Source organism: Amycolatopsis sp. NBC_01286 (genome assembly GCF_035982555.1).
In the GTDB taxonomy this organism is placed as follows: Bacteria; Actinomycetota; Actinomycetes; order Mycobacteriales; family Pseudonocardiaceae; genus Amycolatopsis.
In genome coordinates, this window is the sequence record NZ_CP108428.1 from 9,312,729 (window position 1) to 9,369,064 (window position 56,336).

Genomic DNA, 56,336 nt, shown 5'->3' on the forward strand with positions numbered 1-56,336 from the left:
GGCCTGCTGGTCATCTGGGCCGTGCTGGTGGTGCTCGGGATCGTCATCAAGGGCCTGTTCTGGCTGATCATCGTGGGCGCGATCCTGTTCGTCGCGACCGGCGTGATCGGGTTCGTGCGCCGCAAGGCCGTGCGCTGAACCTCACCCCCCGGCAGCTCGGCCGGGCAGCTCCAGGAGTGCCAGTGGCACGTGGTGCTGCCCGGCGTGGATGTCGCGGTCGCGCAGGCTGCCCTGGGGAATCGGGCGGGGGAAGGAGATCTTGACGACGTTGAGCGCCGGGATGCGGAAGATCTCCACTCCGGCGGCCGGGACGCCGTACAGCCGCGCGATCACGGTCTCGTTCAAGAACTCCTCGTCGGCGGCGACGAGGTAACCCGCGTCGTCGCGCAGGAACACCTCCATGGTGACCCAGAACGGGCCCGCGTTCTTCGAGCGCACCTCGGTCGCGAGGTCTTGCAGGGTGTCAGGCATCGACGCGGGCCTTCCGGATGGTGGTGCGGAACATCGTGGTCGGGGTCTCGGAGTCGACGACGTGGTTGAGCGCGAACTCGTACACCGGCCCGCGCTCGGTCTCGGCCGGCGAGGTCGGGAACGCGAGGCTCGGCAGGTACGGCATGTCCGCCGTCGGCAGGTGCAGCATCAGCGGGTTGGCGATCTTGGCGACGGCGGTCGCGGTGGCCTGGTCGGCGGCGTGCACCAGCAGCATGACGCCGACCTCGCGGGCCGGGGTGGTCGCGGGGTCCAGGTCTTCGAGGATCGCGTTGTGGCCGTAGAGCCGGACGTCGAACTCGTAGTCCCCCTCCCCCAGCGCGAGCGTCTGGTGCACGCGCTCGACGAGCACTTTCTTCAGCAGCGCGGCCCAGTCCTCGATGCCGGCCAGGATGTGCGGGTCGCGGATGGCCGAGAACGACATGGTTTCGTAGCCGGTGAGCCGGGCGCCTTCGAGCTTGATCGTGTGCTGCGCGGCGGGTTCGAACACCGAGCCCTCCACGCGCACGATCCGGTCGTCGACTGCGCGGTAGGTCGCGCGTGAGACGTCGAGGGTGCCGGCGGGCTCCCGCATCCGGAACGGGTTCGCGGTCTCGTAGAGCATGTGCGCGGCGACCGACGTCGGCGTGCACGACGCCGCGGGGTCGAGCGGCTCGATCGTGAAGCCATCCTGGTCGATCCGCGCGAACACGCCGCCGGAGCGGGGGTTCGTCGTGCACTGGCCGCCACACTCGACGATCTTGGCCGCGTGCCAGACCGGGCCGGGCGGCAGTCCTTTCAGCAGCGCGAAAGCGGCCGCGACGGCGGTGTCGGTGGCCCGCCCGGCCAGCACGACGTCGGCGCCCGCGCGCAAGGCCTCCTCGATGGGTTCGTGGCCCATCATCCCGACGACCCGCACGCAGCCGTCGAGGGTCGCGCGGTCGAGCGGCCCGAGCGGGGGCAGCGGGTGGATCGCCCCCTCGGCGAGCCGGCGCCGGAGGTAAGCGGGGTCCTGCTCGCTGTGGATGGTGGCGACGGTCAGGTCGAGCCGGTCTTCGGCGAGGATCCCGGCGGTGATGTCCGCGAGCCAGTCGACACCGCTGTCCGCCCCGCTGGTGCCGCACGACCCGACGATGAGCGGGATGCGGGCCTTCGCCGCCGCGCGCAGCAGCAGGCGCATGTCGCGGGCGACCGCGGCGGTGGACGTCTTCGGGGTGCCGGACCCGAGGTAGTGGGGCCCGGAGTCGGTCGAGCCGCCGTCGACGGCGATGACGTCGGCGCCGAGCGCGAGGCCGCGTTCGACCGTTTCCGGGGCGAACCCCGCGCCGATCATGCCCGTGGGCACGAGGACGCCCACTGCCGTGTCGTTCACTGATCTCTCCTAGCTGTTACGGGGGTACGGGGTTCGCCGCGCAGGGACGCGAGCAGTTCGTGCGCCGCCGCGATGGCGGTGGCCCGCCGGGCTTCGGCGGTCTGGCCGGCGAGGTGCGAATACACGGTGATGCCGGCCACCCCGCGCAGCGGACTGTCGGCCGGTAGCGGTTCGGCCTGGGCGACGTCGAGGGCGGCACCGGCGAGCCGCCCCGCGGTGACGGCCCCGGCCAAGGCGGCTTCGTCGACGAGTGCCCCGCGCGCGGTGTTGACGAGGATCGCCGTGGGCTTCATCAACGCCAGCGCGGCGGCGTCGAGGAGGTGCCGGGTCCGTGCGGTCAAGGCGGTGTGCAGCGACACGTAGTCCGCTTCGCGCAACAACTCCGGCAGCTCGACGAACTCGACGCCGGGTGCACCGCCGTCCGGGTAGGCGGTGGCGCACAGGACCCGCATCCCGAACGCCCGCGCGAGCGGGACGACGGCCCGTGCGGCCGGGCCATGCCCGACGAGCCCGAGCGTGGCACCGCGCAGCTCGCGGCCGCTCTGCCTGGGCCACCCGCCTTCGCGCACTCCCACGGCCGACTCGACCAGCCGCCGGGCGCCGGCCAGCAGCAGGGCGAGCGTGTACTCGGCGACGGCGTTGCTGTTGACCCCGGGCAGGTTGCTGACCCGGATGCCGAGGCGGGCAGCGGCATCGACGTCGACCGAGTCGTACCCGACACCCGAGCGGACGACGGCCCGCAGCAGTGGTGCGCGTTCGAGGACGTCCGCCGTCAACGGGTCGGTGGAGACGATGGCACCGACCGCATCGCCCAGGGCCGCGGCCAGTTCGTCACCACGCGCTCCCGTGCGGTAGCGGACATCGTGCCCGGCGGCGGTGAGGATGGTGTCGGCCTCGTCGCCGGGGCGGGTGTAGTCGGTGGTGACCAGGATCGTGCTCACAGCGCGGCCGCCCTTCGTCGGTGAACCGGCACCACGGCGCTTCGAAGCGCAGAACAGCCGACACCGCGAGCCGCAGTCGAACCACCCGCGCCGCTGCCGAAACCGACCGCACGGCCCGCACCGGACAACACCACCGCAGCCTCATCGCCGGGGCCGGTGCAGTCCGTGGTGACCAGAACCGTGCTCACAACACCGCCGCCCTTCCTTGGTGGATCGGCACCACGGCGCCGCGAAGCGCAAGACGGCCGACACCACGAGCCGCAGCCGCACCCTCGCCGAAACCGACCACACGGCCCGCGCCGGACAACGCCACCGCAGCCCCGCCGCCGGGGCGGATGTAGTCGGTGGTGACCAGAACCGTGCTCACAACGCGGCCCCCGTCTCGCTCGAAGACCGGCGCCGCAGCAGTTCTATGCGTACCACCGCGGCCAGGGCGAACACCGCGAGCAATGCGGCGTCGATCGGCATGAGGCGCCAGCCGGTCACGTCGACCATTCCGCCCACCACCGCGGGGCCCAGGAAGCCGCCCGTGGCCCAGCCCACCGTGTACAGCGCGGTGTACGTGCCCAGGACCCGGCTGGACGGCGCCAGGTTCCACAGCACCACCGCGCCGTTGATCACGAAGCCGGCCGCGCCGATGGCGGCCACGCACAGGGCGACGATCGTCGCCGTGGGGGTGTGCAGGAGCGTGCCGATCGTCAGGGACACCACGAAGACCGTCGCGCCCATGGCCATCACCCGGACCCGGCCGATCCGCTCCGACAGCAGGGCCAGCGGGTACGCCGCGAGCAGGAACGCCACCCCGCTGGGCAACGTGAGGCCGCCAGCGCTGCCGCGGGACAGGCCGAGAGCCTCGATGCCGTAGTTGGTGATCAGCGACCGGGACGCCGCCCACGCGGCGCCGAACAGCAGGATCGCCAGGATCACCAGCAGCCGGGTGCGGTCGGGGTCACCGGCGATGTCCCGCAGGATGTCGCGCATGCGCGGTTTGGGCGTGTCTTCCCGCGCCGGTTCCCGGTCCTCCGCCACGGCTTCCCGGTAGGCGCGCGAGGTGCTGTCCCGGACCCGCCACACCAGCACCGCGGCGGACACGAGCATCAGGACCGAAGGCACCGAGAAGGCCAGCTTGGGGTGCGAGTCGACGAGGAACGTGCTGATCAGCGCCGAGACGATGATGGTGAGGCTGGACGCGATCTTCACCGCCGCGTTGGCCCGGCTGCGGCGCTCCGGGCGGATGAAGTCGGGCAGCAGCGCCTCCCCCAGCGGCTTGAAGCTGTTCGCCACCAGCGCGTAGGCGAACATGAGCGCGATCAGCGCCGGCAGCGACGACGCGAGCGGGATCGTGGCGAACAGGACGGCGGCGATCGGCATGCCGACGGCCAGGTACGGGATCCGCCGGCCCCAGCGGGTGCGGGTGTTGTCCGACCGGTTGCCGATCCAGGGCTGGATGAACAGGCCCAGCACGTTGTCCATGCCCATCAGCAGCCCGATGACGGCGGCGCTGCCGACGTGCTCGCGCAGCAGCGGGGGCACCTGCGCGTCGTAGAAGTTCCACGTCGATTCCTGGGCGAAGACGGCCAGCGCGACGTAGAACGTGATGCGCCGCCCGCTCTTCCGCCCCCTCGGGGTGTCCACTGTGGTCATCGCAAGTCCTCCGGGGGCCGCGGCCGCTTCGTCGCGTCGGCGCTGTCGTCACCCTAGAGATGCTATAGCAAAACTGTCAACGGTGGCATAACGGGATGCCATGGCTCGGTTAAGGTGAGGACATGAATCAGCAGTCACCGGCCGCCCCGGTGGCGGAGACGCTCGCCGACCGCACCTACCGCGCGGTGCAGGACGCCATCGCCGCGGGCGACCTGCGCCCGGGCGAAAAGGTCACCGAACGCGGCCTGGCCGAACGCTTCGCCGTCAGCCCCACCCCGGTCCGCGAAGCGATCCGGCGCCTGGAGCAGGACGGCCTCATCGAGCGCGCCGGGCCGCGGACGGTGGTCGTCGCGATGATCGGGGACGCCGCGATCCGGGACCTGGCCGAGGTGGAGGTCGCCCTGCGCGGGCTGGTCGCGCGCTTCGCGGCCCGGCACGCGACGAAGGGCCACCTGGTCCGGCTCGACGCGCTCCTCGACACCGCCGACGACCTGGTGATCGTCATGCGCCAGCGGCACGCCGACGGGCAGCGCGTCGAGAACTACGTCCACACCCTGCTCGACGTCTTCCAGCGGTTCAACGACGAGGTGAGCGCGTGCGCCGGCAACCCGGTGCTCGTGCGGCTACTGGAGCAGAGCCGGGTGTTCTCCCGCGCCGAGCGGCGCAGCCGCCTGGTCGAGCACGTGCTGGCCGACGACCGGTTCGGGCTCGACCGCTACTCCGGCCACCGCGCGCTGGTCCGCGCCCTGCGCGCCGGCGACGCGGCCACCGCGGAGGAGCTCGTCATGGCGGACGCCCGCGGCGGCCTCGACGACCTGCTCCGCTCACCCGAGCGGCCCGGCTGATCAGGTGGAACGAACGCGGTCGTCAACGGCGGCGCCCGCACCGGCCATAAACGCCGTCCGCCCGGCCCTGTGACATTTTCACGATACTTGTTCGCGTTTTCGGGAAATTGCGATAATACCGGTGGGTATGTATGATCCACAGTGGATCCCGCATATCGTGCTCCTGGTCACCACGGACACACAGTCAACCGGTTGGAGAATTCCCATGGCGCAAAAGGTCCTCGTCGAGATGCTGGACGACCTCGACGGCAGCCCCGCCACCCACACCATTCCCTTCGGCCTCGACGGCGTCAGCTACGAGATCGACCTCTCCGACGACAACGCCACCGCCCTGCGCGGGGAACTCGCGCGGTTCATCGCCGCGAGCCGCAAGACCGGCGGCCGCAAGGTGCGCGTCGCCACCGGGCAGTCGACGGCGAGCAGCGCGGACCGTGAGCGCTCACGCGCGATCCGCGCCTGGGCCGGGGAAAGCGGCTATGAGGTCTCCGAGCGCGGCCGCCTCTCCTCCGAGATCGTCACCGCCTACGACGAGGCGCAGCGACAGGCCGCCGAACCGGTCGCGGCCCGCAAGCGCACGCCGCGCAAGAAGGTCGCCGCCGTGAAGAAGTAAGGCATGACAGCCGTTCAGCGGCGCGGCCATGGGCCATTCCGCGTAATCGACGTCGTTTCGAGCGGGAATCGGTCCGGTCGGCGCCGCCCGGATTCACCGATACCCCGCCGGAATGATGGCTACCCGGCGGTCGATGTCCGGCTCGCGGCACCCGCGGTCGCGATCAGGGCGAGCGCGAACAGCACGTAGGAAGCGACCAGCCCGCCGGTGGTGCCGGCCGAGCTCAAGGTGCCGCCGACCGCACGGCCCAGGAGCTGGCCGACGCATTCGGCCGTGATGACCGCGGTCGCCAGCTCCGTGGCCGTGAATCCGCTCGAGCCCGCGGTCGTCGCCCGGATGTACAGGCTGGGGTACGCGAGCCCGACGCCGATCCCGGCCGCGGTCCACGCGCCGAGGACGACGCCGAACGAGCCGCCGGTGGCCAGCTCGACCGCCGGCACCGCCGTGCCGAGCGCGGTCAGGCTCAGGCCGGCGACCGGAAACGCCGACGCGCTCCGCGTGACCAGGAGGCTCGTCACCGCCCACCCCAGCGGGGCGGCGCTGAGCACGACCGCCGCCTGCCCGAGGCTCATCCGGAACCCGCTCGTCAGCAGCACGGTGATCAGGCTGTCCGCGCCGAAGTAGCCGGCCGCGAACAGCACCATCGCCCCGAGCGCGGCGGGTGTCCCCCGCCGCAGGCGCGCGGTTCCCGCGGGCAGGATCGCGACCGTCCCCGCCACCGTGAGCGCCGCACCGGCGATCGCGAGCGGCCACCACCCCGCGCTCAGCACGACGCACGCGGCGCCCAGCGGCACCGACAGCGTCCGGCCCAGCGGGCGCGGCGCGGCCTCGACGGCGGGGTCGTCCCGGACGGCGCGCACGACCAGCAGCCGTCCGAAAAGGACGAACGGCACCGGCACCAGCAGGGTCCAGTGCCACCCGACGAGGTGTTCCAGGCCCAGCGTCGCGGCCGGGCCGATCAGGGCGGGCACGATCCACATCGCCGACGACGCCGCGACCACCCGGATGCGCAGCCGTTCGTCGAGGTGCCGGATCGCGGAGCTGATCCCGAACACCGCCAAGAGCCCGCCGGCCAGGCCGCTGGTGAACTGCCCCAGCGCGAACACCCACGCCGCCCGAGCGGACGCGGCCAGCGCGAGCCCGCCGAGGTAGGCGAGCATCCCGGCGGCGAGCGTGCGCCGCGGGCCCAGCCGGCCCACCACCCGGCTCGCCAGCGGGAGCGCGACGAACAACCCCAGTGTCGAACCGGCGATCAGGAGCCCGAGCCGGCCCCGCGCGTCCAGGTCGTCGGCGACGACGGGCAGCAGCGTGGACGCGACGAACCCGGTCACGGCGGCCGCGAACTCGAGCGCGACGATCCCGGCGGCGAGCACCGGCGGGGCACCTCTCACGTGTACAGCTCTCGGTCGTACCGGTTGATCTGCACCCACACGCCGTCGGGATCCCGGACGCGCAACGAGAAGCCGAAGCCTTCGTCGGTCACCGGGCCGGGCTCGAACCCGGCCGCCCGCAAGCGATCCGCGACGTCCTCCAGCGGTTCGTCGGCCTCGAACGCCAGCTCGCACCGGCCGGCCTCCTCGGCGGTCCCGCGGTGCAGGGCCAGCGTGCCGCCGTCGGCGGGCAGCTCGATCCAGCCGCCGGGGCGCGACGCCGGCCCGCTCTCCAGGCCGAGGGCCCGGTAGAACCGCGTCAGGGCCTCGACGTCCGCGCTGTAGCGGATCGGCAGCACGCGCATCACGATCGCTCCTCACCGCGTCGCAGGTACTCCTCGAGCGCGTGCTCGACGAACGCCGAGAGCGACTCGTCGGCGTCGACGGACGCGTGCTTGACCCGCCTGATGAGCTCGGGTGGCAGGTAGACGCTGAACTGCCGTTTGACGGCTTGAGTCATGCCCGCATGCTAGCATGCCTTCATGCCCGCTTACGGGCATCGCCGTGACGTGCAGCGGGCCTGCGTCCGGCTCGGGCTGCGGGCCGCAGCTGTGACGCTTCGCTCTCTCCGGGATCACGCCGGACCTGGTGACGCTGGACAAGCCGATGGGCGTGGGCAACCCGATCGGCGCCGTCGTCACGCGGCGCAAGATCGCCGACGTCCTGGCGGGCCGCTACGGGTACTTCTCGACGTTCGCCGCGGCCGCGGGCCACGCGGTGCTCGACATCCTGGAGCTGACCGGCCTGCCCGCCCAAGCCGTCGCGGTCGGCGAGTACCTCCGCCGCGGCCTGCGGGAGCCGGCCCCCCGCGGTGACGTGCTGAAGGTGCGCCCGGCGACACCGTGAACCGGGCCGTCACCGCGCCGGGAAGCTGACGCCCGTCAGTTCCTCGCTCACCGACCACAACCGCGCGGCCGCGGCCGGGTCGATCGCGTGCGGGGACACGCCCGCCGGCGGGACTTCGCCCGTCCCGTGCCGGCTCGCGTCGTGGTCACGCTCCGGCGCCACCGGCGCGATGTTGTTGTCCAGGCAGTACACCCCGCCGACGTCGGCCAGCTGGGGGCTGACCGCGCACCACACGCTGGTCGACGCGCCCTGCTGGACCGTCTTCTTGCCCGCGTACGGGTCGATCACCGGCTTGCCGTCGTCGTCGACGAGCTTCATCGCCCGCAGCGTCTCCGGGGTGGCCCAGCCGCTCAGATTGGTGTCCACAATGGACCCCGGGTGGACGGAGAACGCCTGCACCCCAAGGCGATCCAGCTCGAGCGCGAACAGGATGTTCGCCGTCTTCGACTGGCCGTACCCGAGCATCGGGTGGTACTCGCGGCGCTTGAAGGCCAGGTCGTCGAACACGACCGGCGACAGCCGGTGCGCCGCCGCGGACACCGACACCACGCGGGCGCCCCGGGCCAACGCCGGCGAAAGCCTTGCGGTGAGCCGGAAGTGCCCGAGGTGGTTGGTCGCGAAGTGCGACTCGTGGCCGCGCGCGTCGCGCGTCAAGGGCACGCCCATGATCCCCGCGCTCGCGACCAGGATGTCCACCGCGCGGCCCGACGCGAGGAACCGCCGCACGAACGCGTCCACCGACGCCGGGTCGGCGAGGTCGAGCCGGTCGATCTCGACGCCGGCGATGCCGTCGAGCATGCCCGCGGCCTTGGCGGGATCGCGCACGGGGACGACGACGTGGGCACCGCGCTCGCGCAGCACCCGGGTCGTCTCCCGGCCGATGCCCGAGTGCCCGCCGGTGACGACGGCGAGCTTGCCGGTGAGATCGACGCCGGCGGCGACCTGCTCGGCCGTCGACGCGGCGTCGAACGGCGTGTCCTCGATGGGATTCTGGGGGCTCATGGGCGTCACTTCCCGACGACGTCGTGGTCGATGAGGCTGCGGGCGCAGTCGAGGACGGCGACCTCCGCCGGCCGCGGTGTCCAGTCCAGCAACGACTTCGCCTTCGCCGTGCTGTGGCGGCTGCGGCGGCCGAGGGAGGGCATGATCTCCCGCAGCGAGCGGTCGAACAGCGCGGACACGCGGACGGCGAGGTCCGGCAGCTTGCGCGTCGGGACCTTGCGGCCGTCCTCGCCGAGGCCGTCGCGCAGGATGCGCGCGATGTCGTGCATCCACAGGAACTCGCCGGTCGCGAGGAACCGCTGGCCGGCCGCCGCGGGGGCGGTCATGGCGCGGACGTGGACGTCGGCGAGGTCCCGCACGTCGACGACCTCCAGGCCGATGCGCGGGGTGCCGGGCATCGCGCCGGCCAGCAGCCGGGAGATGATCCGGACCGAGCCCGGCGTGTCGGGCGACAGCACCGGCCCGAACACCGCGCCCGGCAGGATCGTGGCGAGCGTCATCGGCCCGTCGTAGGACTTCATGAACTCCCACGCCGCCAGCTCGGCCGCCGTCTTCGAACGCCGGTAGGCGGGCAGCTTCGGCGCGTCCAGGTCCGTCCACAGTGTCTCGTCGGTGACGCCGTCGGCGGTGTAGGACGTCGGGCTGGCCGTGTTCGCCGCCGACGTCATGACCACCCGCTGGACCCCCGCCGCGGCCGCGGCGCGCAGCACCCGCAGCGTGCCGTCGCGGGCCGGGACCAGCAAGGCCTGCGCATCCGCGCCGTCCGCACCAAGCGGCGAGGCGACGTGCAGGACGTGGTCGCACCCGTCGAGGGCTTCCTCCCAGCCGTCGTCGCGGGTCAGGTCCGCCACCGCGAACTCCAGGTGGTCCGTCCGGTCCGAGACGGACGCGACCGCCCGCCGCACCCGCTCGCCCCGGCTCGCGTCACGCACGGTCGCCCGCACGTCGTAACCGCGGCCGAGCAGCTCGGCGACGCACCAGCCCGCCACGTAGCCGGTCCCGCCGGTCACCAGCACCGAACCTGACATCACGTCCTCCTCGCTTCGTTAGCCGTTCGGCTAACGAAACTAAGAGTAGCACCACCTCCGGTCCGCCGCGGGCGCTACGATGACCGCGTGGCGGCGGTACGGGCGGCGCAGGCCGAGAAGACCAGGCAGGCGGTGCTGGACACGGCGCGGAGGCTGTTCCTGGAGCACGGGTTCGACGCCACTTCGCTGCAGCAGATCGCCGACACGATGGGTGTCACGAAGGCGAACGTCTACTACTACTTCCGCACCAAGATCGCGATCCTCGAGGCCCTGCTCGAACCCACGGTCGCCGCGCTGGCCGCCGGGCTCGACGCGCTCGAGCAGATCGCCGACCGCGACGAGCGCCGCGAATCCTTCGTCACGCACTGGGTCGGCCAGGTCGTCACCGCGTACCGCACGCTGGCGCCGATGAGCCACGCCGACCCGATCGTCCGGCGGCACCCCGGCATCAGCCGCACCCTCGACGAGCTGGCCGACCGCGCCCTGCACCTGCTGTTCGGCCCGGCGCCGACGGCGGACCAGATCGCGGCCTACTCGCTGATCAGCGACCTGGGCGTCGTGACCCGCCGCCTCGACGCACTGCCCGACGACGAGCTCCGCGCCGTCCTCACCCGGCTGTGCCTGCGGGTCGTGCGGGACTGAGCCGAACACCGAGGGTGCTCAGGTGACGTAACCGGCCCGCAAGTGCGCGAGGTAAGCCTCCGGGCCGCCGTGTGCGCGGTCCTGAGCGCCGAGGCGGGTGTGCGTCAAGCTGCGGTTCCGGCCCACGCACAGTGTGGTGGTCGCCGCGCGCCCGGCCGCGGGCGAGTCATCGGCGCTCTCGAGGACGTGCACGTCCGGCGGGAAAATCGCGCGCGCCTCGGCGGCAGAGGCCGCCGGCGGGTGTCCGGTGCGGTTGGCGCTGCTGACGTGGAGGTGCCCGACGTCCGTGAGGATCGGGCGCACCGGATCCCCGCACGCGCCGAACACCAACGCGTGGCCGTCGCGGGTGGCCGGTGACGCCCAGCCCGGCGCCCGGCCGCTCACCACGGGCAGCAGCAGCGTCAGCCGTTCGCGCACCAGGAGCTCGCGGACGAGCACCCGGGTGGCGTCGTCGAGGTCGAGGGCGGCGGAGAACTCGGACCAGGGCTCGTCGTCGACGAGCCACAACGCGACGGCCTGGTCCGCGGGGCGGCCCTTGGCGGTGTTGACGACGCCGGGCGCGGTCGCGGCGACCACCGAGGTCAGCGGGTACGGGTTCGGGAACACGACCGCCGAGCCCGCCCGCAACGCCTCGGCCGCCGCGGCCGGCTGCGTCAGGATCGCCGTCACGTCGCCGGCACCGCGGCGGTCGCGCGGAACGCGTCGACGAACCCGACGAGGCTCTCGACCGGGACGACCGCTTCGTTGCGGCGGAACGCTTCGGCCTTCACCCAGGCCAGCGCCGCCGCCGTCTCCGCGCGGTCGAGCACCAGGCCGGCCCGTTCGCCGACCGCGCGCAGCACCCGGGTACTGGCCAGGTGGGTGAGCACCACGGTCGGCTCGATGCCCAGCACCGCCGGGTCGAAGGGCTGGAACGTCGCCGGCCGCACGAACGGCGTGCCGGTGGAGATCGTGCCGACGCCGGTGCCGACGATCGGGGTGGTCACCGTCAGCGGCAGGCCCGTCTCCGCCGCCACCGCGCGGGCGATCGCGGGAATCCGGGTCAGGTCGGGCGCCGTGTGCCAGAGGTCGGCCTCGCCCAGCAGTTCGGTGGTGCGGTGGGCGAGCAGGAACAGGAGCTGCTCGGTGGCGACCATGCCGCTGCGTTCCGCGACGCCCAGCCAGGAACTCGACACCACCCGGACGCCGGCCCGGACCGCCGCCAGCGTGTTCGCCAGGCCGAGCCCGAGGTCGTTGTGCAGGTGCGAGGCCAGGACGACGTCGTCGGCCACCCGCTCGACCAGCCTCTGGAACAGCTCGGCGCACCGCTCGGTGAGCAGGTCGCCGGTGGTGTCGGCGACGACGATCACGCCGGCGCCGGCCTCGGTCAGCGCGTTCGCCGCGCCGGCCAGCACGTCGACGTCGGCGCGCGGCGCGTCGGCGAAACACACGTCCGGGATGACGCCGGTGCCGCCGTCGCGCACGGCCCGCACCAGCGTGACGGCGTCGGCCAGCGCGTCGACGGCGGGCCGGTGGACCATCGCGTCGGCCATCACGTCGGACGCGGGCACCACGATCATCACCCGCGCGTTCGGCGTACCCCGCACCGCGTCGCACGCTTGCCGCACGTCGTCGAGGGTGGCCCGGCAGACCGCGGCGGGACTCACGGATCCGGCCGCCTCTACGGCGACCCGGCGGGTGGCGGCGAACTCTTCCGCGCACACCGCGGGGAATCCGGCCGCGAACACGACGTGCCGGGGGCCGTCACCACCGAAGACCCGGCCGTGCTCACGGGCCAGCCGGACGCGGAAGTCCCCGCTCATCAGGGTTTTGCCCTGCGCGCCGTCGCGGGCCGACTCCTCCCACAGCACCAACCGCCCGCCCAGCGCGGATTCCCTGACCAGATCCGGCGTACCCATAGTCGTCTTCGTCCTTCCCGGCGGTCCGGATGCGCCACCGGAACGAAGACAAGTGAACGGGGCCGCGGCGGACCGCGTCAAAGTGCCGACGCTCACACAGTGTCCTGGCATTCCGCGTTTCGGTGACGGTAAGTGGCCGAGACGAGAGCGGGACACGCGAGAATCCCCTCGGACGGCGGATCGACGGCTCACCACCGCGTGAGGATCACGTGACACCGCCGCCGTTTCCCGGCTCGATGATCAGCTGATCGGACGATTAGTCTTCGGCGTACCCGCACACCCGAGACCGAGCGCATTGCCCCCGAAGGAGCGCCCCATGGACGAGAACCTGCTTGACGAGCGGGACGCCGCACGGCGAGTGGACGACGTCACCACCGCGTTGGACCGGCTGGCCGGCACCTTCAAGGAGGAAGAAGCGCTGTCGGTGGTGCTGCAGCGGGTGTGCCAGCAGGTCGTGCACGCCGTGCCGGACGCGGAACTCGCCAGCATCACCCTGCTGCGCGAGGGCAACCCCTACACCGCGGCGTCGACCGGTGACAGCGCGCACCACATCGACCAGGCCCAGTACGACGCCGGGCAAGGCCCCTGCCTGGAGGCCGCCCGGACCGGCGAGCTCCAGCGGGTCAAGGTGACCGAAGCGGCGCAGCAGTGGCCCGAGTTCGCCGCGGCCGCCGCCGAGTCCGCGGTGCTCGGCTACCTGTCCGCGCCGCTGTTCATCGACCACGAGTACCACGGTTCACTCAACCTGTACGACACCGGCGGCAACAGCTTCGGCGCGCTCGACGGGGCCCTGCTGGCGCTCTACACCACCGCCGCCGAAGCGGCACTGCGCAGCACCCGCCGACACCAGACGGCCCGCGAGACGATGGAACAGCTACGCACCGCACTGACCTCCCGAGCGGTGATCGACCAGGCGAAGGGCATCTTGATGGCCCTACACCAAATCCCGGCCGACGACGCCTTCGACCTGCTGGTCAAGGCGTCACAGGAGAAGAACCTGAAGCTGCGCGAAGTAGCCCAGGACTTCCTCACCACCGCCTTGGCCACCCCGAACCGCCCTTGAGCACACCGTCGCCCGCTTATCGCCGCGCTCGAACGCTCGGTCACGCCACCCCAGCGGCTCCTGCGTCAGGGCTTCACCGTGGGCCCAGAATCCGCGACGACCGGGATCAAGGCCGCGTGCGGATCCGGCTGCGCCGCCATGCGGGCCGCGGCCGCGTCGATCAGCCACTCATGACCCATCGCCGCACCCGCTGCGCTGTCGCCGCCGCCCTGCTGGTCTTGGGGCTGAGTGCCGGCTGCTCGTCCGGCCGGCCGCCGGTTCCGGCGGAGCCGTCGGTTTCGGTCCCGCCGATCCCCGGGGTTGGGATGAGCGGAGCCGGCCGGTTCCGGGCCGATCCGTGCGCCGCGGTCACGGTCGAGCAGCTCACCGCCCTCGGCTTCACCGGCGGTGAACGCAGCCGCGACGGCAACCGGTGTGTCACCACGTTCGGCGCCGTCGCCAAGGTCAGCACCTCGAACCTGGGCGACAGCCTGCAAATCCTGTACCAAGAGCACGCCCTCGGCCACGACACCGGCAACCATTGGGAGCCGATCACCGTCGAGACCATCTACCCGGCCGTCATCGTCGCCATCGACGAGAACGTCCCCAGCAAGCAAGCCGACGGCCCACGCGGCTGCACCCTCGCACTCGCCGCCGACAACAGCACCCTCGTCCACATCAGCGCCGCCACCGCCGACCAGCCCGAAGCCGGCCCGTGGCAGCACGACCCCTGCGGTGCCGCGCAGAAGATCGCCGCCCTCGCCGTCGCCAACCTGACCGCGTAACCGCGCTGTCCCTGCTTCCGTCTGTGCCCCAGCACGTTCGGGCTGTCTGCTTGGATATCGAGGTGACCGTGTACGACCTTGCTCGTCGCCTGCCCGCCATCACCGACCTGCGCGCGCTGTGCCGTGCGCTGGCCGCGTTGGACGTCGTGCTGAGCCCCGGCAGCGAAGACCGGTACCACCTCTACGACACCGCCTGGGCGCCTGGCGAGGAGCTGGCGTCCATGCGGGACGGAGCGGGCAACGAATACTCCGTCGTGTTCACGGCCGCGGGGGCGTACGTGCGCGGTTTCGACCACGAGTCGCCGATGAGTCCCTATGCCACCGACGACGAAGAACCGTGGCCCGGTGTTCTCGACGCCGTGCCCGGCATATTCCGGAAATGTGTGGCGGAACCGGCGTTCTCCGACGAGTACGGCACGCCGTACGTCACGGTGTGCCTGTGGCGTGAGCACGGCGACACCGTCTGGCAGCACGGCGTCATCGCGTTCCCCGACAAGGGCGACGACGGGGCCGACTGGCTGTTCGCCCTGCTAACCGACGGCACACCCGAGGCATTCCGGGAGTGGGCGCAGGCCTACTACGAAAGGCCGATCGACCTCGACGCGGTGCGCCACATCTACGCCGGGCACCCGCTGACCACGAACGTCGTGACCGCGCTCAACCCCGCCACCACCCTGGCGACCGTCGCGGATCGCGTCGCCGCAACCGGCTACCCGATCGACTGACCGGCTGCCGATTGGCGACTCACCTTGACTCCCTACCAACTAGAAGGTAGAAATATCGCGTGACCACGACAGCGGATCGGATCCTGGACAGCGCTCAGACGCTGGTGCAGGTTCGGGGGTACAACGGCTTCTCCTACGCCGACATCAGTGCCGAGCTGTCCATCACGAAGCCGAGCATCCACCACCACTTCCCCACCAAAGCCGCACTGGCCGAGGCGCTGATCGCGCGCTATCGGGAACGGTTCGCCGTAGCGCGGAAGGAAGTCGACGACGACGCGGCGGGCGCGCGGCAGCGCCTGGTGGGTTACGCCGGGCTGTACGCCGAGACCTTTGCCCAAGGCGGCCGCATCTGCCTCTGCGGCGTCTTCGCCGTGGATGCGGAGAGCCTGCCCGTTCAGGTACGGCAGGCGACGGACGCGTTCTTCGCCGATCAGCGGCAATGGGTGGCCGGCGTGCTGGCCGAGGCGGGCATGCCCGCCACCCGGACCGGTGCGGCGGCCGAGGCTTACCTGGCGTCCCTGGAGGGGGCACTGCTCCTGGCCCGCGCCCACGGCCAGCCGGACGGCACCGGACGGGATCGCGATGTGGTCCGGTCGGTGGCGGCGACCCTGGTCGACGCCCTGCTCTGAAAACGCACCACCGCAACACCTTTTCGCACGACCACTCAACCTTCCAACTAGTAGGTAGTCAGATGAGGAGAACCACCATGGGACAGGACTTCACCGGTCGCAAGCTCGTCGTAGTCGGCGGCAGCAGCGGCATGGGCCGTCAGATCGCCGAGGACGTCGTCAGCCACGGCGGCAGCGCGGTCGTCATCGGTTCCCGCCCCGAGCGGGTCGAGAAGACCGTGACCGACCTGGCCGCCCACGGACAGGCGTGGGGCATCACCGCCGACCTGCGCGATCCCGCCGAGGTGACGCGGGTGCGCGAGGAACTGACCGGCCAGCACGCCGACACGACGTTGCTCGTCAACGCGGCAGGCGTGTTCAGGCCGCTGCCGTTCCTCGACCACACCCCCGCCGACTACGACGCCTACCTGGACCTGAACAAGGCCACCTTCCTGATCACCCAGACCGTGGCGCAGAACATGGTGACCAGCGGCCGCGGTGGCGCCATCGTCAACATCGGCAGCATGTGGGCGAAGCAGGCCATCGCCGCGACCCCGTCATCGGCGTACTCGATGGCCAAGGCCGGCCTGCACGCCCTGACCCAGCACCTCGCCCTGGAGCTGGCCGCCCACAAGATCCGGGTCAACGCCATCTCCCCGGCCGTGGTCGCCACCCCCATCTACGAGGGCTTCATCCCACCGGCCGAGGTCGGCACCGTCCTGGCGGGATTCAACGCCTTCCACCCGATCGGCCGGATCGGCACCACCGAGGACATCTCCGCCGTGGCCACCTTCCTCCTCTCCGACCAGGCCGGCTGGGTCACCGGCGCGATCTGGGACGTCGACGGCGGCGTCACGGCAGGCCGAAACCAGTAACCACCGAGGCGTTGCCAGGCCTGTACGGGTTCGGAGCCCGTACAGGCCCTCGAAGCCGCCGTCGCCGCGCTCGGTGGCTCCTGCAGTACCTCCGCGAAGCCGCGCGGACCCCCGAAAGCGCAGGTCTGATCCGCTACCAGATGAACCGCGGCATCGTCGTCGCGGACGTCGCCGGGCCGGATGTCGCCCGCACAGCCGTGGAACCGGCCGGAGTCGACGAGCCGTTACCAGGCCATGTTCCCGGTCATTTCTCCCTTAGTTGTTCCAGGCTTGTTGTCCGCCAGAGGGCTGGGAGGGTTACCGCTGTTACGGCCAGTATTGCTATTGCCGCTGTTGCGGTCAGGAACAGGATTGCCGGGATGTCGACCGCCAGCTCGCGGTGTCCCACTGACCTCAGCAGCAGCCAGTCCAGGGCGATTCCTTCGATCACTGCGATGGCTACGCCTACCGCCACCGGGATTGCCATCTGCCACAACAGTGAGCGGGCCAGTACGCCGCGTCCTACGCCGTTGGCCATCAAGGCGGCCAGGCTGCGGCGCCGTTCTCTCAGTTGCTCCCAGGCCGCGATCATCAGGCTGCCCGCGGCCAGCAGCAGCACCAGGATCGACCCCACCGACAGCACGCGGGTGATCAGTGCGTACGTGCCGTCTCGTTCCGTGCCTACAGAGGAGACTATCCCGTTCCAGCCCAATTGGCCGACCGCGTTGCGCAGCTGCTCCACCACGTCCGGGCTGGCTGCGGGGATCGTGATGTTCGAGATCAGCCCGACACTTGTCGCCGGGGCCAGTGCGGCCGGGGTGACCAGCAGGACCGCCGGGTGTTCTGTTGATACGGTGCGGAAGCGGTCCGCCGGGACCGTCCACTGTGGTGGGACGCCTGGGTCGGCGCGCCGGGCGCCGGCGAACCAGGTTCGGTCGCCCGGGGCCGGGTGGTAGGCGTTTGCTTCGGGGGTTCCGACGGCGAACACGTCGCCGTCGCGGCAGTCCCCCGGTGCTCCTTCGGACCGCAGTTCGGCGCAGCTTCCTAGGATGAGCCGGGTCTCCGACCCAGCCGCGTTCACCAGCGTGCCCGAGGTCGTCACCGGTACGCCACGCGCTCCAGGCAGCTCCTGGACGGCGGCGGCGAACGCCTGGACGTCGGTGAGGCTCGACGCGAAGTTGCTCGCCAGCACCCGGACGCTTCCCGGGTCGAGGTGGTCGCTCTCGGCGCGGGCGTAAACCCCTTGCAGGGCAATCGATCCGGCCAGCACCACGGCGATGCCGCTCACCAGGCGCGCCGCCGTCGCGCTGTCCACCTGCAGCCGTCGGACGGCCAGCAGCCACGCGGGCGAACCGCCGCGCAGCCGGCCCGCGACCCGCTCGACCAGCCACGGCAGCACCAGCGGGACGGTCATCAGGAGCAGGACCACCCCGCCGATCACCGCCGGGTCGCCGGCGTCGGCCGACACCCTCTCCCAGCGGGTCGCCAGCAGGACCACGCCCACGACCGCGGGCAGAGGGCGCCACCAGAACTTCCGCGGAGCCTGGATCCCGCGCCGCACCACGCCGAGCGGCTCGATGACGATCCGCCGCAGCGCGAACGCGGCCACCGCGCACGCCAGCACCGGCAGCAGTACCGCGATCGGTACGCCGAGCCGCCAGTCGGGCACGACGTCTTCGCCGAAGATGCCGCCGCGGAAGGCGGACACGGTGATCAGCGGGACGAGCGCGCGCACCACCAGGAACAGCACCCCGCCCGCCACGAGCCCGGCGAGCGAGCCGAGCAGCGCCTCCCCCGCGGCGATCCGCACCACCTGGCCGCGGTCGGCGCCGACCAGGCGCAGCGCCGCGAGGCGCCGGTCCCGCGACGCCGCGGCGAGCCGGGTGCTGGCGACCACGAAGACGACGACCGGGACGAGGCAGGTCGTCGCCCCGACCACGACCAGCAGCAGCTCCAGCGCGGTCAGGTCGCGGTGGCCGGTGAGCGGGCCGCCGACGCGGTTCACCGCGACCGCGGCCGGCTGCGCGGCGGCGGTCGCGGACCCGAGGTAGAAGTACAGCTCGTTCGGGCCGGTCAGCCCGGCGTCGCCGATGGTGCCGATCACGGGCTGCGGGAACCGCCCCCGCAGCTCCTCCCCCGCCGGCGACGCCAGGAGGTCGGCGAGCGCCGGCGACAGCACCACTTGACCGGGTTTCGGCAACTCGCTCACCCCGGGGAACGCGGGAGCGCGCGACCCGGTCGGCTGCACGAGGACGCCCTGCAGGCCCTGGCCGTGGAACTCGTCCACCAGCTTGACGGCGTAGACCGGGTCGACGCCGGGCACGGACGCGACGCCCACGGCCCCCATCCGCGCGGCCGCCCGGTCTTCCCGGGCGCCGAGCAGGTGCGGCACCGACGTCGCGGTCAGCAGGACGGCGACGCCGAGGCCGACCCCGGCCGCCGTGAGCGCGAGCCGTGTCAGGGCCGTGCGGGCCCCGCCGCCACCGAGCGCGAGCCGCATCCCGAGCCACAGGTCGTCGCACCAGCGCCGGATCATCGGGTCGCCTCGAGCTGCCGGGTGCGGCCGTCGCGGACGACGACCTCGCGGTCCGAGTAGGCCGCGACGCGGGGTTCGTGCGTCACCAGGACGATCGCGGCGTTCCGCTCGCGCGCCGCCGACGTCAGCAGCTGCATGACCTGCTCGCCGTTGAGCGAGTCCAGGGCGCCGGTCGGTTCGTCGGCGAAGACGACCCGGGGACCGGTCACCAGGGCGCGGGCCACGGCGACGCGCTGCCCCTGCCCGCCGGACACCTCCCCCGGCCGCTTCCCGGCGATCTCCAGCAGGCCGAGCTCGCCCAGCAGCTCCCGGCCGCGCTCAGCGGCGACGCGCCCGCGCCGGCCGTTCAGCCGCAGTGGCAAGGAGACGTTCTCCAGGCAGGTCAGCTCCGGGACGAGCTGGCCGAACTGGAAGACGAACCCGAAGTCGGTGCGGCGCAAGGCGGAGCGGGCACGGTCGGTCAGCCCGGCCAGGTCGGCGCCCTCGTAACGGACCGCCCCGGCGTCGGGCCGGACGATCCCGGCCAGGCAGTGCAGCAGTGTCGACTTGCCCGATCCGGACGGCCCCATCAGAGCGACGACCTCGCCGGCCCGCACCCGCAGGCTCGCCGCCGCGAGCGCCTCCGTCGGGCCGTACGTCTTCCGGAGATCGGTGGCTTCGAGCAGGACGCCGGTCACGCGATCTCCTTCGCCAGCTGGTCGAGCCGGGCGGCGGTCAGTTCCAGCCAGCGGAGGTCGGCCTCCAGGTGGAACAGCGCATGGTCGCAGATCAGCTGGTCGACGAGGTCGCCCCGGGTCTTGCGCCGGGTCAGCTCGCGCATCGCGTCGAGGTGCGCCGAGCGCTGGACGTCGAGGACCTCCGACGCGGGCCGGCCGGACAGCAGCGCGAGGACGATCTTGGTGTAGAGCGTGTTCTGCAGGTACGCGTCCGGCTTTTCCGCGGTGGCGAGCCAGCCCGCGACGTCGGCGACCCCGGCCTCGGTGATCGCGTACCGCTTCCGCTCGGGCCCGCCGTCGACCTCGACGCCGTCGGCCTCGACGAGCCCCTGTTTGAGCAGCCGCGCGAGGGTCGAATAGACCTGCCCGTAGTGGACCTGACGGTCGTGCCCGAAGCGGTCGTCGTAGGCGCGCTTCAGGTCGTAACCGTGGCGCGGGCCGCCTTCGAGAAGCCCGAGCAGAGTGAGTCCGATCGACATGCCGAGGACTATACACAGTGTGTATGTCGTCCGTTTATACACCCCGTTCATAGCGATCAACGACGACGTTCGGCGTCCTCCGGAGATCGGAAAGCGGCCACGTCGAACACCACGGTCGTCGCCACGACGGCCCGGACGCACCCCTGCGGGCCGGGGACGCACGCGGTCCCGATCCGGCGCACCGAGACCGTGCGCCAGGACCACGCGCAGCCGGTCGCGCAGGCCGGCGTCGCGGCCTCGGCCGGCACCGGCGTATCCAGCGCGAAAACCACCAGAACGGCCGGCAGCAACGTCCTCCCCCGCACGCGGCGGCGTCGCTCGCGCGTCAGCGGACCGGTGCCCGGCTCGGCGCCCTGCTCATCCCTCGTGCTCGGCCCATCGGAAACCTCCCCGTTCCCGGCTCCGCGGATCGGAGCGCCGGGTCAGGCTGCCGCGAGGACCGTGCGGATTCCTTGCGCTGACCTGCAACGCGCAGGTCAGCGGGCTACCAGGGCTTCCTCCGGCTTGACGGGCGGCTCGGCGGCGGTCCCGACGGCCGGCGCGATCAGGACGGCGCACAGCGGCACCGCCATCGCGATCGCCGCGAGGACGAACACCGGGAACAGGAACGAGAACACCTCGGTGCCCGCCGGGTCTGGGGCGGACATGTCCATCTGCATCCGCACCGCGGCCATGCCCGTGTAGTGCATGCCGGTCACGGCGACGGCCATCACGAACCCGGCGGCCACGCGCAGCACCAGGCGGTTCAGTACGATCGCGAACCAGAGCGCGGCCGTCGCGGCGACCACGGCGATGACCACCGACAGCACCACCAGCGGCGTGTCGTAGGTGAAGCCGCCCTTCACGCGCAGGGCCGACATGCCCGTGTAGTGCATGACGTTGACCGCGAGCCCGGTGATCAGGCCGCCGAGCAGCAGCCGCCAGCCGATCCGGGCCTGGCTGCCCGCCACCAGCAGCCCGACGAACACCGCCGCGACCGCCAGCAGCGCCGACAGCACGGTGCGGAAGACGTCGTAGCGCACCGGCATCCCCGGCGTGCTGAAGCCGAGCATGGCGACGAAGTGCATCAGCCAGATGCCGACACCGCCGATCGACACCGCCGCCAGGACCAGCCACCGCAGACGGTGACGCGGGTCCGCGGCGTGCCGGGCCTGCACGGCGCAGGCGAGGCCGAGCACGCAGCCGACCACCGAGGTGAGGTAGGCGAGCACGAGCAGCCAGCGCCCCAGCGCGAAGTTCTCCGCGTGGTCCATGGGTCAGTCCTTCCTCCGGGGCACGGCCGGGGTCAAAGATCCTTCAAGCCGTGCAGCACGCGTTCCATCAGGTCGTGGCGCTCGCCCCAGGACGACGTGTCCGAAAGGGTGTCGCGGACGATGACCAGCCTGTCCTCCATCAGGTCCGCGACGAGCACGCGGACCACGCCGAGCGGCAGCACCAGCAGCGCGGCGATCTCCATCAGCGACCGGGGGCGGGCGCACAGCTCCATGACCTGGGCCAGCGCACTCGTCGAGTGGTAGGCCTCGGTCCGGCCGGCGGCCGTCGTCTCCACGAGCGCCTCGACGGCGATCTCGACCACCGGCGCCGTCCGGCCCTCGGTCCAGGAGTAGGGCCGCGCGAGCGACGGGGCGTGGCGCGGCTCCTCTCCGGCCGGGCCGAACGGCGGGTACTCCGTCACAGGCGGTCCTGAGCCACCGGCATCTCACGCGCGGGCACGTCCACCTTCTGCCCGACCCGCTCGACCAGCATCGTCATCTCGTAACCGACGAGCCCGATGTCGCAGCCGGTCGTGGCCAGCACGACCAGGTTGGAGCCGTCGCCGACGCTCATCAGCAGCAGGAACCCCTGCTCCATCTCGATCACCGACTGCACCACCCGCCCCGCCGTGAACAGCTCCGCGGTGCCGAGCGACAGGCTGTGTAACCCCGCCGCGATGGCCGCCAGCTGGTCCGCCCGTTCGCGCGGCAGCGTCTCGTCGGCCGCGACGAGCAGTCCGTCGGCGGACACCAGCACGGCGTGCGCGACGCCCGAGACGTCCTGCACGAACCCGTTGACCAGCCAGTTCAGCGTGGCCGTGCGCTCGGGTGGCGGCGGCGAGCCGGGGAACACCCCCAGGGTGCCGCTCAGCGTGCGGCTCGCGGCCTCGGCGCCGGGGGCGCGCCGCTGGTGAACCTCGGGCAGTTCCGTCATCGCGGATCCACTTCGTCCTTTCCGGATTCTTCGGCGCGTGTCGCGGTCTGCTGTCGCGCCGCGCGCATTCCCTGGTAGTGCCGGGACAGGCTGTTCCGGACGGCGGAGGCGTCCCGGAACCCGCCGCCGGGCTCTTCACGCACCCGCGGGACGACCGCGCCGGGCGCGAGCTGCGCACCGGGCCGCCGGGTCGGCAACCCGGCGTCGGTCAGCTTCGGCGCCACCGGCGGTTCGAGAGCGTCTTCCGCGGCGTGACGCGCGTGCTCCGCCGCCGGGGTCGCCCACTCCGCGGCCGGTTTCGGCTTCGGCTTCGGCGGCGGCGTCACGGCCGCCGGGGGCGGCGCGGGCGCCGGTGCGGGAGCAGGCGGCGGTACCGGGGCGGCCGGCAGGCCGGGCAGGGGTTCGATCGGCTCGGTGAACCAGCTCGTGACGACCTGTTCGAAGATCGGCGTCGGCGCCTGCGGCGGCACCAGGACCGGCCGGGAGGATCCGTTGCGGCGCATGACCGGTTCGGCCTGCCTGCCGGCGCCGATCGGCCGGGCCAGGTCGGCCAGGATCAGCGCGCCCGGCACGTGCACGCTGGCGGTGACGCCCCGGTGCCGGCCGCTCGGGCCGGTCGGGCGCAGCCGCACCGTGACGCCGTGCAGCGAGGCGAGCCGGCCGACCACGAACAGGCCCATCCGCCGGGTCGTCTCGGGACCGACGGACCCCGCGGCGGCGAGCCGCTCGTTGACCGACGTGATCTCCTGCGGCGTCATGCCCAGGCCCTGGTCGACGACCTCGATGAGCAGGCCGCCGTCGGCGCCGCGGTCGGCGGTCAGCGCCACCTTGTGCTCCGGCGGCGAGAACCGCGTCGCGTTCTCCAGCAGCTCGGCGAGGATGTGCACCACGTCCGCGGCCGCCTCGGGCTGCACCGAGCTGCGCGGCGCGTTGCCCATCGCCACCCGCCGGTAGTCCTTGACCTCGGACGTCGCGGCCCGCAGCAGGTCGCGCGTGGGCACCGGCTCGCGGCCCTGGCGGACCGGCCGGCCACCGGCGAGCACGTGCAGGTTCTCGCCGTTGCGGCGCAGCCGGGTGGCGATGTGGTCGATCCGGAACAGCTCCTCGAGGCGGGCCGGGTTCTGCTCCCCCGACTCGAGGTCTTCGATGATCGACAGCTGCTGCTCGACCAGCGACTGGCTGCGCCGCGACAGCGTCATGAACATCTCGCTGACCTGCTTGCGCAGCTCGGCCTGCTCGACGGCGAGGCGGACGGCCTGGCGGTGCATGTCGTCGAAGGCACGGGCCAGCTGCCCGATCTCCTCCTCGGTCTGGACCGGCACGGCCGGCACGGCGCGCCAGTCGACCTCCTTGCCGTCGCGGACCTGCCGGACGGTCTCCGGCAGCTGCTCGTGGGCGGCGTGCAGGGCCGCCGCGCGCAGCCGGCGCACCGGCCCGACGAGCGACCGCACGACCAGCAGGGCGACGGCGAGCGCGGCGAGCAGCGCGCCCAGGACCAGCGCCGTGTCGCGCAGGGAGTCGGCGCGGGCCCGGTCGGCCGCCGACGACACGTTGTCGGCCAGCTGCGTCGCGACGTCGTTCAGCACGCCGGTCACCCCGGGGACTTCCGCGGTGATGGACGGGAGGAAGGACGACAGGGCCGCCGTCCCGGTGCTCTCGGGGTCCTGCAGCGTGCCGAGCCGGTTCGCGGCGGGGCTGGTCGCGGCGGTGAACCGGGTCCGCAGGGCGCCGGTCAGCTGACGGCCGGCCTGCTCGCCGAGCACCGTCTGCTCGGCGGCGGTCAGCACGGCCGCCGGGCGCAGGGTCGCGTCGTCCGGGCTGGCCTGCGCCGCCCGCACGTACGTCTCCTCGGTCGCCAGCTCGGCCCGCAGGTGCACCAGCAGCCGGGCGGTGTCCGCGGCGACGGCGGTGTCGCTGCCGACGTCGGCCGGGACGAGCGCGGGCACGAGGTCGCCGAGCGAGGCGATGATGTCGTTGTACCCTGCGGCCTTGGTGCGCACGTCACCGTTCGCGGCGCCGGCGGCGCGGATCCCGGCGAGCTTGCCGAGCGCGGTGTTCAGCGAGCGGCCGGTGTCCGCGGGCAGCGGCGCGAAACCGGTTTCGCGCTGGATGGCGGCCACTTTCGCGTCCACCGCGGCGGTCAGCGTGTTCGGCGCCCCGCCCGGTACCGCGACGGCGGCGACCATCTCCTGGCTCAGCGACGCCGTCAGGTCGATCGTGTCGTGCAGGACCGGCAGCCGGTCGCGCGCCGCGCTGAGCGTGGTGGCCCGGTCGAGCTCACCCTGGATCCGGACCACCGCCAGCGCGACGGCGACCAGGACGGGCAGCAGCAGGACGACGCTGATCTTGGTGCGGACGCTCCAGTGCGCCGGCCACCACGGGGCGTCGGCCGGCCGGCGTGGCGTGGACCCTCGTTCAAGCATGGTGGAACCGCTCGATTCCCAGCCGACGCGCGGCTGACGTCGAACCCGGACAGGACGAGATCACCCCAGGGCCGATCACGCACCGTCTCGAACGATCTTGGACACCGGCACCCGAACCGGTGAAATTGCGGCTTTCCCATTGACGTGGCGTGACCGAGCCGGGTTGCAGAGAACATCAACTCCGGCGCCCCTGTCAAGCCCGACACCGACATTTTCGACAGCTCGGCGCGAATTCTTTCCGACACGCCCGTACATATCACGCATCGTGTCCCGCCGACTCCGCCTTGCACACCGTACAAGCAGGTTCGCGCAGCTCCGCGCCTTGCTTAGGCTGGCTCACGATGCGCCCGAAGGATCTTTTCCGGCGTCGGCAGAATTACCCACAACCGTTACACAGTCGCGACATCGGCACAATTTGACAAAGAGCACCGAGCATTGTTCGTTATTAATTTCCGGCACGCACCGCGAGTGCGTCGCACACTCCCGAACATCACAGCCGGTGACGCACACCACACACCCTGATTCCGGGCAAAACACTCACGGCACGCACCCGATCGGTCGCGCAGTGTCATGCTGGGGGGACGCAGCGATCTTCGGGAGGGTCACGGATGAGCGGGACGCACCAGCAGTGGGACATCGTCACCAGCGTCGGCCTGACCGCGCTCGCGGTCGCGTCCGCGCGGGCGATCGCGACGGGTTCCGCTGGCGGCCTCGTCGACGACCCGTTCGCGGCCGAGTTCGTCCGCGCGGCGAACCCGCCCAAGCCCCTGCCGACCGGCCCGGCCGACGTGGACGGCGACGAGATGTGGAGCGCGATGGCCGGCTACATGGGCCTGCGCTCCCGCTTCTTCGACGAAGTGGTCGTCACGTCCGACGCGCCACAGGTGGTCATCCTCGCCGCCGGCCTCGACGCCCGCGCCTACCGGCTGGACCTCGACGGCCGTGCCGTCTTCGAGGTCGACCAGCCGCGGGTCCTGGCGTTCAAGCAGCAGGTCCTCGACGACCTCGGCGCGCTGCCCCACTGCCACCGCCACCCGGTCGCGGCGGACCTGCGCCACGACTGGCCGGCCGCGCTGGAGCAGGCGGGCTTCGACCGCACCCGCCCGACGGTCTGGCTCGCCGAGGGACTCCTGCCGTACCTGCCCGCGCGGGCCGAGGAGGAGCTGTTCGAGGTGGTCCACGCCCGTTCCGCGCCGGGCAGCCGCTTCGGCGTCGAGCAGGTCCCGGGCGGCGACGTCGAGGGCATGAACCGGAGCATGGAGGCGATGCAGGCCGCCGAACGCCTGGGCATCAGCATGGCGGGCCTGCTCAACACCGAGCCCCGCCGCGACCCGGCGGCCTGGCTGGACGGCCAGGGCTGGCGCGTCACCACCGACATCGCCGACGCGCTCGCCACCCGCTACCGCCGCCCCCTGCCGGCCTACCTCAACGACACGATGGCGAAGGCGGAACTCATCCGCGCCGACCTGCCGTATTCGCAGTAGCCGTTATTGACAAAAGACTGACACATTCCGCGAACTCCGAGTGACCACCCGCTCGGCCATTAGCGTGATCTCTTCGGGCCGCGTAACAAATTCGGTGCCGCACCCGACCGTGCCGGAGCACGGGTGCCAAGATGACACCACGGTCACCGCGGAACGCACGAGGTCATGCATGCCAGAGAGATTCCGGTCCAAAATCGTCGACGCCAGCGCGTTCGACAAAGGGGACACGTTTTCTTTCGAAACGCAGCCGTACCTCACCGAGCTGTTCGAAGCGGTGCGCGACCGCACCCGCCCGTTGACGATCGTGGTCGGCGCGGGCGTCTCGATGAACTCGAGCCTGCCCTCCTGGCCGTCGCTGATCGCGAAGATGACCGAAGCGATCGACGACGAGGACATCCGCACGATCGCGCTGGCCGACCGGTCCGATCTGATGCGCAAGGCCGAGATCGTGCTGCAGCTCATCAAGGACGCGAACCGCAACATCCAGGACCACGAGGTGATCCGGGACGCGCTCTACCAGCGGGACCTGCGGGTGACCCCCGGACTGCTGGCGCAGTCGATCGCCCGGCTGGCCTACACCCGGCGCACCGACTGCCGCCTGCTCACCACGAACTTCGACATCATCCTCGAAGAAGCGCTCCTGGCCTACTTCGCCGAAGCCGACGTCAAAGCGTTCTCGATCCGGCCCGGCGGAAAGAAGGAATGGGCCGCGTGGAACAAGAAAGCCGGCCACATCGGCGTGCTGCACCTGCACGGCCTGGTCCGGCAGGCGCGCAACCCCGAAGAACCGATCATCCTCACCGAATCCCAGTTCCTCAAGTACGGCGCGGAAGTCCGGGCGATCCTCACCGATTCGATCAAGGACTCCTGCACCATCTTCATCGGGTTGAGCATGTCCGACCCGAACCTCGTGGGCCCGCTCTACGGAAGCGCGCCCACGAATTCGCTGCGGTTCTCCCTCGTCGTGCCCCCGGCGGTGAAGAACGTCTCCACGACCCGCGCCGCGGCCTACGCCATCAACTCCGCTCGCTACCTCGAGCAGACGCTGGGCCTCAAACCCATCTTCCTGAAGTCGTACTCGCAGCTCAACCAGGCGATCTCCGACCTCGCGCTCGCCGTCGTGGAACCCGAGCGATACCGGCCGGAGAACGAGGTCGAGGACTCCCTGGTCTACAACCGGCGCTTCGCCAAGGCCCTGGACGACTGCTACACGGCCGTCGGCTGCGAGCCGGACGCCGAGATCCCGGCCGGTCAGGCCGCGGAGGACCTGACCACGAAACTGCACGACGCCCTCAGCATCCCCGGCGGCCCGCTGGACGTCCTCGAAAAGCTCTCCCTCGAGTACGACGACCACGTCCTCGGCGGCAACGCGGGCGAGAACTTCGGGCTCTTCCTGTGGCTGCGCAGCCGGCTGCAGGAGAACGGCCGGCGCCGCTACACCATCAACCTCGTCGGCACCTCCGTCTACACGCACCGCGAAGAATGGTCGCTCCGGCACCACGTCACCATCGACCGGGGTTCCGACTTCGCCGCGGCCCAGGCGGTGTTCACCGGAAACCTCCAGGCGGCCAACCTCAGCCCGTCACCGATCGCGCAGATCTGGCGCGGCATTCTCGCGGCGCCCATTCTCGTTTCGGGAACCGGGAGCGAGAAAATGATCGGGCCCGACGCCGCGGACATCCTCTCGGTCGGCGCGATCACGTTGAATTCGACCTACGTCATCAAGGCCAACGGCGAAGAAGTGCCGCCCGAGCACCTGTCGCTCATCAGCAAACTGGATTCCGAGCGCTACAACCATTTGCTCGTCAGCCTCCAGCGGGCCGCGGAGCACGCCATGGACCTCGGCTGAGCGCTACTTCTTCTTGTGCGGCTTGGCCTTGATCACCGGCACCGGGCCGGGCACGGTCACGTAGACGGAACTCCCGACCCTGCGCCGCGGCGATTGGCCGATGATCGGTTCACCCGGGCTCGACGTCGGCGAGGCTTCCGGCGCGCAGGCCGCTGCATCCGTGCTCATGGCGTCAGCACACCCTTTCGCGCCGCGTACGGGATTCCTCTGCGGGAACGATGACACAACGCCCTGGAGAAAAGCTCGAACCGCTTCCCAGGTTACGCCGACCGGGGGACGAATCCGTCCAGGTGCCCATGCGATCACCCCTCTGCGGCGGTGTCACATTCCGCGCCGATGGTGCTACGGGTCGTAGTAGTGCGCGCAACCGCTCAATGCCGGAGTCGCCGGCCCCGAATCCGGCGTTACAAAAACGGCGGATAACGGATCGCATGGTCGTCCGGGTCGGGTTCCACCAGTACCGCGCCCGGGTCCTGCGGGTCGTAGCGGACCCGGACCTTGGTGCCGCGTGCCGGGGACTGCATGACCGGGGTGACCATCGTCGTCACCACCGTGCGCTCGCCCGTCTCTGCCGGGAAGCGGACGTGGACCGTGAAACGCGGGTTGCCCATGACCCAGACGTTGGTGAACTCGACGTGCGTGACCTGCCCGGTCACCAGGCGGCCGCGCTGGGTCAGGGCCTGCGCGCGGTCGTCCGCCTCCGCCGTGGTGAGGAACGTGCGCAGCAGGACCACGATCATCACCAGCGCGACGAGCCCGGCCACCGCCGGCACCAGGTACGGCTCGTAGTAGACGACCCAGTCGACGTCCGACCAGGGCTCGGGCGCGCCGTCGAGGAACGGCAGCCGCTGCCCCACCGCCTCCGGCCGCGTCCACGACGGAATCGCCACGCCGCTGCCCAGCGCGATGCCGAGGGACGCGGCCAGCGAGCTCGCCCGGAAGCCGGCGCCCATCCGGCCCAGCGACACCCCGCCGTTCCACAGCATCGCGAAGCCGAGGGACGACGCCGCCGTGACCGAGAGGCTGAAGAACAGCACCAGGGACACCGCCGGGCCCGCGTCGGCCCCCCACGCGCCGACGCGGTTCAGCGACATCAACCGGAACGTGTCCAGCAGCCCGAGGGCGCCCGACCAGCCCGCGACCGCCCAGGCGAGCGTCGTGGGCACCCCGAGCAGCCACAGCCGGCGGCCGGTGCGCCGGGGGTTCTCCGGCAGGCCGAATGCGAACACGCCCGCCCCCTAGACGATCGGGCCGAACACGGCGACCTTCGCCGGGTCGGCCGGGTCGACGCGGGCCTCGTGGCGGGTGCCGGGCGCGTACTGCTGGATCGTCGCCTGCGGCGCGATCAGCTGCGCGACCGTCCGGTACGGGACGCCGCCGGTGCGGGTGACCTCCAGTGTGGCGGTGTACTGGGCCTGCCCGGCGATCGTCCGGCCGGTCGGCTCCAGCGCGCGGACGACCAGGGTGGCCGGCTCGCACGTGTCGTAGAGCCGGCGCAGCTCGGTGCCGTAGGCCTGCAGCTCCTGCTGCTGGCGCAGCTGCTCCTCCATCGGCAGCGCCAGGAACGCGGCCATGTCCGGGTCGGCGTTCAGGCTCCGGAACGCCTGCGCGGCCGCCTGCGGCGTCGGCAGCTGCGGGGTGATGTCGTAGCCCTGGGCGGCGGCCGCCCGCCGGAACTGCTCGGCGTGCTGCTGGAACTCCTGCGCGCCGCGGGCCGCGCCCTGCTGCGTGGCCTCGTTGACCTTGTCGCGGATCTTCTTGAACATCGGGTCCCTGCCTTTCGCTGTGCGGTGTGTGCACAGCTTCGGCGGACCGCGCTGCTACCGAACCCAGGTTTGCCCGTCCGCGGCGGCGTCAAGGCAGGTCAGGGCCGCCCAGAAGACCGGCGAACGGGCCGGCTCGGGCCGTTCGCGCCACCGCGCGAGCCGGGTCCGCTGCCACTCGCACAGCTCGGTGACGGGGTCGTCGCCGGCGAGCGCGGTGTCGACGGCGACGACCAGCTCGGCCATCGGGTCCGCGCCGGGCACGGCGGCCGACGTCGGCAGCGCCCAGACGGTCGCGGCGACCAGCCCGGCCCCGGCCGCGACGGCGGCGAGCAGCACGCCGAACGGTTCGGCCAGGCCGAAGTCGCTCGCGCTGGCGCAGCCGATCAGCGCCACCCGCGCCGGCATGGTGTCCACTCGCGACAGTGCGAGATCGGCGGCGGTGAACGGCCGGTGCGCCCCGATCGGCGCGGCCGTGCCGGGCAGCTCGGCCGCACAGGACAGGTGCAGGGCGGTCTGCGCGCCGTGGTCGTCGCGCACCCGGCTGACGTGCCCGACGAACACCAGCCGCGAGCACGGCCGGGCCAGCAGCTCGGCGAGCAGCCGCCGGTCGGTGTCGGTCCGCCGGACGAGGTCGAGGCCGTTCGCGGCGGCCGGGTGAACCGGACCGGCTTCGAGCCGCGCGTCCAGGTGCCGGATCAGCGGCGAGCTGTCACTTTGCTTGCCGAGCACCGACCCCAGCTCACCGAAAGCGCTCTGGCCCGGAATCCGCGGATCGAGCAGGTAGACGGGCGGCCCGTCGGCGGCGGGCGGCTTGCGCGGGATCCCGGCGGGCGCGAGCAACGCGACGTCGGCGACGTCGAGGACGCGGTCGTCGCCGTCGAAACAGGAGTCGACCTCGTCGATCGTTCCGCGGGTCGGCCGCCGGTCGGGCAGGGCGAGCAGCCCCCACGGGACGTCGGCGAGGCGGGGCGAGGGCTGGACCCGCAGCAACGGCCGCCGCCCGGACGCCCGCCGGAGCCGTTCGACGAGATCGGCCGGCAGCAGGTTGAGGGCGAGCACCCGAGCCAGCCGCTGTTCCCCGGCGGCGCCGCCGAGAGCGTCGTCGGCCAGCGACCTTCGCACGGCGTCGGCGACGCTCTCCCCTTCGTGCGGCGTCGGCGATGCGGCCGCGAGGAAGCCGCGGACGGTCTCGACGAGTCCGGCGTCGATGGGGTTGGTGTGGACGGTGTCGAGGTCCTCGGTGGTCCGCCAGCTGAGGAAGGTGTGCCCGGCATCGGCGAAGCGCAGGACGAAGGTCTCGCGTCCCGGCTCGGCGGCGGGCCAGGTGGCGACGGTCTCGGTGGTCTGACGGCGCAGGTGGTACCGCTCGGTGGCGAGGTCGAGCCAGCGGTCCAGTTCCATAGGCTGACGAGGCGACCAGCGCAGGTCGGGTGGCGGGGCGAGCCGGAGGGGCAGGCCGGAGGTGACGGCGCCGAGCGCGGCCAGGGGCAGCCGGTCGTCGGTGACCGCCTCGGGTCGCGACCGCCCACGAGCCTCGGCCAGTGCGTAGGGGAGCACGGGATCACCAGCCGTCGCCGGATCCAGCGTCGGCAAGGTGCCGGTCAGGTCGAGGGAACGGTCCTCCGTGTACGCCCCGACCGCGCACGTGCGCTCGATCAGCTCCGCTGTCAGCCGCGTTTCGCCCAGCTGGGCCAGCACCGTCATCAGCAGCTCCGTCGCCGGGCCCGCGACGCCGCTCGCCCACGCCGTGCGCGCCTCGGGCGCGGCGAACTCGAAGCGGTACTCCTGTGCCGCCAAGGCCACCGGCAGCAGCAGCTCCAGGGCCGCCCGCGGGTCGTCGCCGCTCGCGTGGTCGATCGTCGCCGTCACGAAGTCCGCGCGCAGGCACTCCAGCCACTCCCCCGACGCCCGCGCCGACTCCTGGGCGCGGGCCGCGTGCTCCTTCGCCGCCGGCCAGTCGCCCTCGGCGGCCGCGCAGCGGGCCAGCGCCAGGTCCAGCCGGCGCGCGCCCGGGGTGTCGCCGTTGGCCGTCCACAGCTTTCCCGCGTGCTCGAACTGGTCCCTGGCCTGCGCGACGTCGCCGGCGAGCAGCAGGAGCGCGCCCAGCGCGTGGCTCGCCTCGGCCACGTCGCCGGTCAGGCCGGCCGCCGCCAGCTCGTCCCGGGCCGCGACGATCGTCGCGATCGCGCCCGGGAAATCCCCGTCGAGGGCCCGGGTTTCCGCCAGCTGGACGTCGAACTTCGCCGCCGTCGGGCCGCCGTGCCGGGCGCTCAGGCGCAGCAGGTCCGCCGACGCGTCCGCCTCCTCGCCGCCCGCCTGCCGGACGCGGGCGCGTTCGGCGCGCGCCATCGCCTGCAGCGACACGACCTGCTCACGCACCTCGTCGACGTCCGCGATGCGCGCCAGCGCCGCCAGGATCCCCTCGAGCGCGGCCCGCGCGCCGGCCGGGTCGCCCGCCGCCACCTGCACGCGCACGTCGAGGATGCGCAGCTCCAGCTCGTCGGCGCCGTGCGGGTCGAGCTGCTCGCGCGGGAACTGCCCCGGTTCGGCCGCCTTCCGGAACGCCGCCCGGCGCCGCTGGTCCGCGAGCAGCTCGCGCGCCCGCGGCAGGTCACCCTCCTCTGTGGACAGTGAGATGAGCACGCGTTCGGCGATCTCGCGTGAACCTTCGATCATCCGCAGCTCGACGTACTGTCCGAAGTGGACGATGGCCTTGGTGATCACGCCGAAGACGGTCAAGACGGCTTCGGCGCACTGTCGCGCGTTGCGCAGATCGCCGGCGGAGTAGCAGACCGTGGCCAGGTCGCTGACCGCGGCGAGGTCGAGGTCGGTCCGGTCTAGCCGGTGCGCGAGCTGCCGCATCCGGGCGTACTGCCGCTGCGCACCCGCGACGTCCCGCGCCGCGGCGAGCCGCTTCGCCACGCCTTGGACGTCGACGGCTTCGACGAGCAGAGCGTGATACTCGGCCTCGGTCAGCGAGCACGCGGGAACCTCGCCGTAGCGCGCCGGGTCCAGGCCGAAATGTGTTGCGACACAACGACAGTTGTAGCCGTGCGAACTCGACCCGGCGAGTTCGGGCGGCAGCGGCCGGTCCGGCGGGGTGAGCGGCGGCGGGAAGCCGGCGAGCACGTCAGAACTCCTCGGCGGCGTCCCCGGCCGCCGCGCGTTCGGCCAGCGTCCACACCCGCGGCGGTCGCGCCCGCACGAGCGAAACCACGGCCGCCCGGTCCGCCGGCGTGGTGCCCGTGACGCCCTCCGCCGCCACGCCCACGACGAGTCCGATGTGGACGTCCGGGGTCGCCGCGAGCCGGGTCGCGGCCGCGTCGAGGGCCACGCTCCCGGCGAACTGCCCGGCGCCGAGGGCCAAGGGGACTTCCGCGAACGGCTCCCCGTTGTGGGTCGCGACCGCGGTGAGGACGGCGTCGGCGAACGCGCCTGCGACCTCGACCTCGAGCCGGCCGGCGGCGACGATCCGCCAGGTCACGGTGTCTTCGGCGGCGTCGAGAACGCCCGGGGGCACGCGCGCCCAGTCGACGCTCGCGCGGCCCTCGGCCAGCACGCCGGCGCCGGGCGAGCCCGGGCCGGTGCCCGCGGCCAGTGCGTAGGCGCGTTGACCGCCGGCGATTTCCGGCTCGGCCGCGGCCTCGGCGCGCTCGACGTCGTCTTGCGCGTCGAACCAGGCCGCCAGCCGGGCGCAGAGGCCGCGGACTTCGCCGGCCGGCCCGGTCAGGGCGCCGCTCGCGACCGCCGCGTCGAAGAGTTCCGCCGGGGTGGCTTCGAAGCCGTCGAGCAGCCCTTCGGCGACGTCCTCGACCGCCGCCGTCGCGACGGCGGCTTCGAGGTCCAGCAGGGCCGGGTCCAGCGACGGAACGCCGAGCCGCGGGCCGGCGGGCCACCAGCGGCGCGCCCAGAGCAGCAGCGCGAGGGTGGCGAGCTCCGGCCGGGCCGGGACGTCGGCGTGCCCCTGCTCCAGTGCGGTTCGGGCGGCCTCGGCCCCGACGAGCCGGGTCAGCCACGGTTCCGCGGCACTCGCGTCGGTGAGTTCGATCCGCATGGACGTGGCCAAGCCGCCGAGGAGATCGGCGAGGGCGAAGCGGACGAGAGCGCCATCCGCGGCGACGACGGGCGTGTGCAGTGGGTGCGTCACGACGCGGCCTCCAGCTCGGGCAAGCGGGCGACGAGTGCGCGGCGCACCTTTGTCCGCAGGTCGAGGGAGGTCGAGCGGACGACGCCGGTGACGAGGTCGCGGACGTCCGCCGCGTCGGCCGGGGTCTCGCCGCGGACGTCGAAGCCGTGCAGCCGGATCCAGAGGCGGCCGAGGAACTGCTTGGCGAACTCGCGCAGCTCGCGGACGAGTCCGGGGTCGGGCCGCGGGGTGAGCGGGGTGCCGCCGGCCAGGGCGCGGCGGGCGTGCAGGACGTAACCCTCACGCGCGACCTGGGCGTTGAGCCGCCGCGCGAACTCGGGTACGGCCGTGGCCGCGGCGCCGTCGAGCGGCCGGAGCGCGGGTGCGACGACGACGCCGAGCGCGAAGCAGCCGGCGAGGGCGGGCCTTTCGAGCCCGAAGCCGGCGGCGACCCGGCTCAGTTCGCCGTCGACGAGGTCGGCGACGGGCGCCCGGTCGTCGGCGGGGGTTCGCCGGAGGGTGGCGCGCACCCGCCGTTCGACGCTGCGTTCGAGTAGTTCGGCGCCGATTTCGTCCCGCCGGCTCAGCGGCGGCACGGCGGTGTGGTCCCCGCGCTGCAGCCCGAGGTCGGGGGCGGTCGTGCCGGAGATCTCCTGGACGGCCTTGGCGACGGCGGCCGAACCGCCGGGCCGGCGAAGGGCCAGGCCGAGCGCGTGCCCGGCGCCGGATTCGGCGAGACTGTGCCAGGCGGAGTCGGCGAGGGTCTCGACGAACTCCGCGAGCTGCGTGATGTCCTCGGCGGAGGGCAGTTTGCCAGCCGGGGTGGCCGCGTGCCAGCGGCGGTGCAGCTCTTCCGTCAGGTCGGCCGCCACTCGCGGGTCGGCCAGGTAGCCCGCCAGGTCGTCGGCTCCGGGCGCGCGCTCGCCGTGCAGGTCGCGCAGTGCTGCCGCCGCCGTCTCGGCCGCATCCGGGCCTGGGGTGCCGAAGCCCGTTGCCAGCTCGTAGGCCAGCGGGAAGCACACGTCCTGGACGTTGCCCGCCGTGATCCGCAGTGCTCGGCGCTGCTTCTTCACGTGGGTGAACCACTCCGCCGTCGCGTGCAGGCGGTGCGCGTCGGCGAGCAAAAGCTGCGTCAGCTCCGCGGCCGATGCCTCGTCCAGCAGGGGACGGCCCAGGCGGGGACGGGCCGCGGTGCGGACGACCAGGGGGTCGATGATCTTCTTGATCGTGCGGGTCAGCGGGCCGCCGTCGGGCGCGGACAGGACGGCCACGCCGGGGATCCGCTGCCACGCCTGCGCCAGCACCGCCGAACGCAGCTGCGGCTTCGCCATCACCCTCCCCCTCTCCGATCGCACCCTATCCGAGCCGCAGTGCACAATCTCGGCTGTGACCGAAGATCAGGACAGCGCCGGGCACGGCAGACGCGTCGGATGGGTCGAGCTGTACTTCGACCTGATCTTCGTGTTCGCCGTCAGCCAGGTGACGCACGCGATCGTCGCCGAGCCGAAGTGGGTGCACGTCGGCGCCTCGCTGGGCCTGTTCGCCACGCTCTGGTGGACGTGGATCGGCTTCGCGCTGCTCTACAACCGCGTCGGCGACGACACCCGCGTCGTCGACCGGCTGTTCGTGCTGGCCGGCACGGTGCCGTGCGCGATCGCGGCCACCCAGGCGCACCACGTCTTCGAGGGGCACCCGGCGGGGTTCGCGGCGGCGCTGGCCGGGGTCCGCCTGATCCTGGCGGCGGCCCACCGGTGGTCCGGCCGGAGCAAGGCCGAGGTCCGCCGGATCGCCTGGGGCTACACGGCGTCGGCGGTGCTGTTCACGCTCTCGGCGTTCACCCCGCGGCCGTGGGTGTTCGTGCTGTGGGCGTTCGCGCTGATCCAGGAGGCGGGTTTCCTGCTGCTGGACGGCGGGAGCGACCGGCGACGCGGCGGCCACGACGCGCCCCGGCCGTCGCGGGCCGCGAAGATGCGCTCGCTGCTCGCGCCGTCGAGCAACCCGGGACGGGCGGTCGATCCGGGGCACCTGTCCGAGCGTTTCGGGCTCTTCATGATCCTGCTGCTCGGCGAGCTGGTGATCACGGTGGGTGGCGCGGCGCTCGACCGCCCGGCCGACGACCTCGGCCACTGGCTCGCCCTGGTCGGCGGCCTGGTCCTCGCCGGCGCGCTGTGGTGGGTGTACTTCACGTCGGCGGCGGAGATCTACGAGCGCATGCTCGACCTCTCCGGCGGCAACCCCGCGCTGGCGTACTTCCTGTACGCGGGCGGGCACCTGATCCCGGCGTTCTCCCTGCTGCTCATCGCGGCCGGGGTGGACCTTTCACTGCACGAGTCCCCACCGGTCTCGGCCGCGTGGTTCATCACGGCCGGCCTGACGGCCTACCTCACCGGGACGCGGGTGTTCTCGATGCAGCCGCGGAAGTGGTACGTGAACGTGCTCCAGATCGCGGCGCTGGCCGCCACGGTGAACCTCGCACTGCTGCGCCACGTGCTGTCGGCGCCGGCGGTGGTGGCGGTGATCGCGGTGTGGGCGGTCATCAGCGCCGCCATCTCGGCGAGGGTTCGGCACGGAGTGCTGGAGGATTTGTCGAACGACCCGGCGGCCTTCTTCCACGCCTCGGAACGCGACTCGGAACGCGACTCGGAACACGACTCGGGAATCTGACCTCGGGCGGCACTCGCTGGCTGGCGCTGCCCGGTCGGCCACCGGACGCGGACGGAGTGGCGACCTCACGCTGCTCGGTCCGGCATTGCGCCCGCGCTCGCCCTGGCCGCGGCCGCGCCGCAAGCACGAACCCGACGTGCGCGACAGCGGCGCCCATGCGAACGACAGCCTCGCCATGCGTGGCCGAGGCGTGCGTGGCCGAGGCGTGCGTGGCCGGCTTCAGCGGTGCGAGCGACAGCTCGGGCGTGCGTGACCTGGGTGACCATGCGAGCGGCGGCCCCCGGCGTGCGTGAACGGCTACAGCGGTGCGACCTGGTGGCCCTCCCGGAGTCATCGCGCATCGAGTGACCCGCCTGTCGCGGTGATCACCGACTCTCGCGAGGCGTCGTCACTGTGTGCTGTCCCAGGTGAACGCAGTGGCATCGCCTTCTCGTCGCCGCCGTCAGGGGTGCGGCATTGCGTCTTCTCGACGGTCGCAACGGGTGCTACTTTTCTCCTGGTGCAGGTCGTTCCGACCCGAGGAGCCGTGATGCCGCTTTCTCCCAGCGCTCACACCGACTCGTTCTGCCGCGATCGGCTGCCGCCCGAAGCGCAGTGGCCGCGGCTGGTGTTCGACCTTCCGGAGCTGCGGTATCCCGATCGGCTCAACGCCGCCACCGTGCTGCTCGACCACACCCTCGCGCGCCTCGGGGCGGATCGGCCGTGCCTGCGGTCGCCGCACGAGACGTGGACCTACGGGGACGTGCTCGCGCGCGCCAACCGGATCGCGCACGTGCTCACCGCCGACCTCGGCGTCGTGCCCGGCAACCGCGTGCTGCTGCGCGGGACCAACACCCCGTGGCTCGCGGCGTGCTGGCTGGGCGTGCTCAAAGCCGGGGCGGTCGCCGTCACGACCATGCCGATGCTGCGCCGCGGCGAGCTCGACAAGATCGTCGAGCGCGCGGCGCCCAGCGTCGCCCTCTGCGACGAGCGCCTGCTCGACGAGCTGCCGCCCGGCCTGCCGGTGGTCTCCTACGGCACCGAACTCGCCGGACGCTGCGCACGGCACCCGGCGACCTTCGACGACGTGCCGACGGCCGCCGACGACGTCGCGTTGCTCGCCTTCACCTCCGGCACCACCGGGTCGCCGAAGGCGACCATGCACTTCCACCGCGACCTGCTCGCCATCGCCGACACGTTCTCCCGGCACGTCCTGCGGCCCGCCGCGGACGACCTGTTCTGCGGCACCCCTCCCCTCGCGTTCACCTTCGGCCTCGGTGGCCTCCTCGTGTTCCCGTTGCACTCCGGCGCGTCGGTGTTGCTGCTCGAGCGCGCCACCCCGAAGGAGCTGGCCACGACCGTCGCCGAGCAGGCGGTGACCGTGCTCTTCACCGCGCCGACGGCCTACCGCGCGATCCTCGGCGCCGGCGACGGCCCGCTGCTGGCCGGCGTCCGCCGCGCCGTGTCCGCCGGCGAGGCCCTCCCGGCCGCCGTGGCCGAGCAGTACCGCGACGTCGTCGGGCGGCCGCTCATCGACGGCATCGGCAGCACGGAGATGCTGCACGTGTTCATCTCCGCCGCCGACGACGCGGCCCGCCCCGGCTCGACCGGCACCGTCGTGCCCGGGTTCCGCGCCACCGTGCTCGACGGAACCGGCCACCCGGTGCCCGACGGCACGCCGGGCCTGCTCGCCGTGCGGGGCCCCACCGGCTGCCGCTACCTCGGCGACCCCCGGCAGGCCGACTACGTCCGCGACGGCTGGAACCTCACCGGCGACACCTACGTGCGCGACGCCGAGGGCTACTTCCGGTTCGTGGCCCGCAGCGACGACATGATCGTGTCCTCCGGCTACAACATCGCCGCCCCCGAGGTGGAAGAGGTGCTGCTGACCCACCCGGACGTCGCCGAATGCGCCGTGGTCGGCACTCCCGACCCGGAGCGCGGGTCGGTCGTGACGGCCTTCGTCGTGCTCCGGCCGGGCGCCGAGCCGGGGCCGGACCTCGCACACGCGCTGCAGGAGCACGCCAAAGCCGTTGCGGCGCCGTACAAGTACCCGCGCCGGGTGCGGTTCGTGGACGCGCTGCCGCGCAACGCCAGTGGCAAGCTGCAGCGTTTCCTGCTGCGCGGGTGGTGACGTGAGCACTGACGCGGGTGCTGAACGGGGTGACGGGCCCGCTGCCGAGGTGGGGTGGCGGTGGGCCCGTCACGTTCGTGGGGTGCCGGGGACATGCCTCCAACTTACCCGAGAATCGAACACCTGTTCGCGTCCATTCAGGTGGATTCCGGCTACGCAAAGTCAACGCGGCCCGGTAAAATCGCGCCGTTACACCACTTTCGAGCGACAAACAGTCCTCAGTGGACACTAATGGAGCACCGGAAACGTGACACTCACCCCGGACGGGGACCACGTCACGCACCCGGCGACCCCCGCCGGGCGCCCCGGTGACCGCACCGGCGGCGCGCGGTAAAACTCCGGACACCGCCCTGACCTGGCCTCCGGGACCATCACCCTGCCGTGCCGCGGAGGCGGTGACCGGCCCCGCGACCCGACCCCATAAAGTCTTCGCGCAGCCATCCGGAGGTGAACGCCAGCGTGCCCGAGGTCGACTACTACGAGGTGCTCGGCGTCCGCCGCGACGCCACGGCGTCCGACGTCAAGACGGCCTACCGCAGGCTCGCCAAGACGATGCACCCGGACGCCGGCGGCACGGTCGGCACGTTCCGACTGCTCCGCGAGGCCTACGACGTCCTGAGCGACCCCGTCAGCCGCGACCGCTACGACGCGGGCGGCGCCACCGTCGTGCCGGTGGTCCCGGTGCGGCCGCGACCCCGGCGGCGCTTCGGCGACGAGCCCGGCTTCGTCCCCGATCTGCCCGATCTCGACGCCGAAGACCTGACCTGGTGGCACTTCGCGGGCGAAGACACCCGGATGCGGCACGGCCGCCGCCGCGGCCCCGGGCACACGCCGGTCGTCGTCGCCGTGGGCGGCATGGTGCTGGTGCTGCTCCCGCTGGTCAGCGGGGTCGAGTTCTCGCCGCCGGTGCTGATCGTCTGGCTCATCCTCACCGCCGGCACCGCGCTGCTGGTTCAGCGGCTGGCCCGCGGCTACCTGCGCGCGTCCCGCGCCCGGGACGCCTTCGCCGAGGAGTTCGGCGGCCGCACCGTCTTCGGCGCCCCCGGCACCGAGCGCGACGAGCTGGCCGAACGGCTCACCGCCGAGCTGCTGGAGACCTACCTGACCCGGCTGCCCGGCGCCCGGATCTTCCACGGCCTCGCCTGGCCGGGCTCGGTGTTCGCCGACGTCGACCACGCCGTGCTGTGCGGGAAGCGCCTGGTGCTCATCGAGTCGAAGATCTGGCTGCCCGGGCACTACGAAACCGCCGAGGACGGCCGGCTGCTGCGCAACGGGCGGCCGTTCCGCGGCGGCGGCAGCCGGCTCGCCGAGAGCCTCGCCGCCTACCGCGACCTGCTGCCCGGCGTCGCGCTGCGCGGCGCGATGATCGTGTACCCGAGCCGCAGCGGCGACCTGACCACGGCCGACCCGGACGACGTGGCCGCCCCGCCGATGACGCCGGAGACGTTCCTGCACGAGATCGGCGACTGGCTCGCCGCCGAACCGTCCACTGTGGACCACGACGCGCTGCGGGCCGTGCGCGACCAGGTCGTCGGCGGGGGCGGCCGGGCGGCGTGAGCCCCGCCGCCACCCTCGGCACGGTGCTGCTGGCCTACCTCCCCGCGGCCGTCTCCCCCGGCCCCAACTTCGTCCTCATCGCGCACACCGCGGCGGCCGGCACCCGGCGCACCGCCGTGTCGGTCGCGCTCGGCGTCGTCGCCGCGGGCGGGCTGCTCGCCGCGGTCGCCGTCTTCGGGCTGGGTGCCGTGCTGGCGCGCACGCCGTGGCTGGCCACGGCCCTGCGCGTCGTCTGCGGCGCTTACCTGGCGTGGCTGGGGATCCGGCTGTGGCTGCGAGCCCGCGCGCCCGAATCCGCCCCACCGGCAGCTCGGGGCGGCGCGTTCCGCCAAGGCGTCGTCAGCAACCTGACCAACCCGAAGGCCGCGGCGTTCTTCGGCAGCGTCCTGACGGCGACGCTCCCGCCGAGCGAACCGGCGGGGATCAAGGTCGCCGCGGTCGCGCTGATCGTCACCGCGTCGGCCGTCTGGCACCTGTCAGTGGCGCTGTTGTTCTCGGCCCCGGCCACCCAACGCTGGTACGAACACGCGAAACCGGCCCTCAACCGCGTCGTGGGCACGATCCTGGTCATCCTCGGCGTCGCGCTGGCCGTAACGCCGTGAAGGCCTCCTTACCGGCCATAAGAGCCGGTAAGGAGGCCTTCACGGACCTTCGGGAACTACCGGACGCCGCCCGACGCGCGCTGCTTCTGCGCGTGCGCGGACCGGGTGCAGACCTCACCGACGTCGACCGTCTGGCCGCGGTCGGCGAAGACGTCCGCCACACCGACGAGCTTGCCCTTCGGCGACGTGCAGGTCAGCTGGTAGGCCTCCTTCGTGCCGTAGGTCGGCGGGACGGGCGAGGAGAACGAGACGTCGCCGGTCCAGTCGTCGACGGCGTTCGGGTCGGCCTGGTCGTAGTTGACCACCACGGCCTTGTAGTCGCCGGCCGGCGGGTCGAACAGCACGGCGTGCTCGGACGTCGTGCCGCCGTTCGCCGACGAGCTGACCAGGTTGCCGGCCGAGTCGTAGATGAACAGGTCCCAGTCGGTCGAAGTGCTGGCCCAGTTGATGTTGACGCTGAACTTCCCGTTGTCCACCTTCGGCAGGCCGTCGACGTGGAAGGTGAACGAGTCACCCGCGGTGTCGGCCGGGTAGTTCTGGTTGATCGGCGGCACGCCGGCCGGGTTCGTCACCGCGTAACCCTGCTGCGCCGGGCCCTGCGGGTCCCGCCCGTAGCGGCCGGCGACGTAGGGGCGCGTCGACGGGTTGACCGACCACGCGAACCGCCCGCCGGTGGTGGTGAGCTTCGAGTTCAGGTCGTCGGTGACGTAGATCGGCGGCTTGGTGGTGCCGTCGGCCTGGATCACCGGCGACGTCGGCGTCTGGAACGTCTTGTGCAGCTTGAGCTGGTACCCCTTGGGCGCCGAACCGATCAGCGTCGAGTGCTGCTGCGGGTCGGCGGTGTTGGCCAGCATGTCGAGCAGCGCGCCGCGGTTGCCGCCCTTGCCCGCCCCGGTCGTCGGGGCCAGCCCGGCGTACTCGGCGACGACGGCGGTCTCGTAGGCCTCGTGGAAGCCGGCGCCGCCGACCTCGATGGTGAAGCCCCAGCCGCCGGTGGCCCAGTACGACCAGTCCTCGGTGGTGCCGGTCGTGTCGTAGAGCGCCCAGCTCGGCTCGCTGGTGTAGCCGTTGCGCGAGGCCAGCTTGTCGCCGAGCGCCTTGAAGGCCGGCTCCTCCAGCGGCGGCCGCACGTCGGCCACGCCCGGCGGGCGCAGCACCAGGGCCGCGTTGGTGTGCCAGGTGATCAGGTTGGTGACCTGCCGCGACGAGACGATCGAGCGGACGTTGCGCGACTCCGGCTCGGAGAACGGCGCCGAGCCGCGGAAGGTGTCGCCGCTCCAGGCCACTTCGGCCCCGTTGCCGCCCCAGAAGCCGGCGTAGTTGCGGTTCGGGTCGGTGCCGCGGATCCGGCCGGCGGGGTTGGCCTTGCAGACGCCGGTGGCGTACTGCGGCGGCGAGTCGCCGACGTTGCAGTTCTTGCGCTTCATCTCGTAGTCGAACCGGGAGAAGTCGCCCTTGGGCTCGGCCTCGCGGGAGATGTCGAAGCCGTCCGGGTTCACGATCGGCACGATGATGTTGCGCGTCTTGCCGACCATGCCGCGGATCTGGTTGTCGTGGGCGTAGCCGTTGACCAGCTCGTACGCCCATTCCATGACGTGCTCGCCCGCCGGCCACTCTCGCGCGTGGTGCACGCCCATGGTGAAGTCGACCGGCTTGCCGTCGGTGAGGTTCTTGACGTCGGTGGCGATCTCCAGCCCCATGACGTCGCGGCCTTCCCAGGTCGACTCGGGCATGGTGAACGCCGAGACGAGGTTCGGGTTGGCGCGGGCCAGCTCCTTCATCTCGTACTCGTAGTCGTAGAGGTGGCGGTAGCTGGTCCGGCCCGAGGGCAGCACCGACTTGGGGGTCTTGGCCGCGTACTCGCGGTCGGTCTTCGCGTCGGCGACGGACTTGGCCGACAGGTCGGCCTGGACCACCGTCGACTTGAGCCCGCTGTTCTTGAGCGTCTGACGGTCGGCGTCGTCGGCCAGCACGACCTCGACGCCGGTCGCGTCACCCTTCTCGGTGACGTCGAGGCCGAGGCCGGTGAGCTTGGACTTGTCGGCGCGGGTGGGGGTCTGGACGCGGACCAGCTGAGCCTTCTGCGCGGTGGTCGGCGTGCCCTGCGGGGTCAGCGCCAGGAAGTCGACGCCGAGCTGGACCTGGCCGGCCGAACCGCCGTAGCGGCAGCCTTGGACGACGAGCTGCTGGCCCTTCTTCACGAAGCTTTCGGCCAGTTCGTGGGAGCGCAACGCCGTCGAAGCGGCGACGACCGCCCCGGTCGCCTTGTCGAACACGGCGACGTCCCAGTCGCCCTCGGTGCCCGACGTCGCCTTCAGGCGGGCCTGGACCAGACCATCCACAGTGGACGTGAGATCCCGGCGATCGGTGCCCGAAGTGCCCTTGGGCTGCAGCTTCGCGAAGCACGAGCGGGGTACTGACTTGTCGGCGCGCAGGATGTTCTGCGCTGCACCGGCGGTGCCGGTCGGCAGCACGGCGAACGTGCCGGCCAGCGCGATGGCCGAAGCCAGCAGCACCAGCCGTCTTGGTGAATTCCCCACGGGTAGAGACCTCCTTGACCGAGGCCGGCACAGCAAGGACGTACCGGTAGCGAGTGACCGTAATGGACGAAAACCGGCCGGGGTAACCGCCGTAAGTCGTACTGCCTTCACCCGTTCTTCACACGGACGGCCGCGCAAAAGGACATTTCACCGGGAGTTCAACCACCGGTCGGCTACTGTCGGTTCATGGTCACGGTCCCTGCGCGACGGACGTCCGTCGCGGTGTCGCTGGCGGGTATCGCCGCGCTCGCGGTGGGTGCCGCGCTGGTGCTGTTGCTGCAGGTCATCCCGCCGACCGACGAGATCAGCGCGACCCGCCGCACGATCAGCGAGTACGGCCTGTCCGACCACAAGTGGCTGTTCGACATCGCGGTGGTCCTGGTGGCGTTCGGGTCGGCCGCCGGGCTTGCGGTGCTGGTCAACCAGCGCCGGCTGCCGGTGGCCGCGACGATCCTGGGTGCACTGTGGACGATCGGCCTGCTGGTGATCGTGGCGTTCCCGAAGCCGGACTGGGCGACGGTCTCGCGCTCGGACTTCGGCGGCACGCTGCACCGCGTCGCGAGCGTGGTGGCGTTCGTCGCGCTGCCGCTGGCGGTGCTGATCGCCTCGCGCACGGCGTTCCCGGCGTCGCCGGGCCGTCGCTGGCTCGCGCGGGTACTGGCGATCGCGTCACTGGGCTGGTTCGCGGTGATCCTGGGCGCGGTCGTGGTGGCGGCGGCCGAGGACGGGCGTTGGTGGACGCTGATCCCGCTGGGGCTGGTGGAACGCGGGATGGCGCTGACGGAGCTGATCGCGCTGGGTGCGTTGCTGGCACCGGTGACCGCACGGGAGTGACCACCGGCTGATCGGCGCGAAGGTGGATCACGCTTGCTGCGAGTCCGCGCCCGACGAAGCCTCGGCGCCGGGGGCGGTGTCCGTCGTGGCGATCTTCGTCACCGGGTGGGCCGCGGCCTTCGCTGGGCGAGGAGTAACGCCTAGCGGATCCGTTCGTGCAACGCGGCCATCCGGGCGTCCAGGTCCGCTGCCGTGGCGGCGGCCGCGGACAGTTCGCCCGCGAAGTCCGGGGGGACGCTGTCGCGGTACTTGTACGACAGCTTGTGCTCGACCGCCGCCCAGAAGTCCATCGCGATGGTGCGGAGCTGGACCTCCACCTTGACCTTCTCCACCCGGTCGGACAGGAACACCGGGATGCGCACGATCAGGTGCAGGCTGCGGTAGCCGTTGGCCTTGGGGCGGGCGATGTAGTCCTTGGTGCGCAGCAGTTCGACGTCGTCCTGGGCGGTGAGCATGCGGGCCACCGCGAAGACGTCGTCGACGAACGGGCAGACCACGCGGATGCCGGCGATGTCGTCGAGCGCGCGGGCGGCGGAGACCCAGTCGCTGCCGAGGCCGCGGCGGTGCACCTTCTCCTTGATCGCCTCCGGCCGCTTCACCCGGCTCGTGATGTGCTCGATCGGGTCGTGCCGGTGGACGAAGTCGAACTCCTCGCTGAGGATCCGCAGTTTCGTCATCAGCTCTTCGATGGCGAACTTGTACATCAGCAGGAAACGCGGGAGCTGCCCGGCGACGGCGAGCTCTTCGGCCGCCTCGCTCAGAGAAGCGTGCTCGGCCGCCGGATCGGTGGTCACTGAACCCTCGTCGTAGGAGTCGTCGGTCATTTCCGCGCGTCACGTTACTGCGCTTCACCCGATCAACGGGCGGCGACGGGCCGGAGTTCCCGCCGGTCACCGGATCGTGGAGTCCCGCCGGTCCCGCGTCAGCACGACCTTGGTCTTCGCGAGGCCCCGGTCCGGCCGAGCCCGGCCGGGTGTTCGGGGTCGAAGGTGCCCCACTGGGCGTCCGGGACGGCGATCGCCCGGCGGCGTCTTGACCACGACCAGGTCGTGTGTCATGCCGCGGCCGATCAGGTGGGCTTCGACACCGGCGCTGCGCGCGCTCCGCGTGCCGGCCCGGCTGATCCTGGCCGAACGCAGCGTGATCCACCCCGCGCGCGACGTCGAGCAGCGGGTCAAGGCGCTCGACCCGCTGCTCGACGTCGAAGTCGTGTCGCGCACGACCCACGCCCTCTCGCTCCAGCGACCCGGGCTGGTGACCGCCCGGATCTTCGAAGCGGACCGGCGAGTGCCGGGCTAGAACTCCGCCAGCTGCGACACGGCCGGGGCCATGCCGTCGATCCAGGCGGCCGGCGCCCCCGTGGTCGGGGTGATGATGGCCGTCCGGATGCCGAGCTTCGCGTAGTCGGCCATGCTGCGGACGAACTCGTCGCGGGTGTCCGGCGTCGGGCGCGGGTTGTTGGCGAGGATCGTCGTGCGGATCTCGTCGTAGTCGCGGCCGACGGCGTCGCAGTGCCCGCGCAGCACGTCCAGCTTGTGCGCGACGTCCTCGGGCGAGGACGCGAACAGGTTGCAGGCGTCGCCGTACTGCGCCACCAGCCGCAGGGTCTTGCGCTCCCCGCTGCCGCCGATGAGCACCTTCGGGCGGTTGATCGGCTGCGGCGAGCAGAGCGTCTCGGCCAGCTGGTAGTGCTTGCCCTCGAACGGCCCGTTGTTCTCCGGGTCCCACATCTGCGCGGTGATGCGCAGGGTCTCCTCCAGCCGCTCGAAGCGCTCGGCGACCGGCGGGTACGGCACGCCCATGCCGTGGTGCTCGCGCTCGAACCACGCGGCCCCGATCCCGAGCGCGGCCCGGCCGCCCGAGAGGACGTCGAGGGTGGTGACGATCTTCGCGAGCAGGCCGGGGTGGCGGTAGGTCACGCCGGTGACGAGCAGGCCGAGCTCGATCCGGGACGTGTGGGCGGCGAGGAAGCCGAGGGTCGTGTAGCCCTCGAGCATGTTGGACTCGGCGGGGAGGCCGGTCGGCTCGATCTGGAAGTAGTGGTCCATGAAGGACAACCAGGTCGCACCGGCCTCCTCCGCCGCGGTGCCCACGCGGGCGAGCTCGCCCGCGATGGCGGTCGTCCCGCCTTCGATGTCGAAGATGGGAAGGTGAAAACCGAGCTCCATGAAACTTTCTCCTGACGTGCGGTCGGCGTACCCGTCACGTTAGGACCTGGAGCGCGCTCCAGGGCAAGTCCCGGGTTTCAGCGGAGCCGTTCGACCAGGTCCGTGGCGATCCGCCGTTCGACGGCCGCCGGGACCGGCTGGACCACCGGGGCCAGCCCGCCCGCGCAGACCGCCGCGAGGCTGCGGACCTGCAGCGTCAGGCCGAGATCCATCGCCTGGATGGAGTTCCCGTTGGCGGCGGTCAGGTTGAGCATCCGGCCGTGGTCGAGGACGACGATCTCGCGGCCGCCGGTCAGCACGTGCCCGGTGCGGCGGCCGGGGTCGCCGTACTCGATCGTGCGCACGGTCGCCGTCCGCAGCGCCTCGGCGTCGATCTCCCAGGCGAAGTGGCCGACGCCGGCGAGCACGGCGCCGTCGGGCAGCGCGGCCAGCTCGGCCGCGCCGACGACACCGGGGGCGCCGGTCGCGGTGAAGACGGCTTGGGCGTCTTCGAGCACTTCTTCGGCGACGCCGACGCGGTGACCGTCCAAAATGGCCTGAAGCGCGCGCATGGGGTCGGTGTCGCACACGGCGACGCGCGCGCCGAGCCGCGCGAGGGTGTCGGCGACGCCCTTGCCGCACGGCCCGTACCCGAGCACTGCGGCGCGCATCCCCGGCACCATCAGGTTGGTGGCGTTGAGAAAGCCCTGCACGACGCTCTGACCGACGCCGAACTCGTTCTCCACCAGGAGCTTCAGCCGCGAGTCGTTGATCACGACGACCGGGTGCGTGACGCCGCCGGGCCGCTCCCGCAGCAGGAGGCCGCCGGTTGTCGTCTCCTCGGTGCCGCCGAGGTAACCCGAAGGCGTCCCGGATTCGAGCAGTGACAGCGTGAGGTCGGCGCCGTTGTCGAGTGTGAGGTCCGGTTCGTTTTCGAGGACCTTCGCGACGTTGCGGGCGTGGTCGGCGTCGTCGTCGGCGCGGCGCGTGTGCACGGTGACGCCGAGCGCGCGCAGGTCGTCGGCGACGTCGTCGTGGGTCGTGCCGGGTGAGCCGGTGAGGGTGACGTCGACCCCGGCGCGGGCCAGGAGCGTGACGAGCGCGGCGGTCTTGGGCTCGACGTGCAGGCACATCGCGAGCCGCCGCCCGGCGAGCAGCGTCTCGTGTTCCCCGACGGCGGCGGCGGTCAGCGGCATGTGCTTGAGCGCCCAGCCGATGGCAGGCAGAGTCATGACTTTCCTTACGGTTGACGAAGAAACCGCGTGACGCGGTGAAAGGGGCCCGGAGCGGGGCCGGTCAACCGTAGAAGTCGCAGCGGTAGGAGTGGTCACCGAAGATCGGTGCCACGAGTCCGCGTCCGCTGCTCACGCCGTCAAGCTATCAGCGCAGGGCGGTGACCAGGAAGTCCGTCACTTCGGCCGGGCCGCCGTCGCCCGTGGTCACCGGATCGCCCGCCGCGCGCAGGCGGTTCGCGTACTCCGCCGACTTCCGGCCGCCGCCGGCGAGCAGGAACGGCGGGACGCCCGGGCCCGCGTACGTCAGCGGGCTCGCCTCGCGCAGGGTCGCCGGCGCGCGGCCCAGGGCGAGCAGGATCGACGCGCGGGTGACCGCGTCGAGGCCGGTGAAGTCCGTGAAGTCCGCCGGGGCGGACACGGCCGCCACCGCGTGGACCGTGCTCGGGACCCCGGCGTACTGGCCGGCGTCGAAGCCCGGCGCGGTGCCGAGGAGGGCCGCCAGCGTGCCGCCCGTGCCGGTGCCCCAGGCCGCGATGCGGGCCGGGTCGAGGTGCAGCGCCGTCGCGTTGGCCGCGAGGAAGCGGACCGCGCACTTGGCGTCGGTGAGCGGGGCGGGCCATGGCGCCGCGGGGGCGAGGCGGTAGTCGATCGAGGCGACCGTCACGCCGCGGGCCGTCAGCGCGTCGCGGACGGCGGTGAACCGCGGGCCGTCGAGCAGCGCGCCCGGGCCGGCGGGCTTGCGGTTGCCGAGGAACAGGCCGCCGCCGTGCAGGTAGAGCACGACCGGCGCGGGTGTCGCGGACGGCTGGGGCTGGTAGACGTCCATGGACAGGGGGATCCCCGCCGGCCGGCAGTACTCGACGGTGCTGGATGTGCTGTCGAGCAGCGTCGAGGCGTTGGTGCCGGTGACGCCGTCGCCCGCGGCGACCGCCCCGGCCGTGCCGGTCGCCAGGACCAGCAGGAGTACGGGGAACAGCACGATCCACGCCGACACGCGCCGCAGCGTCGACGGCCGCGGGTGCGCCCGCCGCCGGGCGACGACCAGGAGCCCGAACAGGGCGAGGACCTGCAGCGCGGCGACGACGTAGTCGGTGAAGCCGACCACGGTGTCCGCCGGCTGCCACGGGTCGAACCGCGCCAGCAGCCCGAGCGGCCGGCTGACGACCCACAGCGCGAGGGCCACGGCGGCTGTCAGGGCCGCGAAGTGGGCGGTCTTGCGCGTGGGCCAGCCGAGCACGGCGGCCACGGCGACGATTTCGACCGCCGCGAAAACGCCGAACAACATCGCGTAGAGCTGCCAGAGCCGCCAGAGCGCGGGCACCGCGGCGGCCGTGGTCACCGCCCCGCTCAGGGCGGCCAGCGACGCCGTGACCAGCAGCGCACCGCGTCGCAGGGGTGGCGTGGCGTCGTACCGAGAGGTCGCCGGCAGCGGACGTGCCCGCTGTCGGTCGACGGCTGTCATGCCCCCAGTGTCACCCCGGACACCGTGCGGCGGCCACCGCGCAGCTCAACCGTGTCGGCTCTTCGATCACGGGTGATGCCTCTTTGATCACGCGAAATGCCCGCAAGATGCCCGGTACCGCACACGCGCCGTGGGCAGCCCTGTGATCAGAGAGGCATCACGTGTGTTTGGCGGGTCGACACGCGTGTTTGGCGGGTCGACACGCCGGCTTGCGCCGACCCGTCCTCGAGCGCGGCACCGTCGAGACGGGGGTTACGCGTAGCAGGTGGCGAGTGCGCCGAACGCGGCTTTCGGTTCCCAGGGCAGGCCCGGGTACGTCTCCCCCGAACCTTCCTCCAGGACTTTCACCACGCCCCAGCTCGCCATGTCGAGATCCTCGCGGGGCGACGCGCGGTGCACCAGGCCGTAGCAGACGAAGGTGCACGCGAACGCCGCGTCGACGCCCTCCTCCGTGAACACCTTCAGCAGCTCGCGGAGGTAGCCCGCCTGTTCCTCTTCGTCGCGGACGTAGTCGCCGTTCAGCCGGACCGGGATGTCGCCGTCGTACTCGAGGATCTCGCCGCTGCGGGCGCCGAGGTCGGCCGCGCCGCGGTAGGTCGTGCAGCCGAACTCCGTGATCGCCACCGGCTTGCCCGCCGCGACCAGGGTGCGGATGCCCTCCTGGTAGACGTGCTCGACCTCCTTCGAGCGGTGCGCGTCGACCGAGACGATGTCGAACGGCGTCCAGTCGACGCGCTCCAGCGGGACCGACGCGTAGGTGATCCGGCCGCCGAACCGCGCGCGGACCGCCTCGACCGCGCGGGCCAGGAAGTCGTTGACGCGGGTGGGGAGTTCGGCCAGCGCTCGCAGTGATTCCGGGGACCGCTCGAACAACCCGGCCGTGCGCTCCGGGAGGCTGTCGCCCGGCAGGAAGCCGTGGTTGAACAGGCTCAGCTCGGCACCGGTGACGAACACGACCTCAGCTCCCGCGACGCGGAGGAGTTCGGCCCGCTCGGCGCCGTCGGCGAGCTGTTCGAGGATCTGCTCCGGGTGCGCGTCCCAGGGGAACGGCGAGAACCACACCTCCAGCCCGAGGGCGGCCGCTTCCCGCGCGGCGAACTCGATCCGGTCCAGGTCGGTGCCGAACAGCCGGACGGCCGTGCAGTGCAGGTCATCGCGGATGATCGTCAGCTCACGCCGGACCAGCTCGGGTGCGAACGGGCGGCGGATGGTGCCGCCGACCGCCATTCCGGTGTCGTAACCGATGCCCTTGGCTCGCATAAGGGATGCCCTCCAGAAGAAATAGCGTACGGTACGTACCGTACCCTATCGACAAGGTACGGTGAGTACCGATGACCGAAGCGAAGACCCGGCGACGCGGCGCCGAACTGGAAGACGCGATCCTGCGCGCCGCCGCCGACGAACTGGCCGAGGCCGGCTACCCGGGCCTGACCATGGAACGCGTCGCCCAGCGGGCCGGCACCAACAAGAACACGATCTACCGCCGCTGGCCGAACCGCGCCGCGCTCGGCGTCGCCGCCTACCGGCACATGGCCGAGGACAAGCTGCGCCCGCCCGACACCGGTGACCTGCGCGAAGACGCGCTCGCGTTGCTGCGCGCCGTCAACTGCGGCGCCTCCTCCCCCGCGGCGCAGATCCTGCGCGGCCTGCTGGCCGGCGTGAGCGACGACCCGGACCTGCTGGCCCAGCTGCACGAGCAGGCCGGCGACGGCGGCACCACCGCGTGGCTCACGCTCCTCGACCGCGCCGTGGCCCGCGGCGAGGCCCCGCCCGAGTCGCTGCACCCGCGTGTCGCGACCGTCGCGCTCACCTTGCTGCGCAACGAGTACCTCACCCGTGGACTGACCACAGTGGACGACGACGTCCTCGTGGAGATCGTCGACGAGGTCTACCTGCCGCTGATCCGCGGACGCCGGGCCGGCGCGTAGAGCGTCAACCGCAGCGCCGGGTCCTCGTTCGCCTGGAACGTCGCGTACTCGTACTCCACCGGCTCCGGGCGGTACAGCGTCTTCCGGCCGGGTCCACTGTGGACGACGTCGTGGCGCTCCCACCAGCCCGCGAACTCGGGGCAGCCCGCGCGCAGGCGGCCGGCCAGCGCGGTGAACGCCGGGTCCGGCGCCCACAGGTCGTGCGCGGCGTGGAACTGCGCCACCGTGTGCTCGGCCTGCGCCGCCCAGCCGGGCCCGAACAGCCGCCGCCCCCGCTCGTCGAGCAGCAGGAACACCAGCACGTTCCGGTCCGCCTCGGGCAGCTTGCCGAAGTCGGTGAACAGCGAGACGGCCGCGCGGTTCCAGGCCAGCACGTCCCAGCGGCGGCCGGTGACGTAGGCGGGCTGGGTCAGGTTCTCGATCAGCCCCCGCGTCGCGTCGGGGACGGACTCGCGGGCGAACGCCGTCCGCGCCGGGTTGCGGGCCAGTTCACGCAGGTGGGCGCGCTCCGCGTCGTCCAGCCGCAGGGCGCCGGCCAGCGCTTCGATCGTCTCCGTGGACGGGCTGACCGTGCGACCCTGCTCCAGCCGGATGTACCAGTCGACGCCGATGCCGGCCAGTTCGGCGACTTCCTCGCGACGCAACCCGGGCGTCCGGCGGCGGCGCCGGTCCGGCAGCCCGAGCGCGACCGGATTCAGCCGTTCCCGCCGCGACCGCAGGAACTCCCCCAGCCCGGCGCGGGCCACGTCCGCCATCGTCGACCTCCGGGTGGCACGCAACAGTCCCAGGATGATACCAGGCCTGGATACGATGTCCGGACACGCGGAAGCTGGCTTTATGAAAGCTGCTGTCCTCGAAGAATTCGGCACGATGCCGTCCGTGCGCGAGTGGCCCGATCCGGTGCTGGGCACCGGCGAGGTGCTCGTCGACGTCGTCGCGGCGCCGGTGCTGCCCTACGCCGGGGAGGTGTTCCGCGGCGAGCGGAACTACCTGCTCACGCTGCCGGTCGTGCCCGGCGCCGGCGCGGTCGGGCGGGTGCGCGCGACCGGCCCGGACGCGACCCGGCTCAAGCCCGGCGACTGGGTGTTGTGCGACCCGACCATCCGCTCCCGTGACGACGCCCGCACGCCGGACATCACGCTGCAGGGGCTGAGCGCACGCGGCGACGGCGGCCTGTTCCTGCAACGCCACTTCGGCCACGGCGCCTACGCCGAGCAGGTGCTGGTCCCGACGGAGAACGCCGTCCCGCTCGGCCCGATCGAAGCCGCCGACGCAGGACGGTGGGCCGCGCTATCCCTCTGTCTCGTGCCGTACGGCGGCCTGCTCGCCGCCCAGCTCCAGCCGGGCGAAACGGTGCTGGTCAGCGGCGCGACCGGCAACTTCGGCAGTGCGGGCGTGGCCGTCGCCCTCGCGATGGGCGCGGCCTGCGTGGTCGCCCCGGGCCGCAACGCCGACGCGCTGGCCGACCTGGAACGCCGGTTCGGCGCGCGCGTCCGGACGGTCCGGCTCACCGGCGACGACGACACCGCGCGGATGCGCAGCACGGCGCCCGGCCCGATCGACGTGGTCCTCGACCTGCTGCCGCCGTCGGCGGGAGCGGCCGTCACGCGGACCGCGGCCATGACGGTGCGCGAGTACGGCCGGGTCGTGCTGATGGGCGGCGTCGGCATGCTCGGCGGCGACGACCTCGCGCTGCCCTACCCGTGGCTGATGCGCAACAACATCACCGTGCGCGGCCAGTGGCTGGCCCCGCGCGAGGCGAACACCGGCCTGATCGCGCTGGCCCGCGCGGGGCTGCTGGACCTGGGCGGGTTCGCCGTCACGGAGTTCGGCCTCGACGAGATCGCCGACGCCGTCGGCCACGCGGCGAAGGAGCAGGCGAGGTTCGCGCTCACCGTCATCCGGCCTTGAGCGCCGACGCCTGACCAGGCTGCTCGGCGGCCGCGCCCAGGATCCAGTTCCGGAACTCGACCGCGAAGTGCTGCAGGTGGTGCTCGATCACCTGCGGGCCACAGGTGACCGGCAGCGTCACCGAGAGACGGGCGGTGAACCCGCCCTCCTCCTCGGCGAACGCGTTGGCGATGGAGCCGACGACGGTGCCGTCCTCCAGCACCAGGCGCGACCGGCGACCGCCGGGCGGCGGCTCCGCTCCCGGCGTCGCGGAGTCGTCCCACTCGCGCATGAAGAACGAGCAGACGTGCTCGCCGAGCGTCTCGACGATGTTCACCCGGCCGCCGGCCGCGTGGATCGAGTAGTGCTCCGGGTGGCCCGCGAGCAGGACGTCCTCCCGGCCGAAGGCTCGCGAGAGCCATTCGGTGAACTGTGCCGCGGTGATGCCGTGCGCGCGCAACGTCGTCGTGCCGGTCGTCTCCTCCCCGGCGGAGAGCGCGACCTGTTCGCGCAGGAAGGCGCTCCCGGCCGCGATCTCGTCCCGCAGGAGGTCGAGCAGCCGCTCGCGGCCGAGCTTTCCCTTCAGCAGCGCCAAAGCCCGCCGTGCGGCCACCACCTCGAACCGCTCGACGCGCCCGTCGTGGTCGTCGCCGGCCAAGCGCACCCAGGGTGCCGGTTCGGCCGTCGCTTGCCGGACGGGAAGCTGCAGGTAAGAGGCGTGCTCGCCGCCGGTGTGGACGACGTGCTGCCCGCGGTTGGCGCCGGTGTACTCCCGGATGCCGGGCATCATGGTGCCCAGCAGGTTCCGCGAGCTGACGACGAACCGCAGCTGCTCGCCGGCGTGGAACGCGAGCCCGACCGGGAGCAGCTCGATCTCGACGTCGACGACCTCGCCGGCCGAGAGGCGCTCCACGCGGTCGAAGCTGTGGGCCGGCACGTCGGGAGTCGAAAGGGCCTCGTCGAGGTGGCGGGCCGAGACGCGCAGGCGTCCGTCGGAACCCTTGTACCGCAGGATCGTCGCGCCGTGCTCGGTCACGTCGTGGACGAGCGCGCCCCGGTTGGGGACGGTGAACGCCTGGAGCGGCGTGCCGTGGGCGTCGAGCTTCTGCACGAGCACGAAGACGTCCATGTCGTCGGCGCCGCGCGCTTCGACCCACAGGTGCGCTTTCGGGTAACCGGCCAGCACGGTGTCGCGGTCGAACCGCACGACGAAGGACACCGCGTCCGGGTTCGCGTCGACCGCGTAGGTCACGGCGGCCTCGTCGGCGGGGGCCGTGGTCGTCAGCGCGCGCGAGCGGCCGTCGAGGTAGTACTTCGTCGACGTGACGTCCGCCGGGGGAAACTCCTCCGCGGCGACGCCGACCTGGTCGCCGCCCTGGAGGTCGAGGATCGCGTAGCGCACCCGGGGCGTCCGCTCCCAGCCGTTGTCCTCGCCCTTGAGGTAGTGGTCGAAGAAGCGGCGCAGGTCGGCCACGTTCGCTTCGTCGTAGTAGTCGGGCCACTCCTGGCTGTTGTGGACGCGCAGCCACTTCTCGGGCGACGCGATCCGCCGCCAGGCGCGGAACGTCCCGGCCGTGTGCAGCGTGTTGGAGTAGCTGGCCACGACGTAGGCCGGCACGGTGATCCGGCCGAAGTCGGGGATCTTGTTCTCCCACAGATCGTTCACCAGCGGGTAGCGCTCGACCTCGGTGAGGATGTCCTCCTTGCCGTTCTTGCCGAAGAAGCTGCTCTCCTGGAGCTGCCTGGCGAACCCGGTGTCGGGCATGCCGCCGCGCATCACCAGGTCGCGGTAGACGTCGCTGACGCCTTCCCACGGGTTGATCGCCGCCAGGTGCGGGGGCTGCTCGGCGGCGGTGAACCACTGGGAGACCGCGAGGTAGGAGGTGCCGCTCATGCCGACCTTGCCGGAGCACCAGGCCTGCTGCGCCAGCCACTCGATCACGTCGTGGCAGTCGCGGCCTTCCTGGCGGTCCCACAGCACGCTGTCGCCCTCGGAGTCGACCACGCCGCGGACGTCCGGATTGCAGATCGCATAGCCCCGGGCGCACCAGTACGCGGGGTCCGGGCCTTCGAACTTCTCCAGCCCGGACACGATCCCGTTGTCGAGACCGACCATCTCGAAGACGCCCATCGCGCTGGCGGAGGTCCCCTGTCCCTTGCCGTACGGGCTCCACGCCACGATCACCGGCACCGGCTCCGCACCGGCCGGGCGGAAGAGGTCGACGCGGATCGTCACCCCGTCCCGCAGGCGGACCGCCACGTCCTTCTCGAACACGACGTCGACGGGCAGGGCCCGGAACTGCGGCGCGACCCGGAACCCCGCCGCCAGCGTCCGGGTGCCGGGGTCGAACCCCGTCAGCACGCCGGTCCGGGCGGCCGGCAGCGGCCGGGACGGCACGTACACCCTCTGGTCTTCACTCATGACCTGACCGTACGTCTGTTCCGCTCAGAACTCAACACTCGTTGAGATCGACGGGCCGACCGCTACATTCGGGTCATGACCACGCAGGAAGACCCCGCGGCGGGGACGCGCCGCGGCCGCCGGCCCGGCAGCGGCAGCACGCGGCAGGTGGTGCTCGACGCGGCCCGGGCGCGGTTCGCCCGTGACGGTTTCGCCACGACCACGATCCGGCGCATCGCCGCCGACGCCGGGGTGGACGCGTCGCAGGTGATGCAGTTCTTCGGCTCGAAGGACGAGCTGTTCGCGGCCGTGATGGCCGTCCCGCGGTCCGCGCTCGACCGGTTCGACACCGCCTTCGAGGGCCCCGACGAGCACCTGGGCGAACGGGTGGTCCGCGCGTACCTCGGCGCCTGGGAGGGCGCGGCCGGCGAGTCGGAACCCTTGATGGCGATGCTGCGCGGCGCGATCACCAACGACCACGCGAGCGCGCAGCTGCGCGACTTCATCCAGTCCCGGTTGCTGCACGGCACCCGGGGGCGGGGCGGGGACGACGCGATGCTGCGGGCCGGTCTCGCGGCGGCGATGCTGGTCGGCATCGTCACGAGCAGGCAGATCATCGGCGTGCCGGTGCTCGTCGCCGCCGACACGGAGCAGCTC

Annotated in this window: 55 protein-coding genes (2 of these 55 cut by a window edge); 21 read left to right on the forward strand and 34 right to left on the reverse strand. The window is 72.3% G+C overall.

Features of this window, described 5'->3' with window-relative positions; genetic code table 11:
• Positions 1-138, forward strand: partial view of a hypothetical protein gene (locus OG570_RS42550; RefSeq protein ID WP_326954395.1) — the 3' portion only. It extends 15 nt beyond the left edge of the window; only the last 138 of its 153 coding nucleotides appear in the window; the start codon falls outside the window, past its left edge; the stop codon is at positions 136-138.
• Positions 139-141: 3 nt separating this feature from the next.
• On the opposite strand, the gene OG570_RS42555 is transcribed toward OG570_RS42550, so the two are convergent.
• The 5 genes from OG570_RS42555 to OG570_RS42575 all read right to left on the reverse strand — a co-directional run bounded on the left by OG570_RS42555 (position 142) and on the right by OG570_RS42575 (position 4,425).
• Positions 142-471 (reverse strand): DUF4387 domain-containing protein, encoded by a 330-nt coding sequence (locus OG570_RS42555; protein ID WP_326954396.1) that lies wholly within the window; start codon positions 469-471, stop codon positions 142-144.
• Entirely contained in the window at positions 464-1,840 is a 1,377-nt protein-coding gene (locus OG570_RS42560) for an acyclic terpene utilization AtuA family protein (protein WP_326954397.1), read from the reverse strand. The genes OG570_RS42555 and OG570_RS42560 overlap by 8 nt, the downstream gene beginning before the upstream one ends.
• Positions 1,837-2,781: an NAD(P)-dependent oxidoreductase gene (locus OG570_RS42565; RefSeq protein WP_326954398.1), complete on the reverse strand. Its 945-nt coding sequence runs from the start codon at positions 2,779-2,781 to the stop codon at positions 1,837-1,839. The genes OG570_RS42560 and OG570_RS42565 overlap by 4 nt, the downstream gene beginning before the upstream one ends.
• A 184-nt stretch (positions 2,782-2,965) precedes the next feature.
• Positions 2,966-3,148, reverse strand: a complete 183-nt coding sequence (locus tag OG570_RS42570) for a hypothetical protein (RefSeq protein WP_326954399.1) — start codon at positions 3,146-3,148, stop codon at positions 2,966-2,968.
• Positions 3,145-4,425 carry an MFS transporter gene (locus OG570_RS42575; RefSeq protein ID WP_326954400.1) on the reverse strand — a complete coding sequence of 427 codons (1,281 nt, stop codon included), beginning with the start codon at positions 4,423-4,425 and terminating at the stop codon, positions 3,145-3,147. The genes OG570_RS42570 and OG570_RS42575 overlap by 4 nt, the downstream gene beginning before the upstream one ends.
• 122 nt (positions 4,426-4,547) lie before the next feature.
• Here OG570_RS42575 and OG570_RS42580 point away from each other — a divergent pair, with 122 nt between their 5' ends.
• Together OG570_RS42580 and OG570_RS42585 are read left to right on the forward strand one after the other, a co-directional pair.
• On the forward strand, positions 4,548-5,270 hold the full coding sequence (locus tag OG570_RS42580; RefSeq protein WP_326954401.1) for a GntR family transcriptional regulator: 723 nt from the start codon (positions 4,548-4,550) through the stop codon (positions 5,268-5,270).
• Positions 5,271-5,475: 205 nt separating this feature from the next.
• Positions 5,476-5,880 (forward strand): histone-like nucleoid-structuring protein Lsr2, encoded by a 405-nt coding sequence (locus OG570_RS42585; protein WP_247049881.1) that lies wholly within the window; start codon positions 5,476-5,478, stop codon positions 5,878-5,880.
• A gap of 119 nt (positions 5,881-5,999) precedes the next feature.
• On the opposite strand, the gene OG570_RS42590 is transcribed toward OG570_RS42585, so the two are convergent.
• Genes OG570_RS42590 through OG570_RS42600 form a run of 3 tightly spaced genes read right to left on the reverse strand, consistent with a single transcriptional unit; the run spans position 6,000 to position 7,770 of the window.
• Entirely contained in the window at positions 6,000-7,271 is a 1,272-nt protein-coding gene (locus OG570_RS42590) for an MFS transporter (RefSeq protein ID WP_326954402.1), read from the reverse strand.
• Positions 7,268-7,615: a VOC family protein gene (locus tag OG570_RS42595; RefSeq protein WP_326954403.1), complete on the reverse strand. Its 348-nt coding sequence runs from the start codon at positions 7,613-7,615 to the stop codon at positions 7,268-7,270. The genes OG570_RS42590 and OG570_RS42595 overlap by 4 nt, the downstream gene beginning before the upstream one ends.
• Complete coding sequence (locus OG570_RS42600) at positions 7,615-7,770, reverse strand: CopG family transcriptional regulator (protein WP_247049876.1); 156 nt, start codon at positions 7,768-7,770, stop codon at positions 7,615-7,617. The genes OG570_RS42595 and OG570_RS42600 overlap by 1 nt, the downstream gene beginning before the upstream one ends.
• 113 nt (positions 7,771-7,883) lie before the next feature.
• On the opposite strand from OG570_RS42600, the gene OG570_RS42605 reads away from it, so the two are divergent.
• Entirely contained in the window at positions 7,884-8,156 is a 273-nt protein-coding gene (locus OG570_RS42605; protein WP_326960312.1) for a hypothetical protein, read from the forward strand.
• 9 nt (positions 8,157-8,165) lie between these two features.
• On the opposite strand, the gene OG570_RS42610 is transcribed toward OG570_RS42605, so the two are convergent.
• Both OG570_RS42610 and OG570_RS42615 read right to left on the reverse strand, forming a co-directional pair.
• The gene (locus OG570_RS42610) at positions 8,166-9,158 is read right to left on the reverse strand and encodes an SDR family NAD(P)-dependent oxidoreductase (RefSeq protein ID WP_326954404.1); all 993 of its coding nucleotides are present in this window, start codon (positions 9,156-9,158) and stop codon (positions 8,166-8,168) included.
• 5 nt (positions 9,159-9,163) lie between these two features.
• Entirely contained in the window at positions 9,164-10,186 is a 1,023-nt protein-coding gene (locus tag OG570_RS42615; RefSeq protein WP_326954405.1) for an NAD-dependent epimerase/dehydratase family protein, read from the reverse strand.
• An 87-nt stretch (positions 10,187-10,273) separates the two neighbouring features.
• On the opposite strand from OG570_RS42615, the gene OG570_RS42620 reads away from it, so the two are divergent.
• Positions 10,274-10,828, forward strand: a complete 555-nt coding sequence (locus OG570_RS42620) for a TetR/AcrR family transcriptional regulator (protein ID WP_326954406.1) — start codon at positions 10,274-10,276, stop codon at positions 10,826-10,828.
• An 18-nt stretch (positions 10,829-10,846) separates the two neighbouring features.
• Here the strand turns inward: OG570_RS42620 and OG570_RS42625 are convergent, their stop codons facing one another.
• On the reverse strand, positions 10,847-11,497 hold the full coding sequence (locus OG570_RS42625; RefSeq protein WP_326954407.1) for a hypothetical protein: 651 nt from the start codon (positions 11,495-11,497) through the stop codon (positions 10,847-10,849).
• Positions 11,494-12,726: a 2-isopropylmalate synthase gene (locus OG570_RS42630; RefSeq protein WP_326954408.1), complete on the reverse strand. Its 1,233-nt coding sequence runs from the start codon at positions 12,724-12,726 to the stop codon at positions 11,494-11,496. The genes OG570_RS42625 and OG570_RS42630 overlap by 4 nt, the downstream gene beginning before the upstream one ends.
• Before the next feature lie 316 nt (positions 12,727-13,042).
• On the opposite strand from OG570_RS42630, the gene OG570_RS42635 reads away from it, so the two are divergent.
• The 5 genes from OG570_RS42635 (at position 13,043) to OG570_RS42655 (ending at position 16,761) form a co-directional block, all read left to right on the forward strand.
• On the forward strand, positions 13,043-13,789 hold the full coding sequence (locus tag OG570_RS42635; protein WP_326954409.1) for a GAF and ANTAR domain-containing protein: 747 nt from the start codon (positions 13,043-13,045) through the stop codon (positions 13,787-13,789).
• A 170-nt stretch (positions 13,790-13,959) separates the two neighbouring features.
• Entirely contained in the window at positions 13,960-14,553 is a 594-nt protein-coding gene (locus tag OG570_RS42640; RefSeq protein WP_326954410.1) for a DUF3558 family protein, read from the forward strand.
• A gap of 62 nt (positions 14,554-14,615) precedes the next feature.
• The gene (locus OG570_RS42645; RefSeq protein ID WP_326954411.1) at positions 14,616-15,278 is read left to right on the forward strand and encodes a hypothetical protein; all 663 of its coding nucleotides are present in this window, start codon (positions 14,616-14,618) and stop codon (positions 15,276-15,278) included.
• Positions 15,279-15,337: 59 nt separating this feature from the next.
• Positions 15,338-15,907 (forward strand): TetR/AcrR family transcriptional regulator, encoded by a 570-nt coding sequence (locus tag OG570_RS42650; RefSeq protein WP_326954412.1) that lies wholly within the window; start codon positions 15,338-15,340, stop codon positions 15,905-15,907.
• Positions 15,908-15,984: 77 nt separating this feature from the next.
• On the forward strand, positions 15,985-16,761 hold the full coding sequence (locus OG570_RS42655; RefSeq protein ID WP_326954413.1) for an SDR family NAD(P)-dependent oxidoreductase: 777 nt from the start codon (positions 15,985-15,987) through the stop codon (positions 16,759-16,761).
• Positions 16,762-17,005: 244 nt separating this feature from the next.
• Here OG570_RS42655 and OG570_RS42660 read toward each other — a convergent pair whose 3' ends face one another.
• From OG570_RS42660 to OG570_RS42695, 8 genes are all read right to left on the reverse strand, one after another.
• Complete coding sequence (locus tag OG570_RS42660; protein WP_326954414.1) at positions 17,006-19,276, reverse strand: FtsX-like permease family protein; 2,271 nt, start codon at positions 19,274-19,276, stop codon at positions 17,006-17,008.
• Positions 19,273-19,953 carry an ABC transporter ATP-binding protein gene (locus OG570_RS42665; RefSeq protein ID WP_326954415.1) on the reverse strand — a complete coding sequence of 227 codons (681 nt, stop codon included), beginning with the start codon at positions 19,951-19,953 and terminating at the stop codon, positions 19,273-19,275. Before OG570_RS42665 ends, OG570_RS42660 begins: the two co-directional genes overlap by 4 nt.
• Entirely contained in the window at positions 19,950-20,471 is a 522-nt protein-coding gene (locus tag OG570_RS42670; RefSeq protein WP_326954416.1) for a PadR family transcriptional regulator, read from the reverse strand. Before OG570_RS42670 ends, OG570_RS42665 begins: the two co-directional genes overlap by 4 nt.
• A 56-nt stretch (positions 20,472-20,527) precedes the next feature.
• Entirely contained in the window at positions 20,528-20,761 is a 234-nt protein-coding gene (locus OG570_RS42675; protein WP_326954417.1) for a hypothetical protein, read from the reverse strand.
• A gap of 186 nt (positions 20,762-20,947) precedes the next feature.
• Positions 20,948-21,724 carry an MHYT domain-containing protein gene (locus OG570_RS42680; protein WP_326954418.1) on the reverse strand — a complete coding sequence of 259 codons (777 nt, stop codon included), beginning with the start codon at positions 21,722-21,724 and terminating at the stop codon, positions 20,948-20,950.
• Between the two features lie 32 nt (positions 21,725-21,756).
• On the reverse strand, positions 21,757-22,146 hold the full coding sequence (locus OG570_RS42685; RefSeq protein ID WP_326948217.1) for a DUF742 domain-containing protein: 390 nt from the start codon (positions 22,144-22,146) through the stop codon (positions 21,757-21,759).
• Positions 22,143-22,649, reverse strand: coding sequence for a roadblock/LC7 domain-containing protein (locus OG570_RS42690; RefSeq protein WP_326951494.1), 507 nt, complete (start codon positions 22,647-22,649; stop codon positions 22,143-22,145). The genes OG570_RS42685 and OG570_RS42690 overlap by 4 nt, the downstream gene beginning before the upstream one ends.
• Before the next feature lie 5 nt (positions 22,650-22,654).
• Positions 22,655-25,081, reverse strand: coding sequence for a sensor histidine kinase (locus OG570_RS42695; protein WP_326954419.1), 2,427 nt, complete (start codon positions 25,079-25,081; stop codon positions 22,655-22,657).
• 608 nt (positions 25,082-25,689) lie between these two features.
• On the opposite strand from OG570_RS42695, the gene OG570_RS42700 reads away from it, so the two are divergent.
• Both OG570_RS42700 and OG570_RS42705 read left to right on the forward strand, forming a co-directional pair.
• The gene (locus tag OG570_RS42700) at positions 25,690-26,565 is read left to right on the forward strand and encodes an SAM-dependent methyltransferase (RefSeq protein WP_326954420.1); all 876 of its coding nucleotides are present in this window, start codon (positions 25,690-25,692) and stop codon (positions 26,563-26,565) included.
• A 169-nt stretch (positions 26,566-26,734) separates the two neighbouring features.
• Positions 26,735-28,414 carry an SIR2 family protein gene (locus OG570_RS42705; RefSeq protein WP_326954421.1) on the forward strand — a complete coding sequence of 560 codons (1,680 nt, stop codon included), beginning with the start codon at positions 26,735-26,737 and terminating at the stop codon, positions 28,412-28,414.
• Positions 28,415-28,417: 3 nt separating this feature from the next.
• Here the strand turns inward: OG570_RS42705 and OG570_RS42710 are convergent, their stop codons facing one another.
• The 6 genes from OG570_RS42710 to OG570_RS42735 all read right to left on the reverse strand — a co-directional run bounded on the left by OG570_RS42710 (position 28,418) and on the right by OG570_RS42735 (position 35,637).
• Complete coding sequence (locus OG570_RS42710; protein WP_326948213.1) at positions 28,418-28,582, reverse strand: hypothetical protein; 165 nt, start codon at positions 28,580-28,582, stop codon at positions 28,418-28,420.
• Positions 28,583-28,818: 236 nt separating this feature from the next.
• Entirely contained in the window at positions 28,819-29,643 is an 825-nt protein-coding gene (locus OG570_RS42715) for a DUF3592 domain-containing protein (RefSeq protein ID WP_326954422.1), read from the reverse strand.
• 9 nt (positions 29,644-29,652) lie between these two features.
• Entirely contained in the window at positions 29,653-30,180 is a 528-nt protein-coding gene (locus OG570_RS42720) for a hypothetical protein (RefSeq protein WP_326954423.1), read from the reverse strand.
• A gap of 54 nt (positions 30,181-30,234) precedes the next feature.
• Entirely contained in the window at positions 30,235-33,309 is a 3,075-nt protein-coding gene (locus OG570_RS42725) for a hypothetical protein (RefSeq protein ID WP_326954424.1), read from the reverse strand.
• A 1-nt stretch (position 33,310) separates the two neighbouring features.
• A complete protein-coding gene (locus OG570_RS42730; RefSeq protein ID WP_326954425.1) occupies positions 33,311-34,327 on the reverse strand; it encodes a hypothetical protein in 1,017 nt (338 codons plus the stop codon).
• Positions 34,324-35,637: a hypothetical protein gene (locus tag OG570_RS42735; RefSeq protein ID WP_326954426.1), complete on the reverse strand. Its 1,314-nt coding sequence runs from the start codon at positions 35,635-35,637 to the stop codon at positions 34,324-34,326. Before OG570_RS42735 ends, OG570_RS42730 begins: the two co-directional genes overlap by 4 nt.
• Positions 35,638-35,692: 55 nt before the next feature.
• Between OG570_RS42735 and OG570_RS42740 the strand changes: the two genes are divergently transcribed.
• The 4 genes from OG570_RS42740 to OG570_RS42755 all read left to right on the forward strand — a co-directional run bounded on the left by OG570_RS42740 (position 35,693) and on the right by OG570_RS42755 (position 41,242).
• Positions 35,693-36,970: a low temperature requirement protein A gene (locus OG570_RS42740; RefSeq protein WP_326954427.1), complete on the forward strand. Its 1,278-nt coding sequence runs from the start codon at positions 35,693-35,695 to the stop codon at positions 36,968-36,970.
• Between the two features lie 529 nt (positions 36,971-37,499).
• A complete protein-coding gene (locus tag OG570_RS42745) occupies positions 37,500-39,083 on the forward strand; it encodes an AMP-binding protein (RefSeq protein ID WP_326954428.1) in 1,584 nt (527 codons plus the stop codon).
• A 459-nt stretch (positions 39,084-39,542) separates the two neighbouring features.
• Entirely contained in the window at positions 39,543-40,640 is a 1,098-nt protein-coding gene (locus OG570_RS42750; protein ID WP_247049780.1) for a J domain-containing protein, read from the forward strand.
• On the forward strand, positions 40,637-41,242 hold the full coding sequence (locus OG570_RS42755) for a LysE family transporter (protein ID WP_326954429.1): 606 nt from the start codon (positions 40,637-40,639) through the stop codon (positions 41,240-41,242). Before OG570_RS42750 ends, OG570_RS42755 begins: the two co-directional genes overlap by 4 nt.
• Positions 41,243-41,298: 56 nt before the next feature.
• On the opposite strand, the gene OG570_RS42760 is transcribed toward OG570_RS42755, so the two are convergent.
• Positions 41,299-43,758, reverse strand: coding sequence for a M14 family zinc carboxypeptidase (locus tag OG570_RS42760; protein WP_326960314.1), 2,460 nt, complete (start codon positions 43,756-43,758; stop codon positions 41,299-41,301).
• A gap of 210 nt (positions 43,759-43,968) precedes the next feature.
• Between OG570_RS42760 and OG570_RS42765 the strand changes: the two genes are divergently transcribed.
• Positions 43,969-44,616: a DUF998 domain-containing protein gene (locus OG570_RS42765; protein WP_326954430.1), complete on the forward strand. Its 648-nt coding sequence runs from the start codon at positions 43,969-43,971 to the stop codon at positions 44,614-44,616.
• Positions 44,617-44,756: 140 nt separating this feature from the next.
• Here OG570_RS42765 and OG570_RS42770 read toward each other — a convergent pair whose 3' ends face one another.
• Positions 44,757-45,410 carry a GTP pyrophosphokinase gene (locus tag OG570_RS42770; protein ID WP_326951492.1) on the reverse strand — a complete coding sequence of 218 codons (654 nt, stop codon included), beginning with the start codon at positions 45,408-45,410 and terminating at the stop codon, positions 44,757-44,759.
• A gap of 262 nt (positions 45,411-45,672) precedes the next feature.
• Between OG570_RS42770 and OG570_RS42775 the strand changes: the two genes are divergently transcribed.
• Positions 45,673-45,915, forward strand: coding sequence for a hypothetical protein (locus OG570_RS42775; protein ID WP_326954431.1), 243 nt, complete (start codon positions 45,673-45,675; stop codon positions 45,913-45,915).
• On the opposite strand, the gene OG570_RS42780 is transcribed toward OG570_RS42775, so the two are convergent.
• The 4 genes from OG570_RS42780 to OG570_RS42795 form a co-directional block, all read right to left on the reverse strand.
• Positions 45,912-46,784: an LLM class F420-dependent oxidoreductase gene (locus OG570_RS42780; RefSeq protein WP_247049773.1), complete on the reverse strand. Its 873-nt coding sequence runs from the start codon at positions 46,782-46,784 to the stop codon at positions 45,912-45,914. The two genes, OG570_RS42775 and OG570_RS42780, sit on opposite strands and share 4 nt — an antisense overlap.
• Before the next feature lie 77 nt (positions 46,785-46,861).
• Positions 46,862-47,995, reverse strand: coding sequence for an adenosylhomocysteinase (locus OG570_RS42785; RefSeq protein WP_326954432.1), 1,134 nt, complete (start codon positions 47,993-47,995; stop codon positions 46,862-46,864).
• Between the two features lie 148 nt (positions 47,996-48,143).
• Complete coding sequence (locus OG570_RS42790; RefSeq protein WP_326954433.1) at positions 48,144-49,460, reverse strand: alpha/beta hydrolase; 1,317 nt, start codon at positions 49,458-49,460, stop codon at positions 48,144-48,146.
• A 252-nt stretch (positions 49,461-49,712) separates the two neighbouring features.
• Positions 49,713-50,720 (reverse strand): hypothetical protein, encoded by a 1,008-nt coding sequence (locus tag OG570_RS42795; protein WP_326954434.1) that lies wholly within the window; start codon positions 50,718-50,720, stop codon positions 49,713-49,715.
• 71 nt (positions 50,721-50,791) lie between these two features.
• Between OG570_RS42795 and OG570_RS42800 the strand changes: the two genes are divergently transcribed.
• A complete protein-coding gene (locus OG570_RS42800; RefSeq protein WP_326954435.1) occupies positions 50,792-51,388 on the forward strand; it encodes a TetR/AcrR family transcriptional regulator in 597 nt (198 codons plus the stop codon).
• Here the strand turns inward: OG570_RS42800 and OG570_RS42805 are convergent.
• On the reverse strand, positions 51,349-52,143 hold the full coding sequence (locus tag OG570_RS42805) for a helix-turn-helix transcriptional regulator (RefSeq protein WP_326948192.1): 795 nt from the start codon (positions 52,141-52,143) through the stop codon (positions 51,349-51,351). The two genes, OG570_RS42800 and OG570_RS42805, sit on opposite strands and share 40 nt — an antisense overlap.
• 82 nt (positions 52,144-52,225) lie before the next feature.
• Here OG570_RS42805 and OG570_RS42810 point away from each other — a divergent pair, with 82 nt between their 5' ends.
• Positions 52,226-53,299, forward strand: a complete 1,074-nt coding sequence (locus tag OG570_RS42810; protein WP_326954436.1) for a zinc-binding alcohol dehydrogenase family protein — start codon at positions 52,226-52,228, stop codon at positions 53,297-53,299.
• Here OG570_RS42810 and OG570_RS42815 read toward each other — a convergent pair.
• Positions 53,286-55,700, reverse strand: coding sequence for a CocE/NonD family hydrolase (locus tag OG570_RS42815; protein WP_326954437.1), 2,415 nt, complete (start codon positions 55,698-55,700; stop codon positions 53,286-53,288). The genes OG570_RS42810 and OG570_RS42815 overlap by 14 nt on opposite strands.
• A 75-nt stretch (positions 55,701-55,775) precedes the next feature.
• Between OG570_RS42815 and OG570_RS42820 the strand changes: the two genes are divergently transcribed.
• Positions 55,776-56,336, forward strand: partial view of a TetR/AcrR family transcriptional regulator gene (locus tag OG570_RS42820; RefSeq protein WP_326954438.1) — the 5' portion only. The gene runs 63 nt beyond the window's last position; 561 of the gene's 624 nt are visible here — the first part of the coding sequence; it begins with the start codon at positions 55,776-55,778; the stop codon falls past the right edge of the window.

Coding starts and splice junctions, on each gene's coding strand:
- OG570_RS42555 (WP_326954396.1), bottom strand. CDS start 471: ATGCCTGACACCCTGCAAGACCTCGCGACCGAGGTGCGCTCGAAGAAC.
- OG570_RS42575 (WP_326954400.1), bottom strand. CDS start 4,425: ATGACCACAGTGGACACCCCGAGGGGGCGGAAGAGCGGGCGGCGCATC.
- OG570_RS42580 (WP_326954401.1), top strand. CDS start 4,548: ATGAATCAGCAGTCACCGGCCGCCCCGGTGGCGGAGACGCTCGCCGAC.
- OG570_RS42585 (WP_247049881.1), top strand. CDS start 5,476: ATGGCGCAAAAGGTCCTCGTCGAGATGCTGGACGACCTCGACGGCAGC.
- OG570_RS42595 (WP_326954403.1), bottom strand. CDS start 7,615: ATGCGCGTGCTGCCGATCCGCTACAGCGCGGACGTCGAGGCCCTGACG.
- OG570_RS42600 (WP_247049876.1), bottom strand. CDS start 7,770: ATGACTCAAGCCGTCAAACGGCAGTTCAGCGTCTACCTGCCACCCGAG.
- OG570_RS42610 (WP_326954404.1), bottom strand. CDS start 9,158: ATGAGCCCCCAGAATCCCATCGAGGACACGCCGTTCGACGCCGCGTCG.
- OG570_RS42615 (WP_326954405.1), bottom strand. CDS start 10,186: ATGTCAGGTTCGGTGCTGGTGACCGGCGGGACCGGCTACGTGGCGGGC.
- OG570_RS42630 (WP_326954408.1), bottom strand. CDS start 12,726: ATGGGTACGCCGGATCTGGTCAGGGAATCCGCGCTGGGCGGGCGGTTG.
- OG570_RS42635 (WP_326954409.1), top strand. CDS start 13,043: ATGGACGAGAACCTGCTTGACGAGCGGGACGCCGCACGGCGAGTGGAC.
- OG570_RS42640 (WP_326954410.1), top strand. CDS start 13,960: ATGACCCATCGCCGCACCCGCTGCGCTGTCGCCGCCGCCCTGCTGGTC.
- OG570_RS42655 (WP_326954413.1), top strand. CDS start 15,985: ATGGGACAGGACTTCACCGGTCGCAAGCTCGTCGTAGTCGGCGGCAGC.
- OG570_RS42660 (WP_326954414.1), bottom strand. CDS start 19,276: ATGATCCGGCGCTGGTGCGACGACCTGTGGCTCGGGATGCGGCTCGCG.
- OG570_RS42670 (WP_326954416.1), bottom strand. CDS start 20,471: ATGTCGATCGGACTCACTCTGCTCGGGCTTCTCGAAGGCGGCCCGCGC.
- OG570_RS42680 (WP_326954418.1), bottom strand. CDS start 21,724: ATGGACCACGCGGAGAACTTCGCGCTGGGGCGCTGGCTGCTCGTGCTC.
- OG570_RS42695 (WP_326954419.1), bottom strand. CDS start 25,081: ATGCTTGAACGAGGGTCCACGCCACGCCGGCCGGCCGACGCCCCGTGG.
- OG570_RS42700 (WP_326954420.1), top strand. CDS start 25,690: ATGAGCGGGACGCACCAGCAGTGGGACATCGTCACCAGCGTCGGCCTG.
- OG570_RS42705 (WP_326954421.1), top strand. CDS start 26,735: ATGCCAGAGAGATTCCGGTCCAAAATCGTCGACGCCAGCGCGTTCGAC.
- OG570_RS42710 (WP_326948213.1), bottom strand. CDS start 28,582: ATGAGCACGGATGCAGCGGCCTGCGCGCCGGAAGCCTCGCCGACGTCG.
- OG570_RS42720 (WP_326954423.1), bottom strand. CDS start 30,180: ATGTTCAAGAAGATCCGCGACAAGGTCAACGAGGCCACGCAGCAGGGC.
- OG570_RS42735 (WP_326954426.1), bottom strand. CDS start 35,637: ATGGCGAAGCCGCAGCTGCGTTCGGCGGTGCTGGCGCAGGCGTGGCAG.
- OG570_RS42745 (WP_326954428.1), top strand. CDS start 37,500: ATGCCGCTTTCTCCCAGCGCTCACACCGACTCGTTCTGCCGCGATCGG.
- OG570_RS42765 (WP_326954430.1), top strand. CDS start 43,969: ATGGTCACGGTCCCTGCGCGACGGACGTCCGTCGCGGTGTCGCTGGCG.
- OG570_RS42775 (WP_326954431.1), top strand. CDS start 45,673: ATGCCGCGGCCGATCAGGTGGGCTTCGACACCGGCGCTGCGCGCGCTC.
- OG570_RS42780 (WP_247049773.1), bottom strand. CDS start 46,784: ATGGAGCTCGGTTTTCACCTTCCCATCTTCGACATCGAAGGCGGGACG.
- OG570_RS42785 (WP_326954432.1), bottom strand. CDS start 47,995: ATGACTCTGCCTGCCATCGGCTGGGCGCTCAAGCACATGCCGCTGACC.
- OG570_RS42790 (WP_326954433.1), bottom strand. CDS start 49,460: ATGACAGCCGTCGACCGACAGCGGGCACGTCCGCTGCCGGCGACCTCT.
- OG570_RS42795 (WP_326954434.1), bottom strand. CDS start 50,720: ATGCGAGCCAAGGGCATCGGTTACGACACCGGAATGGCGGTCGGCGGC.
- OG570_RS42800 (WP_326954435.1), top strand. CDS start 50,792: ATGACCGAAGCGAAGACCCGGCGACGCGGCGCCGAACTGGAAGACGCG.
- OG570_RS42805 (WP_326948192.1), bottom strand. CDS start 52,143: ATGGCGGACGTGGCCCGCGCCGGGCTGGGGGAGTTCCTGCGGTCGCGG.
- OG570_RS42810 (WP_326954436.1), top strand. CDS start 52,226: ATGAAAGCTGCTGTCCTCGAAGAATTCGGCACGATGCCGTCCGTGCGC.
- OG570_RS42815 (WP_326954437.1), bottom strand. CDS start 55,700: ATGAGTGAAGACCAGAGGGTGTACGTGCCGTCCCGGCCGCTGCCGGCC.